The organism is Methanosarcina acetivorans C2A (genome assembly GCF_000007345.1).
Classification (GTDB): Archaea; Halobacteriota; Methanosarcinia; order Methanosarcinales; family Methanosarcinaceae; genus Methanosarcina; species Methanosarcina acetivorans.
Genome location: NC_003552.1, coordinates 3,171,933 through 3,229,603, shown reverse-complemented (window position 1 = coordinate 3,229,603; position 57,671 = coordinate 3,171,933). Strand labels below are relative to the sequence as shown.

The following is a 57,671-nucleotide window of genomic DNA, read 5'->3' as shown; positions in this document are numbered from 1 at the left end:
TAATTAGTGCTAATTCTGTTCTGTGTAGTCTTCGGTAACAAACGATTCTCATAAGCTTACACCGATAAATCTCATATTGTCAATGGATCAATATTTTATGCACAGGTTTTACGGTAAAACCTATGATTTTTTCAGGTTTTGATCATTTCTAACGCGTCAGATGCTCCAAATCTTAAATACTCTGTTAGTAGATTTTGAAAAATTTGAGATTAAGTCATAAACTGGCTCCTGCCAATTCAGGCCCTTAAAAAAATCTGGGTTAGCTATGGGGTAGTCCCCATAATGGATATTTGCGCCCTTCGTCAGATCCCGGAGGGCTGGACCTGGGCCCTTGTTGGTGTGGTTGCAAAATCCGGAAAAAGTGTTTTCCAGAAAGGAACAGCTAAAGCATTTTTCTCGGGATCCCTCCTGTGAACTCGCAAGATATCAGAACCAAAGTTAGTTAAAAGCTGAAGGAAAAAGAAAAGCCTTTCTCGGGCTTTAGACGGGCTTCTGAGCTATTCATGCAGGGGTAATTAGAATAACAGATAAAAAAGAAAAGATTTAAACAGTATGAAAGGACTCTGAAAACTGATACTCTTATCTGAAACATTACCTAAAACATAAATAAAAATCAGGAGATATAGTTTTTAGTTCAGGTGTTGTGAATGTCTTTAGATGTCTGGATTAGCATAATAGTTGGAATCCCTATAGCTATAATTGCAAATCTTTTATCTCCTAAAGTTCAAGGTTGGTTAGATTCGAGACCTAAAAAAAAATCACTTGAAAAACAACAGCATGAAGGACTTAAAACATGGGAAGTCGAAAACAAAAAAGGGGCTTCGGAAGAGATTAAAGAAGTAAAAGATACACTTATCAATGCAGCTATTCTCTATACACCTTTTATATTGCTTATCATAGGTGAAATATTGAATATAATTGAGAACACCGTTTTTGTATTATTATTTATTCTATCTTTCGTCCTGCTTGTTAATCTTATCATACGTTTAACCCAACGTTTTATACAACTTATAAAATATAAGAGAGCAAATGGAAAAGAGGCGCATAAAGAACTTGAAAAAATCAGAAATGAATGTATAAGCGTGGGTATTATTTATTTACCCGTTATACTGCTTTTAGTAGGTATATTATTGGATATATATGAGAACAATATTTTCATATTATTATTTTTACTGTCTTGCTATCCGTCTATTAATCTTATAATACGTTCTGTCCTACGTTATATCCAACATTTGCGTAGCTATAAAAGAGAAATTGATATTTTAGGGGTAAACAAAAAAGAGGCTTCGGAAGAGATTGAAAAAGTAAAAGGTACACTTATCAATGCAGCTATTCTCTATGCACCCTTTATATTGCTCATAATAGGTGGAATATTAAATATAGTTCAGAACACCATCTTTGTATTATTATTTTTACTATCTTGCGCCCCGCCCATTAATCTGATCACACGTTTAATCCAACGGTTTATACAACTTTTGAAATATAAGAGAGTAAACAAAAAAGAGGCGCAGGAAGAACTTGAAAAAATAAAAAGTGAATATATAAGCGTAGGTATTATTTATTTACCCTTTATATTGCTTTTAGTAGCTGTACTATTGGACATAAACAACGAGATCTATGTGTTATTATTTTTCCTGTCTTTTTCCATATCTGTTTACTCAATCATACGTTCTACTCTACGTTATATCCAACTTTTAGAGGCCAGTGCATCTAAATTACGGTAAAATTTACTCCAAGCAAAAAACCATTAGTTATAATATTAACGTCAAGACCACTGTTGGATAGTTTTCTTGAATTTTTTTTCTCTTTTTTGTTCTGCAAGTTCGGGCCTTCTATGGACCCTTTGAAAAACTATTAAGTCTCTTTTCTTTTTTTGCTGTGTCCGACTCCCCATAGATAAGGACAAAAATTAAACCTTGGTTCCTGAAAATCTTGAATACTATATAAAGCAGAAAGTTTTTAATAATCTTCTGTCCTATATGTTTGTAAAATAGGACAAATTTGACGGTACTTAAGTGGAAAAGAATGTAGTCAAATCTACGACTTGAAGAAACAAACACTATTGTGCTGAGGTAACATGCTTCAAAAAAGAACTCGCTACACAACCGGAGAAAAAGCTCTTCTCCTTGAAGAATGGGCTAAACTCCAAGAAGTAATAGATAACCTTGAAGATGAAGTCATGCTAAAGCTTGCAATTTCCACAGGAATCCGCAGAGAAGACTTAGGCTACAGTGCCAAACACAATTCAGGAATCAGAATTTCAGATATTACTGAGTTATCAGACGGCACCGGAAAGATGCAGTTCTTTGAACACAAGAAAAACAGAATTCACGAAGTTCCTCTCTCTAAAGAGATGATGAGACTTATCAAACTTCTTGTAAATTCTCGCGATAAAAAAGAAAAGTTCTTGATTACGTATTCTGGGAGAACTTGCCATAGAAGACTACAAGAATATTGTAGGAAGGCAGGCCTTGAAGAAAGACCGTTCCACGCTTTGAGAGCCACTTGTATTAAGCTCTGTCAGAAAGCTGATTGGAGAGTTGAAGAGGTGGCTAAGTTGACAGGGGATACTATTGCAGTTATTCAAGAGCATTATAGTACGCCTACACCTGGGGAAATGCAGGATGCAATAAGGAAGAAGGCGATAATATGAGTATAGAACTGAAAGCCGAGGATGAAGATATTTTAAAACAGAAACTCTATACAATTGCTTATAGGTATTATACGCAGATATACAAAAAAGCGACTTAACATGAAATAACCTTAAGTTTTAAAGGAAAACTGAAGGATTATTTTAACAACAAACTAAAACCCAGAAACTAACAGAAATAGGTATCATAAACGGTATCTGGGTATCTCTTCCTACTCTTTTTAACAAAAAAAGTACAATTACAATAACAGAAGAAATAAACATAATCCATATAATTAAAACAGGGTCCGGAAATAATAACGAAATCAAAATCAAACTTTTTGCATCCCCTCCCCCAAAACATCCTTTTTTAAACGCAAAAAAAATAATCAGGAAAATCAAACCCACTGTAATAACATACCTGACAGAAATCAACTGCACTATAAAAGGAACACTAATAACAAACATCAAAAAACAGGATCTGTTACTTACTCTTCTGTATCTCAAATCCGTATAACAGGCCAGAACCAAAAACAGAGAAATAAGAATTATTCTCATCATAACTTTTCAATTCCTATTAGGCTCCCTTCTGGATTTTTATAGTTATACTCTATCATTACCTGGACTTTGTCCCCAGGCTCTAACACTGTCTCATTCTCTGCAGGGTATAACCATAACTCCCCCTCATCTCCTTCTAACACCAAAACGTTTTCATCAGATCCAAAATACGAACCATTTACAGACTCCTTATAATCATACTCATAAATTTCAGTCTCCCCATGAACCGCAAACATCAGGATAACCAGTATCCCAACTATCCCAAAAATAATCAAAATTATAGGTTTCATATCTGGTCTAAAGCAGAGCTTAATATCATTTTTGTAAGCGTAGTCATATCAGTATCATACTTTTTTGCCTTCGATCCCAGCCGAGTCTTCAGCCCCTTCGGGACACGCATACTCAGCACCTCCAGATTCTCTTTTTTATCTCCCATCCAATTACCTCCAGGGCTTCCCTCGCGGGCCGTCCTATCAATACAACAATACAACATATAAACAAACGTTGATATATATCCTTCGTTCATACACTTACTATTTTTAGAAAATATATCTTCGTAATTGTTCAACTATCCACTAACAAACCAATATTATCGATCTATTTGTTCAAAATGACGTATACGTATTAACATATCAATATACAATGATATGTTTGTATATGTCGATCTGTTCGAAATAATGCAAACATATAAATATATCAACATATAATGATTTATTTGTAAAAAATCGGTCAATTTTAGACCGGGGTTGGTTGTGGTAGATTGAGTTTAAAGAATTTAAGACGTCTTGGTAAAGTTGGTGCCCTGCTTTGTGGGGGGCTTATCGCAGCTACTGTAAAAGACAGTGAGAAAGCCGGGAAGATAGTAGGAAAGATGGAAAAAGAGAAAAGCCTCATGACAGATGAAAAAGCCATCGGACTTGTAGATGGTTCCATCTCCCTTGTAATTGGGGCCGTGGTCATGGGCGTAGGCATGATGATCCTTTCCCAGGTCTTCCCTAATATCATCGGAACCGACGACACGGCAAATGAATCCATAGCCGCCATGAAGTCTACAACCTGGGGAGCTATGAACCTCCTTCCCATCGGGTTGACTGTCTTCGCGGCTGTGGTCATAATCGGCATCGTGATGTATCTTAGACAGTAAGGAGGGAGCCCCACGCTCTCCTCACTGTATATTTTTTTCGGTATAATCTCATTGGTTCTACTCTTTCTGGCGCTGTATGATTGGAGCGTTACGAAAGCAAAGGTCGCGGGGTTTCCCGCTTTATGCTCAGTGATCACAAATCTAATGATGTTCGGTTTTTCCTTCCGGGTGGTCACATTTGACAGCGGTTTAGAACTCTCTGCACTACAGGGTTGGGAATCATTAGCATTAGGTTGTTTCTGGTTTCTCCTTGCAGTAGTCGGAATAATACTAACATTAGTTATTTATCTAAAAAGTCCGGAGGAACTCGGAATATGAACGATCAAGTACAGGGGGGTGAATCTCAGGGATATATCCCTCAAAATATCCCAACAGGACCACAGCGTCTATACAACGATCAGATAGACTTCATAAAAGAACTACTGAACAAAGACGAACTAAAAACCCAGGTTTCGAAAGATCTTCACCTTCATTTCTCATCTTTCGTTAAAAACATGGCAGTCGCAAACTTTACAGAAACAGACATCAAAATGATGATGCTCAGGTTCGATGATTTCAAAACAGCATACTTAATGAGACTGCCCCCAGGGGCATATACCTGGGATCTGGAATATCAATTCACAGCCCTAAGAAACGTCCTATGTGCCGAGCTTACAAGGGGAAGAGACGGGTTTGAAAGAAAGCTCATGGCAACATCAATCAACCAGACATACATGCAGAGCGACTTCAGAAACAACATGCCTCTAAACAGTTCAGGCGGAATGATGAACCGGTTTAGAAAGTTCTTCAGCAGGTGATTTTTATGAATCTTATAGCGCTTCTTTCTCTCTTCATATTCGGCCTTATGATTTTCGGGTCAATAGCAATCTATGTAATAATTACAGCCCCTGTAGCCCTCCCGTACATTCAGGCAAAGCTCAGTAAAGGTATGGTTATCATTCTCCAAACTCAGTCAGGAAAACGCGAAATAATCGCAACAAACCGCCATTTCAAAAACAAAAAATACGGGTCATTCCTGCCGACTGAAGACTCTACTTTCCTCATTAATGGCGTTCCGGTAGCACTCGGACATGTAGACATATCAGTAATACCAACAAAAGCAGCAACAGAAGCAGCGCAGAAACTCGAAGAAGCTGACGCAGAAGTATACACTACCCTGGAAGACTCTGCAGAAGCCGCATTAACTGCCGGAATCATTGACAAATACGACGCAAGAGCCCTTTATAGGTACTCTGCAAACGTAACCCCTAATTACGTCAACAGCCGGATAGAACACAAAGTAGCCGAAATCCTTGCCAGTAACAGAAACGACATCGGTAAACTGTTCAATTACGCTATCATTTTCATGATGATTATGATCGCCGCAGGCGTAGCCTACAGCATGACCCAGGGAGGCGGGGTTTCCTCTGTAGCAGAATCAGTTCAGGCTTCTGTTTCAAGCATGCAAATCTAAGGGGGATCTATAAAAATGGGGTATGGCGACGACAATTATAAACAGCAAAGTGCGGGCTTCAAAGGTCTTGAAAGATTTGACATAACGGTCCGAGTAATCGAAACTATAGATTTGATGGGGGACCTTTTCACAGCCCTTAGATTTCATGGGATTAACTCGGACTCCAAAACAATTTGGGAGCAGTTTATAAACACTTTCTTTAAAGTTTTTCATATAACTGCGGGGATGCTCTCCAAAAATGACCTGCCCCTCATAACTCATGTAGAAGAATCATTCTCTGAAGATCTGGTCCTCACTCCTGAAACATCAAGTAAATTCCTGGCACTCTTCGAGGAATATCTTGCAGCAATGAAAACAGCCGGGATATACGATCCTGCAATAATCAGAAACTTCTATAATCCCGCTACAGCCTGGGAGAGGTCGGTATAATGTCATGGGCTGCACGGCTGCAGGCATCAGAGCAGCAGCAGGAAAAAAAAGAAAAAGAGGAAATGCACTTCCTAAAAACAACCGTTAAAAACATAAAAAGACACTGTAAAGCCCTTAACCAAGATTGGGTCATTTTCGTAACCGGTACTGAAGGCTCAGGAAAAAGTACTCTATCCTCTCATGTATGTTCTCTACTAGACCCTGATTTTTCCATAGATGAGTCTATGATATACTCATTCAGAGATGGACCTCATAGTTTCCTCAAATTTTATACAAAATTTCAGGACACTCCTTTCAAAGTAGCCTGGTACGACGAAGCCGTAACGGTCCTTTTCTCTCAAAGGCACTCCTCAAAAAACAGCGCAGACGCACAAGAAATTTTCAAAATCAAAAGGGCTTCAAATCACTTTGATGTCCTGGTATCTCCCTCATTTTGGGACGTGGTCCCGGATATCCGGGAACGTCGCGTTAAATCACTTCTGTATACTTTCACAGAAGTGTATCACCCATACGATAACAAAGTAGAATATAAGCACTTTTATGCCTATTTCAGCGGAGACAAAATAATAAAACTCAGCCTGAACAGAAAAGCAAAATTCGCATTCAGAAGCCCTAAAGAGCTTTTCAAAATAGTTAAGCCAGACTTCATAGAAGAATTCCCAGCAATGGAAAAATCAATAGAATCTGACTACATCGACGCTAAAAGGGCTAACAGAGAATCAGTACTTGAACGTATTGCAGGAGTGAAAGAAAAAGACGGAATAAACAAGCTCCTCGGGGTAAACCTGGATTTCTCCGAGCTAAAAACTCAGCTTGAAGAAAAATTGGAGGCTGAATAAATGGCAGCCTATAACTGGATTGTAATTTTGCTCTGTATGGGCTTCTTTGGCCTCCTCTATGCCTGCACATATGACGTAGTTGCAGCCCTCTACGCCTCAGCATACACAGGGACAGACGACGCAGCCCTTGCAGTAAGAATTCTTTGGACTTGCTGGAAATATTCCCCTCTGGGCTGTCTAGGTGCCTGCTGCCTGTACGGATACCTCAACAGTCAGAAACAAGGGAGTGGTTTCTGATGAAACTATTTTCCTACTTCCTTGTTTTCTGTCTGATGCTCATCTCAATTCATGGAGCAAATGCAACCTCTGTTTCATCTATGGAAGTAGCAAACTATGATTTCGAAAGTTGGGCCAGCTCCTCAAATGCAAACTCTTGGGGTGAAGCAGGGACAGTATCCCAATACTCAGCAAACCCTCACGGTGGGACTTATGCGGCTGAATTAGCTGGCGGTTCTTCAAGTTATGTCACGCAGGCTGTTTATGATGTCCATGAAGGAGATTCAGTAAACTATACCCTTTGGTGGAACGAAATAACTAACACTGTCTGTACAGGGCAGCTCAATATTATATTCCGTAACTCCTCGGGGGTGGAAATATCCACATCTTCAGTAACACTCGATACAGGTCTTGCAGCCGGAAACTGGAAACAATTTTCAGGGTCATTCATAGCTCCAGCAGGCACTGATAGGATTTCTATACAAGTGGTTAATATAGGCGCACTGAGCTCTTATCACGGTGCAGTAGACGACGTTCTTATCTGGGTCGATAACAAACCCATCTCGTCAGACTCTGAAACATTCGATTACGGGGTAGCAGTATCGGAATTTTCGTATACTCCTTCCAATACTGCTTATTTTCTGCGGGCAGAATTTGATAATATCGACTGGTCCGGATACTCAGATAACGACTCAGCAACAGCAACAATAAACAGTGTAAGCGAATCAGTATCAGACTCTGAAGGCATAATTACTTTTAGTTACACCTTTACGGCATCTACAGCTTACGATATCGAAATATCAAAACTCATTAACAACGGCCCTGAAGTAATTTCACCGGTAAACGGGGAATCAATACCAATAGAAGAACCTTTCAACACTGTAAATTTTGAATGGGAAAACATCAGTTCTAATTATATTTTCCAATTCGGGACAGATTCAAATTTTGACTCCCTTTGGTACAACATTTCTCAATCAGAAACAACTCAGGAGCTCAGTCTAAACCCTGGTACTTACTACTGGCGTGTTCTGGTATGGGATTCAGATCTGAGTACATGGGGAGCAACCCCGGTATCATTCACGATAGAGGAAGCTACTCCAACACCGGGATATGTTGGAATTTTCGTAAAAAATGAGGACACATTAGTAAATCTGACTTCATTCTCCGTGATACTTCAAAATGACACTAACAGCTATTCAAAATCAACCTCTTCAGGGGTTATAAGCTTCAACTCTTCTGAGGTCCTGACAGGGGAATACATAGCAACAATTAGTTCAAGCGGTTATTCCCCTCGAACTCTTGTAATAGATAGCCCGGATATCATCACAGCTTATCTTTCTTCTAATACCTCAACTTCTCTGATCTCCTTCAGCTTGATTGATTATACTAATCAATTCAGCTATCTGGAAACTCGGCTAAAAATAACAAAACCAGATACAGGAGACGGAATAACAATATCAGATAGTTATTTCGATGCATCAGGATCTAACAAGGTCTATCTCACTACTGATACAAGTTACTCCCTCGAACTAATCTCCTCAACTGGTTATACTCGGGGGGTAGGGTCCTATACACCAGTACAGGATGAAACAGTAAGCCTGATAGCCGGGGATGTCGAACTGATCCCGGCTTCGGACACTTACGGGGGATTCAATTACACATTCACCAAAACTAATGAAAGTATAACCTTGAACTGGTTCGCTCCTGCGGGTTCTCTTACTGAACCTTTCAGCTACACAATATATGACGATAATTCGAGTGTAGTCTACTCTCTGTCCTCTTCTGCTCCTGCAGGATCTGCAACATATTACTATGCAGACCCCTCAAAACAGTATAAAATAGTAATCGAAGCAGAAACCACAGGAGGCACTTTAAGACATACTGAATATGTCAGAGGGGAAAACAGTATCATAGACCTCGGAATTTCAGACAAATGGTCTAACATGATAAGTGTTTTTATCCTGTTTACAATAGGCTTACTATTCGGGGCAAAATCTGCCAGTGCAGGCGCATTCATAACAGCAATATTTGCCGGGGGGTTGTATGCTGTCGGAATGCTCCACATTGGAATACTAATTCTCTCAATGATAGTAGTGCTTGGATTGATAGCGATTTTACGGGGGCGGTATTCATGAAAATATACTCAATTGCCCTATTCTTAATCTTTGTCAATCTGTCAGTAGCGTTTTTTGTAGCTGCTGATATTTTGCCCGTAGAAATAGCAACAGTCCCAATGTCAGTTGAAGATTTTGAATCAATGGCTCCTGCTGACCTGTCTTACAGTAACGCGGATATTGCTATGTATATCTATGGAGATTTTCCCAGGGCTATAGGCATGTTAGCAAAAATTTTGATACTGGCCCCTATAACCCTAATCCTCCTACTCGGAGAGGTCGGTATGCCCGAAGTCCTAACGGGTATTTTCGCAATAGGGGTATACATCGTATACGCGGTGGGAATACTGCAGTTCTTAGGAAAGTGGAGCCTGGAGGGTAATTCATGACCTATAACGAGACTTTCATAGCTCCTTTCATAAACGGGGAAGATTTCGATTTCCTCGGGCTCTGCGTAGCCCCATTTGTTAACATCATGGGTAACTACTTCTGGGTCCTGTTCGGGATCATCCCCGTTTTCATGATGTACCTGAAATCTCAGGACATAGCTATCCCATTGATCAGCGGAATTCTGTTTACTGCAGCCTTCGGGGTAGCTTTCCCGGAAACACTCGGAGTAGCTATCTTAATGCTGCTGGCAACAGCCACAGGATCGATGTTATTCATGACATTCAAGGGGGGTAATTCTTGATCTGGGTCTGGATAATGGTGATAATAGGGCTTCTTTCAACCCTATTAACTTATTTCGTATTGACTGAGCCCATAATGGGTTTTCTGGATATCATGGTCTCATGGGGGGCCCCAGAATGGGCTATATCAACCCTAACACGAAGCTACCATACAGGATTCATAATTCTAGGTGTGGGAATAATCGTTTACGGTCTCCTTCACTCAACGAAGGACGAACCAGATACGTATAAATTTTAAAAGGAGTGGGAAGGATGAATATAATAAACATAGTTAAGAAACGTTTTACTGGTCTTCTTTGTGGGCTAGTTCTTTGTACTGTAATTTTTGCTTTAGCTTGCCCTGTAAGTTCAGCAGCAGAAAGCAAAGTAAAGAGTAATGAAGATCTTGCAGGCGAACGCCTTATAGAACTTCAAACAAAAGGTACGTCTAACATCGAAAAAGCAGCGTCAAAAACACAATCAGAAAAAGGATTATATAAATACAAAATCGAAGACCTTAATGAGGAAATTGAAGTCTCGGCATCTCTTGACTCAAGTACTTTAGTTTGTGGGAAAACCACAACAGGGCAAATAAAAATAAAAGATTTGGGGAAAGATCACAAACTCAGGGATATCAGAATAAGGTACTCTGATCTCTCCGGGCTCCCTGGCGTTTCAGATGGGTATGTCAAAATAACACACTACAACGATGCTGGAATAATTGACGCAGTTTGGCTTCAGGAAATCAAAAATGATAATGGATACGCCTATATTGAAGATGTGCCTTTTTCCGAGGTTGTTATAGGTGGATTTGTTGGAACTTACACAAAATCAGGAACCGTAACATATCCGGATTCTACAATATTTAGCCTTGGCTCTACATTTGATGCTGAAAACGTGAATTTCATTGATGCAACTGTAACCCCCACATACACCAAAGATTCGCCTTATGATATTCCTACTGATGGTTTAGTAGGATGGTGGAGATTCGATGAAGATTCAGGAACTCTCGTACAGGACTATTCCGGAAATGGTAATGACGGTACTGCAAGCGGTATGAGTTTTATTGAAGGAAAATATAACAATGCTGGTAGTTTTGATGGTGTTAATGATGTTGTCCAAATAACAGATTCAACTACTACAGTGTTTACAAATAATGTAACGGTGTTAGCAACTATACAGCGCGGGAACACTGGAGCATTTTCAACTATCATAGGAAAAGCAGATGAACTGAAATATTTTAGGATTGAATCAAACAATAACCTGATGGTACAGCTAACTTTTAGCGACGATTCAACAACAGGAGAACTAGAAGATTCTGCATTAGTTATAGCAGATATGGATAAACATTTCGTAGGATATACTTTTTCTAGTGATACAGGGGAGGTCCGGTTTTATGTCGATGGTCTACTTAAAAAAACATATTTCGGGTTCACTGGTAAACAAATCAAAGATAGTATTTCCTCTATATCAATAGGTGCTACAGGGGTGAGTTCGACCCCCTTCAATGGTACTATCGATAACGTAATGATATATAATAAAACGCTTTCGGACAATGAAATAAAACAAATATATTACGACAATATAAAAGATCTCCAACTAAAAACAAATTCAGGAAGTACTTACAGCAATCAAATAGATGAATCGGGGGAAGTCTCGATCCCTTACGATTCAGAAGACAATGATATATCTTCTCTCTCGGCTTACGTTCCTGATTCTGTAAATATTGGAGGAGTAACAGTAAATGACTATACGGATACTGTGACACCTTTTAATATTTCTGCTGAAGTTGGTTATACTGAAAACACAACTGAAATAGATGAAGTACTAACAGACAACACTTACGAAATTTATATAAGGTTTGTACCCGGGAATGATTACTCAAGTGGTGAAGTTTCGTATACAGCAGAAGCAAACGATATCTTAAGCTCAAGTTTGTTAAGCTATGAACTCAACACAAATGATGAAAATGCTGTTTTAAGTTACAATTCAGGTACAAGAACCTTTACAGTTACTTCAAGTTTCATAGAAGGGCAGACATACAATTACAAAATAACCTGTACAAACACAGGTACGGTAATCCCATATCTTCCATCTATAGATGGGTTTGGAGACCCCAGAATTGAAGTCTATGAAGCTGAAGGAAACGATAGCTATCTTATTGCTGCATCATACAACGCAATTCCAAGGTCAGATATAAGTGTAGTTTCAGGATTTGGCAGTTCTATAGTTTTGGTATCTGTAGGGTTTACAATCCTTGCAGCAGCGGCAATAATTGGGATTCTCAGGAGGGTCATTTAATGGAGCTAAAAGACGCAGCAATCACAATTGTACTTGCTGCAATTGTTTTAAGTGTAGGGGCAATAACAGTTTTTGGGTTGGATAACAGCGACACAAAACCGGAATACGTGACAGGACTTGCAGTTTTCGTTAACGATGATGGCACAGAAGCAACACATGTAAGGGGAGCAATATACAACGAAGCCGGGTACATGGTTGCAACAACACCGGAATATGAAATCGTTGGGGATAGCTGGAATATTATGTATTTTAATCGTGCTCAAAGAATCAGTACGTCTGATAGCTCTTACATCCTTGCTATCCAGGGAGACGGTACAATATCAGTTCCAACGACAGGAGAAGATTATATTTTCGAAGAAGCAACATACGGAACTTTTCCGGGAAGCCTTGAAGATATATCCTGCGCAGATGATCTTTCAATATATGCACTCTACCAGTGAGGGGGGAAATTTTCATGAAAATAGACACTCAAAAAATATCTGAAACACTGTTTAAAACCTTCACAAATCCGGTATTCATAACCGCTCTTCTCGGTATGAATGTCGTTAGTATTTTCTACGGGTTAGCAATGGTTCTACACTCTCTTATTTATATCCCGTTCCTCGGGATTAATTTTATTTCTGCGTTCCTGTATGCTACATCTCGCTTTCAGATCTCCAAAACATCTCCCTCTATCCATAAGGCGGTGAACTGATGGCTTCAATCTCCACATATTCCGCCAGAAAGACAGGACCAAAAATAGAGATAAGCAAACAGAGCATTCAGGAAGCCGTCCAGCAGGCAACCCCGAATAAATCCTCTTTGTTGAACGTACAGAGAGAAGCAGCCAGGGCAAAATTTAGCAACCTGCAGGAACAAGCCCAGGAAGGACTCAGACAGCAGCGCGAAAGCGGAGAAGTAACAGAAACAGACATAGCCCTTATGAAAAGGTCTCAGGCCATAGAAGAAGCTTACAACGAAGCCCAGAAGCAGACCAAACAAACAGAGCAAGCAGCAGAAGCAGGATACGGTACCGGATACATGGCAAGCCCGGTGGACCTTTTCCAATCTGCCGAAACTCAGGCTGAAACAGTTGAAACCCCTTCTTACTCATACACTGTATATGATTACCTGGGAAGAGAGCAAACCATAACCGAGGATCAGTATAATGCCCTGATCGAAGCCAACAAAAGCAACACCAATAAAAACAGGGTCTATACAGTCATTCCGGAAGAGGTTGCAAACTCCGGGGCCGATTGGTGGATCAATTCCGAAGGCCAATACGAATGGGTCCCTGTATCAGCAAGTGACAAAGCAGCCCTCGAAGAAATAAACAAATACAGAAGAAAGAAAGGACTTCCTGAACGAACAACCCTGATAAGTGCAGCCTCTCCAAGTCAGGAATATTCAGAAAAATGGTACACAACAGGGGGAAACAGAACAACAGTAGCCCATAATGAAAAGCTTGCCAAAATGAAATCCGGAAGCAGCGCAAACGCCAGCGCCAGCGCCAAATCCGGAACCGCTCAAGATGCAAAAGCAACAATAATCTCAACCGGAGCACAAAAAGAAGCTATTGCACTTGCCGAAGAATCAACGATTCGTAACCCTCTAACCAAATACGAATCTAAAGAAGATTATCTTTCGGTGATGACAGCAAAAAAGGAAGCAGCAGATGCAGCAAAGAAATCAGCAGAAGCCTATAACCCTATTCTTGACGCATCAGGTAATGAAATTGCAGGCATCGAAGTAAAGGGGGCCAGCCGGGAAAGCACAGCAGGAATTAAAGGTATTATCTCAGGAGAAGGGTATTATTCCAGGGATCAAGCTGTCAGCGAATACAAGCAGTCTAAAGCAGAATCTAAAGAAGCCGCAAAACAGGCAAATGCAGACACAAAAATAATAGATCCCTCCGTAGGGCTCACAGAAGAGTTTTACGCAGCCCTCGAAAATTATACTCCTGAGCAGCAGCAAAAACTTATTGAGGGGAGGCTACAACTCAAGAAAAACGCCGAAGCAATACAAGCAGGCCACGGTAAGCTCTATGATCAACTTTCAGGGTGGACAGAAGACTATGAAGAATTAGCGGAGGACATAAAGCATTCTAGCATTTCAGATGCAATTACAGGGACCACAGGATCAGCAAAAGAAAAACTCTCATCAGTCGGGGATAACACTATTTTAGATATCCCTCTTACAGCAGTTGGGAACCTAATAGGCGGGGCTGGCTCGGCTGCAGAACATGCTGATACAGCCCTCAAAACAGGGGGAAAATCTCTAATCCCAGACACTAAAACATTGTTGGCGGGTACAGCAGTAACAACCTTCGCAACAGCAGAAGCAGCAACGGACGTAGCCGGCACTAAAGGCACTGAGATAGACAAAGAATCTGTTCAATTGCTTGCAGATGTGGCTATTGCAACAGCAGCCCTCGGAGTAGCCGGGAAAGTTGCAGGTAAGACCATCAAGCCAGCCGGTGAACTTCTTAAAAAAGAATCTGGAAAACCGCTAAAAGAATTTCTCTCTGATGAATCAGCCTCTCTAGGAAAAATGGAATATAAAAAACCGAGTCAAGTATCTCAAATGGAAACATACTTGGAGGTAGAGGGTAAGCTCGTACCTGAATCAAGTGTAACAATCAAGGGCGCGAAACTGGCGGATGATGTTGTCCTAACTCCTGAAATGGAAAGCGTTCTCTATGGTACATCTAAATCAAAAGTATTAGATGTTGACACTGCTTCGATGAAAACTTTAAGCAGGGATATAATGTCTCCTGAAATGGTGAAACCTTCAGGGATAAAAATATCATCTCTAAAAACAGAAGCTGTAAAACTAAAATCATTAAATACTGTCGCGGCTCTCTCTGCCAGCATTACCCCATCAATAATAAATTCAAGTCCATCCGAAACAGATATTTCAATACCTGCGGTTCATCAATCTTCCAAAGCTGTACAATCCAATAACATAATTGTACCAGCGGTTGAACAATCAAAACAAAAGCAAAAAGACACGTTAACATTTTTCCCCATCTCAAAAACAAAACAAAAACAAACTACTGCAGTTATACCGGCTCAACCTCAAATAACATCTCAAGCAGTTAAGCCGATTCAACCGCCAGTACAACCTCAGACCGTTAAACCGATTCAACCTCCCATACAACCGCCGATCCAGCCATATCCATCTTTGTATGATCCTATACAGTCTATGCCATCCTCCAGAAATCCTGTCCTTTACACTCCCAGAACTTCAACACCAAAAAAAATAGCAATTGATCCAGACAGAGAAACAAGGAAACAGCCCGATCTACTCGGCCCAGGTATAAAATTCGGAAGCCGAACAAAACACCATTATGTGAAAGATCCGGTTTCATTCGTTCTGGGGCCAGGTAAAAAAGGAAGGCGGTAAATACGCCTTCTTATCTGCGGGGTTATTGCCAGCGGTGCGGGATGTATACAGTTGTTCACGAAAAAAAAGGGATAATGTTTTCTGAATTGCTCTGTGAAAACTGTATGAAAAACGATACTGTTTCAAAACAGAACGATCAAATCCTAAGAGCAATCTTAGGACATTAATTTTTACCAGTATATCTCTATGTTACTAACAATACCCATATCATCTCGATAGTAATACCCATTTTTCAAACTGTGGAGCTTGTAAGTCTTCCCTATCTTACATTCGACCCACGCATCAGATTCAACACAATCAATAAATATTAGTCCTTTGTCTGTAGTGTAAAATGCATTACATGCATGCCTTTCAGGGTCGCTTTCAAAATCAACAGCTACCCAAGCGGCCTTTATACCTCTCTTTTCGGCACGGTTATGTAACGTTTCTGCGTAATCCCCACACGTATATTCTCTAGGTACATACTTTTTCTTATCCGTAAGATCTCCTATTATAAAACTTACAAGTTCTGCATAAGTAACATTTGTAGCATTTTCATTATTAATTAATTTTATTTGATGCCCATCTGCTCCGGCATATGGAGGATTATTGTCTGTAACATCTTCAGCAGTACTGTTATCTATAAAAGGCGAAAGTATCAACAATACCCCTATGTAAATAAACAAAGCTTTATAACTCATCTTTTCCCCCACATATCTAATTCTTTGTCATACAATATAATATTTTTTACATTGTTACATCTAGTAAATTAAATACAAATATTTGTTCTAACTATTACGAACAAAAAATAAGATCATTTCTCCATTCTTTTCATTAATTTTACTGCATCAGGATTTTTCTTAAGGACCTGGCTACCCGGAGAAGTCCAGGACAAAAAAATAAAAAGAGGAAAATGAATGGGGGTTATACTCCCTACTTGTCTCATATTCAGAGAGTTAAAAGGGGGAAGTACTCTCTGAACATGTAAGGACAATTCGCCCACATAAGTAAATCAAGTAAACTTGATTTACTACCATTAAGAAAGATGTCAAAGTAAATAAATATTTCGAATTCTTACGAGTTCATTCTAACAGTTAAAAATTGAGAAAAACAAGTAAAGTATATCTTATCCAGATTAAAACAAGAGGTTACTTTCTAACATTTACTTTTACTTTACTTTGACTGTAATTTTACTTAATTTTTACATAATAATAATACATAAAAAAGTTACATAGTGTTTAGAAAAGAGAATGTAAAAGTGAATATTAGTTCACTTTTTAAAAAGCCATTGCTGTTTCACCGGCTTGCAAGTTTAGATCATTTCTCCATTTTTTTCATTAATTTTACTGCATCAGAATTTTCTAGTAGCTTCCGAAGTTCATATATATCTCTGTTCACTTCTTCAATTTTTCTTATTTTTTCTCTTAGTTCTATTATTTCAGCATTCTCTACAGTTGCCCTAACATTTTCACGTGCTAGAATTTCATTCTCAGATTTCAATTTCTTATACTCTGGACTCTCAACAACATTCAACTCTTTCTGAATTGCTAGGTATGGAATATATTTTATATACTGCTCTCTCAACTTCTCAGGTGATGCCCTAAAATAAGCAGCCCTGGTATCATCCAGAGTATGACCCATAAGAAACTCAACAAAAAAAGAATCAGCCCCAGCATTCAAAAGCGCGGAATTAAAATACCTTCTCATATTATGGCTTCTTATAAGATTCCAGTTTCCCCCACCTGCACACATCCCGACTTTTACTGAAATGGATTGGTAAATATCAAAAAACGCATTGGTTGATAGCTTCCGTAAAGATTCATCATTAGTATACAAATAATCATCTGAAATTTTCTGCATTATAAATAAATATCCTTCATCACTTGTTATACGCTGCTTCTTTAGTTGTACATCTCTCATTTTATCTTTATGAGATATTTTCCTTCCTCTAAACTCTAAATATGCATTTATTGCCCTGGTTGCCTCCGGATCTAAAAAAGTTACAAAATCCGTATCAGTCTTTTCTCTCCGTAACTGTAAGGTACAAATTTCAGTTTCAGGGTCATATCCCCTCTTATACTCAATGATTCGTAAATTCTGAATCTCATTTTTCGATAATCCACTCGAAACCCCTGTTAATACTATAGCTTTTGTTAGCGGATCTGAAACACTTAATACTATTTGCAGGTCTTCTTTAGTAGGTATAGGCTTATTTATCTCAAGAGTTTTATTACTCCCTGCCCTAACCTTAGGCACGTCTATGTAAAAATATTTGTAAAAACTTCTAACTCCTGCTAAATATGCAGCCCTGGATTTTGGAGATATCTCTCTATCACGTAGATGCGCGGCATATAAATTAAGATCTGTAAATATTGCTCGTTCGTCTATGAATTTGCCCTCTCTTATATCCTTCTTTGCTTCATCGATAATTTCAGAGGGAGATTTTTTTATATATTCAATGTAAAGTTTCATTGCAACCATATAATTTCTTTGAGTTGCAGGCTTCTCTCCATACCCGGATAACCATAACTTAAGCTTAGGATCGTCTAAAATATCCATAGTTTAACCTTACATTATAAAGTATTCTTTAATTAAAAAATAATCTCTATTAAGTATGGAGTTTAGTTCGAAATGTGAAATTTTATCCGGTTTTCGGAATTGGTAACAGGTTCAAAAAAAATTTATTCTCATTACCTTCGAATTCAGACATGTTACCGATTGTTTTCGATCCTGCTAGCGAGAATCGATACAGTTATTTTGCTACAGGCCCTGAGCTCAGGATTTTCTCCATGACTTTCTTCTTTTTCGGGCCCTTCGAGATATGGCACAAGCGAAGAAAGCGCCTGTATTTTCCGAGATTCTGACCGAATCCCGTATGTGATCTCACGGGTTATTTCCATATTATAACAGATTTGGAAATGTCTCTTGATCATGATATGATTCGTTATCCATATACTCTTTCAATTCCTCTTGTGTAAGATTTCGGTCTAAACAGTTCTTCGTTTCGTTTATCAGATCTTCTATATTACACAGACACACCTTTGCAGTATTGTCATCACTCGCCGTTGCAATGTATTTTCCATTGGGGCTGAATACAACATCATTTACCACTCCATCGTGGCTAATGGCAGCAATTTTGTCGCCTGTAGATGCGTCCCATATAAATGCTGTTTCTCCATAACTCGTAGTTGCAATGAATTTCCCATCAGAACTGAACTCGACTCTGGATACATAATCGTCATGGGATAGATTTGTAAAATCATTACTTATCGATAAATTCCATATCCTTGCATTTTTGTCCCAACTCGCAGTTGCTACTTTTTTTCCATCTGGACTGAATGCAACATCATGCACCTTGTTACTGTGGTTCAGAGTATGCTTTAGAGTAATATTTTTTCTTGTAGATGTATTCCAATTCCATACCTTTGCAGTGTTGTCATCACTCGCCGTTGCGACATACTTACCATCAGAACTGAATTCAACATCTTGCACACTACCATCATGGCTTATGACATCAATTTGTTTTCCTGTAGATGCACTCCATATCCTTGCAGTATTGTCAGCACTTGCAGTTGCAACATATTTCCCATCAGGACTGAATACAATTTTATTTACCCAACCTTCATGTTTCAAAGTGATATTTTCACCTGTAGGTGCATTCCAATTCCATACTCTTGCAGTATTGTCCTGACTCGCTGTTGCAACATATTTTCCATCCGGACTGAATGCCACATCAAGAACCCCACCCCCATGTTTTAGAGTAATATCTTTGCCTGTAGACGTATTCCATACTCTTGCAGTATTGTCCTGACTCGCCGTTGCAACATATTTCCCATCACGGTTGAATACAGCTTTGTTTATTCCGGCATCATGTTTAAGGACAGAAATTTCCTCACCTGTATATGCGTCCCATACTCTTGCAGTATTGTCCTGACTCGCCGTTGCAACGTATACTCCATCAGGACTAAACTCAACGTTTAACACCGAATCTTTATGATTCAAAACAGGAATTTCTGTATATACATCCCATATACATGATGTATTGTCAGCACTTGCAGTTGCTACTTTTTTTCCATCAGGGCTAAATGCTATATCAACAACATCCTTGCCATGGTTCATGATAGCAATTTCTTTACCCGTATATGCATCCCATAAACGTGCAGTTTCGTCAGCACTCGCGGTTGCTACTTTTTTTCCATCAGGGCTGAAAAAAACTTTTTTAATTGAATAATCGTGTTTCAGAACAGCAATTTCTTTACCTGTAGATACATTCCACAAACGTGATGTTCTGTCAGCACTCGCGGTTGCTACTTTTTCTCCATCCGGACTGAATGCGACATCACGCATCACATCGGTATGGTTCATGACATCAATTTGTTTTCCTGTAGAATTCCATAAACATGCTATATTGCCAGAAATCATCATTGCTACTTTTTTTCCATCGGAGCTGAATATAATTTTTGATACAGAATTGCTGTGGTTCAGAACAGTAATTTGTTTCCCTGTGGATACATCCCATATACATGCTGTTTTGTCCTGACTTGCCGTTGCTACTTTTTCTCCATCGGGACTGAATGTAACATCAAGCACACTGCCATTATGTTTCAGAGTATGTTTTAGAGTAATATTTTCAGCTTCAGTTACATCCCACAAACGTGATGTATTGTCCTGACTCGCCGTTGCAATGTATTTTCCATCGGGACTTAATTCAACATCACATACCTTATCGGCATGTTTCAGAACAGCAATTTGTTCATATGTAGACGCATTCCATACATATGCTGTACTGCCATAACTCATCGTTGCAATATATTTTCCATTGGGACTGAAAAAAACTTTTGCTAGCTCATCATTATGATTCAGAACAGCAATTTCTTTATGCGTGGATATATTCCATATATGTGATGTCTTGTCTCTACTGGCCGTTGCAACGTATTTTCCATCAGGACTGAAATTAACATCACGCACACTACCATTATGGCTTATGACGTCAATTGTTTCTTCTGTAGATAAATCCCATATCTGCGCTTTTTCGTTACTAACGGTAGCTACATATTTTCCATCTGGACTAAAGATGGTTTTATTTACCCAATCATCATGTTTCAGAACCACAACACTATGAGGTATGAATAGTAACCCCTGGCGTATTAACTGATCAGCATCAACAGTTTTGAGAATTTGAAATGATTCAATGGCAAAAAGAATACTTTTATCTCTATTTTTAGGATTCTTCTGAAGAAAAGAGGAGATTGAAGTGGATTTTGAACTTAAAGACAAACTTTCAGCTAGCTGTTTTTGCTGCTCGGTCTGATACCATTGATATGCTGCAACTCCTGCTAAAATTAAAATAAAAATAGAGAAGATTGCAAGTCCTTTAATAATTAGGCTTCTTGCCTTTTCTTTTTCTGCTCGTGTTTTTTCTTCCAGTTCAGAACTTGCCTCTATATATTTAATCTCATCTGACTGTAATTCACGTTTGTTTTTTTCCATCCAATTTTTTGCTTCTACCAGGGGAGCTCCACGCAGAAGGTTACCTTCGTCTCCTTTTCTATTCCATTCCTCCATTTTGTCTTCAAGACGCTGTCTCCATGTTAGAAAACCACGATGCTCACTTATCCACTTATTCAACTGCTTCCATTCTATTAGCAAGGAATCATGAATTATCTCTACTGTTTCGGTTCCTTTGCTTAAATCGCAGTCTGTGACAAGAATATGGGCATCAGCAAGCTTTTTAATTAATCGATGAACGGCTTGTTCATCACTCTCTCCAGCTAAACTTTCCAGCGGCAGACGGCGGCGAGAGTCCGGAAAATCTCCATTTCCGTAGTGGATCAGGCGGGTAAAAATCTTCCGGGCTAATTCTTTTTCTTCTGTGTTCAGACTGTTATATGTCTCATTAGCCCACTGCCCGATAGCTCCTGAAGTACCACCAATTCTTGTATAGGCTTCATGAGTTAGCATCCCGTCTGATCTGGACTCCCAGAGTTTAGTAAGGGTAAACTCAAGCAGGGGAAGAGAGTTTTTTGTGTTTTTCAGTTTATTTATTATTACTGTCAACGGCGGTTAAGAATTCCCCATTTTCGGCGGATTAAAATTCCCCAATTCTCAATCCTTGAGAAAAGTTCGAGGATTGTGAATCATGCTGAAAAAGGAGGATTTATTCTTGATTCGAGATTTAAGTTCACAAAACTTGAGCATTAGTGAAATCGCCAGACAAACCGGTTTTGACAGGAAAACTGTGAGGAAATATCTCCAGCTGAAAACCTTACCTGAACCCCAGAAACGTCCCGGAAGAAAGAGCAAGCTTGATCCATATAAACCTTATATACTCAAAAAGCTTGAAGAAGGCTCCTACACTACTGCTCGGCTCTATCGGGAAATCAAAGAAATGGGTTTTGATGGAGGAATGACCATCGTCAAGGACTTTGTAAGAGAAGTCCGACCTCAGCAGGGAGTCCCTGCTGTATTCCGCTATGAAACAAAACCAGGTGTACAGGCTCAGGTTGACTGGGCAGAGATGGGAACAGTTGAGGTTGATGGAAAGATAAAGAAACTCTTTTGCTTCAACATGATTCTTGGATATTCCAGGATGAAATATGTTGAATTTACACTGGGCATAGACACTTCCACTCTTATCCAGTGTCATCTGAACGCCTTTGAGTACTTTGGAGGATTTACACAGGAGATTCTCTATGATAACATGAAACAGGTTGTTATCAAAAGAGCCTTAAAATCATCAGATTCTGAATGGAACTCACAGTTTGAGGATTTCTTCAAATGCTTTGGTTTTATTCCACGGTTATGCAGGCCTTACAGGCCTCAGACAAAAGGTAAAATTGAAAATACGGTAGGCTATGTCAAGAGGGATTTCTTCCTTGGAAGACGATTTACCTCTCTCGAAGACCTGAACGCCCAAGTTCACAGTTGGTTGGAAAGGGTAAATTCAACTGTCCACGGAACAACCTATCAAATCCCCCTTGAACGTTTTAAGGAGGAGAAACTGATCCCTCTGGATCAGGTTCCTCCTTACAAAGTTGTCCATAAGGAGACCAGAAAGGTCTCCAGAGACTGTTATATTTCGTTCCTTGGAAATAAGTATTCTGTTCCTTACAGGTTTGCAGGAAGAACTGCAGAGCTTCAGATTTTTGAAGGAATATTCGAGGTCTATGTTGATTATGAGAAGGTTTGTGAACATGAAATTCTTTCAGGTAATTGTAGGGTTTCCAGAAAAAAGGAACATTTTCAGGGCCTCCTGAGTGAGATTCTTAAAGAGAATTCAAAATGCAAGAAAGAATTACAGATTCCGTTGAAGTTCTCAGGTCCTGAAGTTGAAAAGAGGTCTCTTGACATCTATGAAACATTCAGTGACGGTGATTTTGAATGAACAATTTCAGCTATGAGAGACTTCACAGTAACCTGCAATACCTCAAACTGAATACTATTGAAGAGGTTCTGGACAACTATCTTGAAATTGCTGCAAGAGATAGCAAGACAACAATGGAAGTACTTGATTATCTGTTTGAACAGGAAAAGAAGCACAGAGAAGCTGCTGCAATTGAGAGAAGGATGAAAAGTGCAGCATTTCCTGTGAAAAAGACGCTTGATGAATTCGATTTTGAGTTTCAGTCATCTATTGATAAAAAAGGAGACTTTTTATTATTTTCTGGTTTTTCGTTTTCCCTCTATATCGTGCAAAACAATAAAATTTTAATTATATTGATATATTTTTTCTATTTATGGGAAAAGGAAACATTGCAATAGATAAATCAATGATAAAAACGATAGTTGACGGCAAAATAATAATTCCTTTGCCAAAAGTTTTGGTTGAAAATCGATACTATCCTATGTTCTCTATATTCTCCCCTACTCAGTGTGATAGTTGTGGAAGTAAATTACATGTTAACTCTCATCACACTCGTTTTATTATATCACGTTACGGCACTATATCTCTCAATGTTACATACTGGCTTTGTCCCACTTGTAAGAAACATTATCATGATCGGGTTATTGGTGTTCAGGGTTCTGCAAATTACAGTTCTGAATATTATGATACACAAATAAATGTCAGATACGATGGACGATGCAGTCTGCACAATTCTTGGCGAATTGGGGAAACATATACAGAAGGAGTAATAAATGTCTGTGGAAGAGCTCCTTGTCCCACTTCATTGTGGTTATATGAACAGAAACTAGCAAAACTTTCAAAGCAAGAACTTTTGAACCAAGGAGTTAGCTTTGAAGAAACATTGTATGTTGATGGGAATTGGATCAAGAATGGATGGAAAAAAAAGCTTGAAGAATTTATTGGAACGAAACTCACAAAGAAAGAATGGAAAAAAATGCGATATAAATCTGTTTACGTTGTTGCTACCAAAGAGAAGGTCATTTTAGATTTTGAAGTAACTGAGAGGTTACCAACAATTGAGGCTCTGATGCCTCTTTTTATACGAATAAAGAACCGATTTCCTGAAGATAAAATCAAAAAGATTGTTTCTGATGAGGATAAAGCGATCATTGGAGCCGTAAAAATGGTCTTTCCTGAAGTGACTCATTCTTTTTGTGTGTTTCATCAATTAAAAAACGTTAGTAAGAGGTATTATGAGGAATTCAGTTCTGTTGAAGAGATTCCAGATAACGATAAGATTACCTACAATGAGATATCTCAATTGATACTTTCTGATACGGTTATCAGTGCTGTTGCGCATATTCAGAAGATACGAGAATTTAACTCTGATCTTGAACTTTCTGAAGCGTCTCATAAAGCGATTTCTTATGCCGAAGAGATTTTCAGCAAGAATGTGAGCTTCTTGAAAAAAGGTTTTACACCTGAGACAGATAATACAATGGAACAAATATTTTCTTTGATATGTGATATAGTAGACAAAGTAAGGTCATTCAAAACCGATAATGGACTAACTAATTTTTGTTACAATCTATTTACTTTTTTCAACAAACGGTGTTTCAGCACTGGAAAATGGAAAGGTTTCTCACCTTTAATGAGAGCAAGATTCCAATATGGATAATGCTAGAATTGGAGAATAATTAGTTCTTAAACTTGATGGCTTATAGCTGTAGCTGTCGGAAATTCCCACAAAAATAGTTCCACAATTTGGAAAATTTTGGTGAATGCTTGTGTAAATGAATCAACATTTTTAAATGAGTGAATTGATTTGCTCAAATTGGGATGAAATTTTGTGGTTGTCTTGAAATTGAAGAAAAACCAGAAAAAATTAAAAAGACTCGAAAATATTCATACTCAATCCAAAGCAGAAACGTATACAGTTGAAGGATATAACGGCATACTAAGGCACTTTCTGGCAAGGTTGAGACGAAAGACAAAGTGTTATACGAAGAGTCTTGAAATGCTAAAGTACTCTGTTCTTCTATTGATGAAAAACAGAAATAAAGAGTTATCCTTTTGTCATCGGTTAACGAATTTTATGCACAACTTCGAATACGATGTGTAGTGTTTTTCCAATATAATCCGCTTACATGTTGCATAAAAAATAACACTTTTTGATGTTTTGTTCCTTAACCGAATCCAAATGAAGAGTTATCTATATTTAGTTAACAATACCAAATTTAGAAAAAAATATGATATGAAATGCAGTCTTTGCGATAATAATTAAAAATTTAAAAAAATCAGTATTTCACAAAATCAGCATTTCATAGTAAAGTCAAAACTTCACAAAATAGAAACGTCACAACAGAAGGAGATGAATTGGCAGGGATCGGCATTCTCCGCCGATCTGAAAATTAAAGTTGGATCACGGAAAACACGGGTAAAGACAATAGCAATGAGGGCACAGATCTTCCGTGCTTTCAGTGTTTACTTAGGGCTCATAGTTCTTCGAGTTCTATTTCTTCCCCAAGGCTTGCATTTGAGAGCAGGCTCTCGAGTTCGGCCATATCAGTGTCAATTTCCTGAATCTCAGCCGGCGTAAGCCCCGAATTATCTGCATTCTCTGCCTCGGCAACATTTTGGGTGACTCCTCCATCCATATCAGAGGAATCATTTCCGACGCAACCGGACCCTGCAATCCATACAATTAAAATTGAAAGTACGAGCAGGTGAGCGAATTTAACCATTTTCTGCCTCCTTAATTCCCAATCAATCTCAGAGAAGTTCTAGGTCCCGGTCCCTGAGTTACTGTTTACTACTCCTTTTTTATCTTGCTTACAGGAGTTCCATTTATACAGATTAATTATTATTAGTATTGTTTATACTTATGGTATTATTAAGTTCGGTTTCGGTGTTATTTTCGACTCCAACTCCGTTAACTTCTTCAAGATTATACTCCTTGAGGTCGTCGAAAATTACTCTGAGTATCTGGTTTGCCCTGTTGACATTATTGAGAGATTCGCGCATATAGTTGTTTGCCACTCCAAGGTTTTCCAGGGTAGCGTTTTCATCTTCATAAATAGCATCTGCAGCTTCTTTTTTCTCCTGAGCAGCTTTCAGATATAATTTATAGCTGGTAAGCCTTGTCTCAAGTTCAGCTGTATAAACTCCAGTCGCGTTCAGGCTTTCAATATTAGTCTCAAGCTTTCTAGAAAGATCATCGGACTTGCCAAGGAATTCCCCGACCCTCTCACTAACTATCTGCCCTGCACCAATAAGGCTGGCCTTCTGCGAATTGTTCCATATCCCACGCACGGATCGGACCGTAACTACAAATTCTTGCTGGTTGGAAGCATTTGCAACTTCTGCCTGTTCAGCCTTAAGCAGCCTGATATTCTCGTCTATGGCAACGATTCTTTCTTCTGTTACATTGCCATTTGAGTACTGAATATTTGTTTTAACGTTTTCCAGGTAGAGTATCATATAATTAATACTCGCGTTAAGGTAGAGTCCCGTGGCATTTACAGCCTCTTCGGAATCGGAATCAAGCTTTCCTTTCTGGATTTGATTTCTTACCTCAAGAAAATCCTCTTTTGCCCCCCGGTACTCTTCCTTCTGTAGCTGAAGCTGCTCCTGAATCTGTTCTCTTTCAAGCTTATCTGCAGAAACCCTGTCTTGAACCTCTGTTTGGACTTTGTCCTTGTCCTGGACCTTTTCAGGGTAGGAACTGTCAGTACCGTTGGCAACCTCTATACTGTCGTTTTCACTATTTCCTGAACCCGTACTGGCATTCTCGACACTGTCTTTTTCGCTATTTCCTGAACCCGCAACACTCTCACCGTCATACTGGACCCCATTTCCATGCTCTGATGAGTCTTTGGTAGCAAGTGATCCTCCAGGCAGTATACAGAATAATATTAATATAAATGTAACATAAGCCAGATATCGAACAATTCTTGATTTTTTCATCTGACTGCCTCCTTTCGCAAGTTAAGATACTGTGTTAATGGGATAAGCACATATAAGTATACTTTTCGGATAAGACTGAGTAATGATAAGATATGAACTTCCAAGCTTGATAGGGGCTTTATATTCTTGATAAAACTTTAATTTGCCTTCGGTATTTCTGAACACATGGCAAGGAAAAGTAAAAGATTTATGCTAAAAAACCATTTAAAGCTTCGTGAATTTTAGAAAGCTCTGCAAGATTGCCTGTGTATTCTTATTCCTAATGTGTGTTCAGGGAAACGCACTTGCGGCGACGATTCACGGGACCGTATATGAGTGGTACAGCTTCAAACCCCTCGAAAACGCAGTAGTTGAGATCAACTCTACTCCAGCGCAGAATCTTGTTGCAACGAATGCCGAATACTCTTTTAACCTTACTCCGGGAACCTACCTGATAACTGCCAATTATTTTGAAGAGAACACTGTAGTTTATAGGGCTGAAGAAAAATTTATAGTTACCGATGATGATGGGGAATACGTTCATGACCTTTTACTCTTCCCCACCTACCAGGAAGATCTGCTTGACCAGGGGAACCTGGAAAATGTTGACCTGGATTTTGGAGAAACAGAGCCACAACCCCAGGCAAACTCACAGAATACGGTCTTAGCTCTTGCTTTACTCGCACTCTGTATCCTGCTAGTCGCGGGTTATTTCTTGAAAAAGGGAAAAAGTACCCCTCCCGAAAAGACTGCAGGTTTCCCGGAGAAAACGGAAACATTGCATGTTTCATCAGAAGCAGAAGCATCAGAACTGGATGCATCAGGATCCGAAAAGTTCACAGTAGCTGCTGAGACAGCCGGTTCAGAGCCCGGTAAAGTTGGTATTGAGGCCTCTGAGATAAACTCTGAGCCTTCCGAAACTCTTAACCTGGAAACTCAGTCAGAAAACATATCTGAGACGGAGCTTCCTGTGCAGCAAAATGTAAAGCTGTCGGAAGCCTCAAAAGTACCTGTTATATCTCAGTCCATCCCCTCATTTGAAGAGGGACTTGATTCGCTGGGCTCCGAAGACCCCGAAAGCCCTGAAACAAACCTCCCGGACGACCTGAAAGAGATTATGAACCTGATTCGGGCTAATGGAAATAGAATCACTCAGAGAGAACTCCGCAAAAAATCTCCGTACTCGGAGTCAAAAGTTAGCCTTATGCTTTCGGACCTTGAAGAACGCGGACTGATTGAAAAGTTCAAAAGAGGCAGAGGAAATATTATCCGGATTCCGGATGAAGAGGTTCTCAAGCAAGCTGGAACCCAGAGCAAGAAGGGATCAGGAGAAAACGGAACTTCACAATAACTCGTAATAAAATAAGACGTTACTTTACATATTTTGAAAAAACGTAAATCACAAACACCATAAATAGCAAACTATTTAACTGAATTCATCTACTAAGCAGCAGGAAAGATTAATAAAAATTTGAAAGATCGGGCACATAAGATTTCTCTATCCCATTATTATAGTCGGTTTCATACGCGATATAGAGTCATATGCTGGTATTATTATAAATATGCTGATAACCTTTACATTAAGCTGACTGAATAAAACTGCTGGATATTAATTTGACATTTATTTAATTGATAAATTATTTGATATTTATAAAATTGATAAATTATTTGATTATAATTATTTGATTATAAATTGTTGATTATAAATTATTTGATATTTATTAAAATGAGACATGTACTTTGACTTCAGAATCTTACTTAGACTTCAAATTGGATTTAAATTGCATGAGGGACAGTATGCGAGTTTCCATGGACATTGAATTAAAAGATGTGCCCGGGCAGATGCTTTTAGCCCTCCAGCCTCTTTCGGAATTCAAAGCTAACCTGATAACTGTTTTACACCACCACCAGAAGCGAACCCCCAGAAAAACAGTACCTGTACAGCTTGTACTTGAGACAAAACCTGAGAGTATAGAAGTAATCAAAGCAAAACTCGAGGAAAACGGGATAAGAGTTGTGAGGGTCGGAGAACACCGCTTCAGAGAGAGCATAAATGTAGTCCTCATAGGGCATGTGGTCCATACAGGGATCCAGGATACGATTGATGAGATTGACAAGACCGGGTTTGCGGAGGTAGTTGACCTCTCGTTATCCATGCCGGGTATCGACTTGCTTTCTTCAGCCCTGATCAGAATTGATGCTGTGGGTAAAGAGGATCTGCAAAAGGCACTTGATATCCTGAAAACAGTCTCGGCAAGAAAAGACCTGCTTATGGTGCTTCCAATAGACATCCAGGCCTGAAAAAACAAGGAGAATTGAAAATATGAAAACAGTGCACTGCTCCATTTTAGGATTTGGGGCAATTGGACAGGGTGTAGCCGAGGTACTCCTTATGAAAAAAGAGTATCTGAAAAGTATCGGGCTGGAAGTTCTCGTTGTTGCAGTTGTGGATTCGAAAGGGGCTACTGTTGACCCTGCAGGAGTGGATCTGGCTGATTGCCTTGCCCGCAAGAGGACAAAGGGAACGGTTGCCATAGAAAAGCTCACAGGAGTCGAGGTCATAAGGTCCGTATCCCATGAGCTGGTAATAGAAACCACTCCTACAAATATTGTTACAGGAGGCGCAGGGCTTCAGAATATGCTTGCAGCCTTCGAGACAGGCAAGGATGTTGTTACTTCAAATAAAGGCCCGCTTACCCTGAAGTACAGAGAACTTACGAAAGCTGCAAAAGCAGCCGGGTCAAACTTCAGGTTTGAAGCAACCGTCGGAGGCTCTATGCCCGTCATTAACCTGGCAAACGAAGTCCTTGCCGGAAATAGGCTCCGAAGTATCAAGGGAATTCTTAACGGAACCTGTAACTATATCCTCACCAGAATGCTCGAGGAAAGGGCAAGCTATAAGGATATTCTTGCCGAGTCCATGGAACTCGGAATTGCCGAAACCGACCCTACATACGATGTCGAAGGTATTGATACCGCCTGTAAGCTGGTAATTCTTGCCAATGCAATTTTCGGGCTTGATGTGACATATAAGGACGTTGAGGTTACGGGAATCACAAAAATCACACCCGAAGCCCTGGAAATGGCTTACGAAAGAGGGCATGTGATCAAGCTCATAGGAGAAGTCAGCCGGGAAAGGATACAGGTTGCTCCAAGGCTTGTGCCTATTAACCATCCTCTTGCTGTGAGAGGCACCCTTAATGTAGCTTCCATAGACACCGAACTTGCCGGAGAGATCACGGTTACGGGCAAAGGTGCGGGCCCGATCGAAACCGCAAGTGCAATTCTCAGTGACTTTGTTGCAATTTACGGAGATCGGTAATCACTGGAGAATATCGACGTTTAGAGACCAGAATCCGAAAAAATAAAACGAAAAAGCTGCGTGGACCATGACAAGCTTCAGGGAATTTGCAGAAACCTGCCAGGCGATTGAAAAGATATCGAGTACTATTGAAACCACAAATAAAGTTGCCGACCTCCTCAAAAAGGTTGACGTGGAAGAACTGCCTCTTGCAACTCACTTTATCATGAGTGAAGTTTTCCCTGCCTGGAGTGGAGAGCAACTCGGGATCGGCACAAGCCTGCTGTATAGTTCTCTCTCCAAGGCTTCCGGAATGTCTGTAAGAAGTATAGAATCTCTTATCCGGACCACAGGAGATATCGGGGAAACCGCACTTCTTATTTTAAAGGAGAAAAGGAAAAATCAGGTGACATTTTCTTCTTTCCTTGAGGAGCAGCCGGAACTTTCAATAACTGAGGTTTACCAGCGGTTCAAAACAGCTTCCGAAGCCTCGGGAAAAGGTTCTCAGGAACTCAAAATCAAAAACCTTCAGTTCCTCTTTAATTCCTCAACTCCAAGGGAAGCAAAGTACATTTCCAGGCTTGCCCTTGAAGAACTCCGAATAGGAGTAGGAGAAGGAGTTGTCCGGGATGCGATTGCCAGAGCCTTTTCCGTCCCTTCGGATAAGGTAGAACATGCCTTCATGGTCACAAATGATCTGGGGATAGTTGCTGCAGCTGCCAAGGAAGGCGGGATAGAAGCCCTTGAGAGTTTGGGGATCGAGATTAATCGCCCAATAAAAATGATGCTCTCTCAGATCAGCCCGGACATAGATGCCGATATAAGGGACATGAAGGGAGCTGCAATTGAATGGAAATTCGATGGGGCAAGGGTCCAGATCCACAAGAATGGAAATTCGGTTACTCTTTTTTCCCGAAAGCTTGAAAACGTCACAAACTCCCTCCCTGACCTTGTTGAAATAATCCGGAAACATGTAAAGGCCGAGTCCGCAATCCTTGACGGGGAAGCCGTAGCTGTGGATGAAAACGGAAAACCCAGGGCTTTTCAGGAGATCCTTAAGCGCTTCAGGCGCAAATACGATGTGGAAGAAAAAGCTCTCGGAATTCCTATCCAGCTAAATCTCTTTGACATTATGTACCTGAACGGCAGGACCCTGATCGATCTTCCTCTTGTCGAACGGCGAAAAGCTCTTGAGTCCTGTGTGGAGAGCTCGGTTGAAGACTCAAAGTCTATCTCTGTGGACGAGCAGGTGATAACCGGAGATCTCGAACTTGTGGAAAAGATCTACAGGGAAGCTTTGAATGCCGGACATGAAGGTGTCATGGTCAAAAACCCGAACTCGGCATATTCCCCGGGCAAACGCGGCAAAAACTGGCTGAAGAAAAAACCCCTTATGGAAACTCTTGACCTTGTGGTTGTGGGAGCAGAATGGGGCTACGGGCGCAGGGCAAACCTGATCGGTTCATATTCGGTTGCCTGCTACGACCCCGAGACCTCACGCTTCCTGCAGGTCGGCAAGGTTGGCACCGGGCTTACCGATGAGCAGTTGAAGGAACTTACGGAAATGCTCTCAGGCCTGATGGAAGGCGGAGAAGCCGGAGGAGTCTTTGCTATAAGACCGAAGGTTGTTCTGGAAATCGCTTTTGAGGAAATCCAGAAAAGCCCCAACTACGACTCGGGCTTTGCACTGCGTTTCCCCCGCTTTATCCGCATCCGGGACGATAAAGACCCCGAAGAAGCCGATACCATCCAGCGGATCGGGCGCGTCTACAGTCAGCAATTAAAAAGACTTTAATCTGTAATTTTTAGAAAGAAGTAACGAAAAGAAGTGAGCATAAGGAAGGGGTGAAGTAAAGAACAAAAGACCGTTATTGAGGGAAAGAATCAAAACTGATCTGTAAGATTAAGTAAAGAATTAAAACTGACCTGTAAATGAAGTAAAGAATAAAACTGATCTGTTTAATATCAGGTCAGAGCCAGGAATCAAATACATTTGAACAGGTCGTCCCTTTTCATTTCATGTAGCCTGTCCCGGAGAAGGCCCTTTAAGGCTTTCAAATCTCCTTTTTTGGCACTTATCGGAGCAATGATATGCTTCCAGTTCTGCCAGGGAGGTTCAAGTCCGAGGCGAACTGCGACCTCGTCAAGGAGATCGTTATACTCGTCTGCTTTTACTTTGTCCATCTTGTTTGCAGCAACGATTGTGTCGATCCCGATTTCCCTCAGAAAATCAAACATTTCAACGTCGATAGGGATCTGATCCCTTGAATCCCAACGGTCGACTATTTCAGGGAAGGAAGGCCCGTCTACTACAAGAACCCCTATTTTGATCCTTTCGGCATTGTCCTCAATATAGTGGACGGTTTTATCTTTAACAATATCCTGCTTCCGGTCCTTTACTCCGCTCATAAAGCCGAAACCCGGCATATCCGTAATGAGAAAGTCGGAGATCCTGGCGTGAGTTGGGCGTAATGTGACACCCGGACGTTTTCCTACCCTCACTTTTGCCCCGAAGAGCTCCTTTAGAAGAGAGGACTTGCCCACATTAGAGCGCCCGACAAAGATAATCTCGAGATTTATACCGCTTTCAGGTACAGTTTTACTTGTTTCCATTGTAGTTTACCTCGTTTGCTTCCCCGAGCTTTTTATCAAAAGCCCTGAGGAAAGCCTCAAGGGAATTTTCAGGAATACGCGCTCCTGCTGCAACAGGATGCCCTCCGCCACTCCCTCCAAACTTAGGAGCAATTGAACGAAGGAGACGGTTTATGTCAGCCTTACCCCGGGAACGAATGCTCAGGTCGTAAACGCCCTTTTTCTCCCGGTATTCGGCTGCAATTCCCACTTCCCTCTTTCCATAGGAGGCTGCATAGATCGCTGCTTTTGAGATAGAGTTATTTGTATTTACAATATACGCACTGTTTTTCAGGACTTTCACGTTTTCTTTGACAAAAAGCCGAATTTTTTCTTCATTAATTGCAGCTTCCCGGGCAAATTCGAGCAGATCAGGAATATTTGAAGGAATCATATCTTTTGAGAGGGGCTCGAGCAGGATTCTTTTGAAATCATAGTCTTTCCCTTTATAGAGTATTGCCTGGATAAGGGTCCCGGCCTGAAAAAATAGGCTCCTTTTATCCCAGTCTCTGACCCAGCTTCTTACACAGGGCGTGTTGTCACAGAAGTCACCTATAGCTCCGTAGATTGCCACTCTCCTCATTTCCTGGCTCAGGAGCCCTTCAAATACCCTGTAGGTGAGTTCAGAAGCACATACACCCGTATCGTGAAAAAACCAGTCCTCTTTTCCAAATCCTTCCGGCAGCGGATGGTGATCAATGTAATACAGGTTGCATTCTTCCGCGAATTTATTGAGTGCGGAATAGAGTTCAAAACTGCGCCTTTCCTCGATTGCAATATCGCAGATTATAAGATTTTCAACGTCTTCAATAAGATCTAACTTGTCGAGAAGACTGACAGGACTCGTGAAATAGACATATGCTTCCGGATAGGCACTTTTTGCAATTGCTCCCGAACATATCCCGTCAGAGTCACCATGGGTCAGGATCAGGGTTTTCGCTTTAAGCTGGTTCTGGGGTTCTTTCATGTTTTGATTCCTTTTACTTCTGTTAGCAGGCATATTTTCGCGATCTCTTTGTAAGGCACCTGATTTTCTATTTTATTCAACGGTTTTATGGAAGTTCTACGTTCTGATTATTAATTTTATCTTTTTTATTCTAATAAGCCGGCAGTACGATCATTGGCTGATCTATTCCGTAATCCCAAAGGAAATATTCCAGTTCTCTTTCCCTCCACCCAACTGATTCTGAGCCAGCCGTCAACCAATAAAAAATAACCGACAAACCAACATCGCGATTAAGAAAAATAATACGCTGAACAAATGCCTCCTTGTTCAAGGGAATACTTCCCGGAACTCTGAAAAACATCGTTCAACACAAGAAAACAGAATAGCAGCAATATGGCTCTGATGGGAAATATTATGAATTTGTTTACAGGGCGTATAGAGTGAACTATCCGGAGAAAAAGACAGAAAAGTAGACCGAGGATTTTTCAGGAAAAATTAAGGAAAGAAGATACTGGAATTTAGCCGTGCGAGAAGCGAGGTAGCCAGGGCGAAAAAGAATAGCTTAGAAGAAAACGGATTCCCGGAAAACCCGGAAACATCCGAAATCTTATTTAGCTTTTTTCAGCCTTTCAGACACGTCTCATTCTCAGAAGCCCTTTTCCCGCCAGGATTCCCGTTACAGCAAGCAGGGAACTAAATCCGGGGGTATCTCCATAATCTTCTTCGGTCCCCTCTGTACTCACCTGGCTCGAAGCTTCTTTCTCCTGGTTGGATGCGGTTGAACTTTCCGTTTGTGCACTGCTTCCTTCAAGGGTAATTGTTGTTCCCACATTAACTACGGAAGTCCCTGAGTAGACCTCTCCTGAATATTTTTCGAGGTCCAGGAAACTTGCTTTGCAGGCAGGGATCTCAATCTCCCCTTCTTTATTCATCTGCAGGACGTAGGTGATGGTCTTTGAGCCACCGCCACTTCCAAGAACCTGGCTGAAGCTCGTTTCTCCACTTATAAGTTTAGCTTCGGAAGGTACTGTATCGCTTACTTTTACACTTGCATCAACATTTCCACTGTTCTTTGCAGTAACCTTTACAGTCAGTTCGTCTCCAGGATTTAACTGCTTTTTATCAACAGTTTTCGTAATTTCAATATGGGGCCCGTAAATTTTTGTCTTTTCCGAATTATCGGATTCCACTATTTCACTCTCCCCGTTTGCAAGGGTGAAAGTAGCTACGATTTTCGGGAAGGTAAATTCTCCGGGTTTTTCCGGAATGAGAGTATACTCAAAAACATCCTCAGCTGTTTCTCCAGATTTTAGAGAAAGCGTCTTCTCAAGCGTTGTATCCTTCTGAAGATGCATGTTGGAAACGATCGAATCTTTAAGGACGATATCATTTATGTTACAGAGTCCCCCGTTCCGAACAGTGACTGAAACATATACCGGCTCTCCCATATGGCGCTGTTTTGGAGCACTCTTTGAAACAATGAGGTCCCATTTTTTTTCGATTTTTATTGTTTTGGAACCTGAATGTTCATATTTGTTATCCTTAATGTCCTCACATGTAGTTTTTGCGATTATTTTGAAATCTGTATCTTCCCAGGGAGTAGGCGTTTTCAGTGTGAGAGTAATAGGCTCAACAGTCTCATCTTTAAGAATTTTTGTGTACGTATACTTCGTTTTTCCACTGAGCACTTCCAGTCCGGCAGTATCAACAGTCAACGCAACGTTTTCAGCCTTAGCATCTCCGTCATTTTTAACCGTTATCGACACATCGATTCTGCCATCCCCTGTAGATTTAGAGTCGTATGTATCTTTTTCGGTGTCAACATCTATGTCAAAATTCGGTTTCCCTCTAATTAGAATATCCAGTTCAGCATAAGGATCCCAGTTTCCGGTCTTGAACTCTTTTCCGTTCTTTTTGATGACTTCATAGTTTGGATCCACTTTCTGGACATAAACCTTTATCTCGTCTTCATATTCAAATTCCATCCCTGCCGTTAAAGGAGCAGTCTTTAATTTTTCCCCGTCCCTTGAAATCGAAACGAAGACCATCTTATCTTCGTTGAAATCCTCTGCTTTTATTTCGTAACCGTCTACGGTTATCGTATCCCCCCAATAAAGTTTTGCATCATTCTTTTTCTCCACCCACTCCACTTCATCTGCCGCAAGAGCAGCCGTTGAGAACGTAGAGAAAACAAAAACGGCAACTAATACAATCGAAGCAATCTTTTTAGTCATGGTTACCTTCCTTAACTTTGATGCTGATTACATCGGATCTGGACAAAGGAAACGTACATTTTTTGCTGCGTAGATTTATGATTTAACCAACATTTCCAACCATTAATATATATTTATTTTTTATATATAATTGTTAAACAGAAATATTATATTTTGTATGTGTTGTGGGCTTTGCCCCCGGTAGATCTCACCAATAACAATTACAATATAACTTATACTTTGTCTAAAAATAACTAATAAATGTGAATTTTACGTCATCATCTTTTTGAAATATTTTATCTAACTCTCTATAAAATATTTTCATATATTGTATTTTAATTTTTGGTACTGATCTGGACACAATTCCATAATTTAGTGATTTCTCATTTTTTTCCATCCTTTAGACTTCAATTTCTCTGCTAACTTCCTAAATAAACTGTAATATAACCCTTGAGAAACAATTTTTTTGGTGTTTCTGCCAAAGAATTCTTTTACTTCTGTAATTTTTCACTGAACCTATTGACTAAAATCGACACGCTCCGCTATGTCATTCTGAACTACTCTCTCAAAAATAGATATTACTAAAGCTTAAATGGAGAAAATAATCTGAACAATTCCATAAATGACTTTTGTGGTTTCTTAAGTAAATTTAATCTTCTCATCTGAGTAAGTTTAATCCGATTTTCAATTCCTTTGTCAGTTCTAAACTTCTTCTTGTTATCCGTTTTTAGACTTTTTGAATAATAGCTTTCGATAGGGTTATTTGTCGCTGGCGCTCCTGGAAGATAATGGAACAAAGTAAGATTTAACCAGTGTTTATTGATCATCCACAATCGTTTTTGAACCTTTTCATCATATGTTCTTATATTTTCCATTAATTTATCAAAGTTATATTTTGCTTTTTCAAGACTATTACGTGGAAGATTTTCCTTTTTTCTTTTGATTTCAAGCTTTAATTTATGTCTATACTGGCAAAATTCCTTTTTTGCTTTTTTAATCCATTCTTGATGCTTTTCTTTGTTATTAATTACGTTGAGTTCTTCAGATTGAAGTTTTTGCAGAAATTTAATCTCATTCTCTCTATTATAAAATATACTTAATAACCTGTACTTCAAAAGTTCCTGTTCTATCGTTGTGTTCTTTGGAAAATCATTAACAATAAGCTTATTTAAATGCATCAAACAATATTGATGGACTAACTTATCCCTAAAAATTTCCTTTAATATATCAGGGTATCTCTTATCAAAATCCGTAACGATAAACACTGGCTCTGATGCATCAAGATTTTTCTTTAGAAATTTCTTGATGGTTTCTGGACTCTTATCTTTGAAAAGTTCATCTGCTATCGTTCTTTGAGCTTTTGCATCCAGTAAAGTTAAACGGTATTTCTGACATCTTCCTTCTTTTGGATGTTGTTCGTCATAATGCACCATATGTATATTTTCTGAATATGGAATAGTTTCCTGTTCCATTTCTTTGTAGAATGCTCTAAAAATCGTGCTTCTTGATCTTGGATATATGAAATCCATTAGATCAGAAATTCCATCATATGAAACGTTATGGTATCTGAGTAACTGGAAAAAATCATTGAATGTATCAAAAAGTAAAGTCTTCATATCTTCCCAAAAACTATAATCTTCTTCGTGTGTACTACCACAGTTTGAGCATTTATACCGACCAATGTTGATTTTCCCAAGACCGTCTTTGGTATGGGGATTATAGCCATTATGAACCATTGGAGTATTACAAATTGAACAGACGGGAGGAATTTTTCTACGAAAAATTCCTCGTGTAGTATATTCATAATCGTTTCCAAAACAACCAAAAACGTCTAAGAGAGCATGGAGCTCAGAAAAGTTATTAAGTGTAAGATTTATAGTCACCATTGCTTCTGCCGTAACATCATTACATAATTATAGGATTATAATTTTGTGTAGTGATGTTACACTTACTTTTATCACTAGATTTTGGGACTGAGTCAGCAAAAATTTTATATAAAAATATAAAACTCTACATCACAGGTTGTCTCAAAACTATACTCTATCATACATTTGGGTCAGAAACCCGTAATCTTTATCTTTTTTACAAAACAAATTCCAGTGTTTCCCATGTTTCGAAAGTACGATCAAAAGCAGCAGTTTTTACTTCCGTTAGACCTGGAAGATTTTGTTCCTGAAAACCATATCGCCAGAGTACTAAACGACATCGTAGATGTCGTTGATATCACTGCTATTGAATCCACTTACTCTAAGGAAGGCTGCCCAGCCTATCATCCAAGACCTCTTTTAAAAATATTACTTTATGGTTACCTTATAGGCATTAGAAGTTCACGTAAACTGCAACAAATGACTCAAACTGATACTGCATTTATGTATCTGGCAGCCATGCAAAAACCTGATTTTCATACGATTTGTCGATTCCGTTCAACTCATCTTGGCCCTATAAAAGAAATCTTTTCCCAGGTTGTCACATTTTGTAAAGAAATGGATATGATTGGTTCCAGTATCTCAATTGACGGAACAAAGGTTAAGGCAAATGCTTCATCAAGACAGAGCAAGAGTTCGGATGCTCTCGAAAAAGAAATAGATAAGATACTCAAAGAGAGTATTGAGACAGATAAACATGAAGCTGAAATTTATGGTGACTCAACACCATCTCAGATTCCAGAAGAGCTTGTTGACAAGAAGAAAAGACTGGAAAAAATAAAAGCTGCTAAGAAGAAGCTTGATGAAGAAAAGCTGAAAAAAATAAACATCACAGATAACGATGCTCGAATTATGAAGCATAAAGATGGAAGCAAGAAACCTTCCTACAATTGTCAGGTTGCTGTTGATGAAAAAGAGCAAATAATCGTTGCAGCAGACGTTGTCAACGAAGAAAACGACCTTCATCAAATAGAACCAATGATACAGAATGTAAAAAACACACTGGGATATAAACCAACAATAGTACTTGCAGATGCAGGTTATTTCTCATATGAGAATCTGGAATTTTTACAGGAAGAAGGCATTGATGCTTATATTCCTGACAATTTCTATAAAGCTGAAAAAGAAGGAAAAACCAGGAAGTTCAGGAAGTCTCTTTTTACATACGATGAAGAAAAAGACTGCTATTATTGTCCTGCTGCATTTGAAATCCCCTTTACAAGAATACAAAAGAGGAAAGGTGAACCTGATTTAAGGTATTATGTATGTAGCTACTGTTCTCAGTGTGTGCTGAAAAATGCATGTACTAAGAGCCTATCCGAAAAGTCCCGCTGCTCTGAAAGTTATCCATGCGCATGCTAAATGTAGCATTGCGAGATAATTCTCAATCTTCTTTTCCCATCTAATCAGCAGCCTCCTGAATCTATTCAGCCAAGAATGTGTCCTTTCCACGACCCATCTTCTTGCCCTGTAACCTGGTATATCTATTCTTATGTTTTCTTCTCCACGTTTCCTGATATGAGCAGTATATCCGTAATCATCAACCAATTGTCTGATATCCGGATAATCATATCCTTTATCCATGCATATATTCTGAGTTACTTTATGCGAAGGTCTTTCAATAATAATGGCATCAAGAGTCCCTTTCACAAGCATTTTATCGTGACGATTGGCACCATCCACAACAACAGAAAGCGGTATACCTTTTCCGTCTGTTAACAGACTCCTTTTTGTACCTTTTTTGCCACGATCAGTAGGATTTGCTCCTGTTCCAGCTCCACCCAATGGTGCTTTTGTCATAGCTCCATCAATAGCTTGCCATTCCCACTCTAGCCCTTCTTCATCATCATAATCCAGCAGACCTAATTGCCATATTTTCTCAAATAAGCCTGATATTTGCCATTCCTGAAATCTATCATGTACAGTACCTGGCACTCCATAACATCTTGGCAACGCTTTCCATTGGCAACCTGTACGAAGGAGGTAGAAAATGCCATTCATTATTTTCCGATCATCCTCTCGCGGTCTTCCAGCCTTCTTTTTAGGTTTGGGCAATGGCAGTAAAGCTTTTATTTTAGTCCACAATTCATCAGAGATCTCGTAGTCGTGTCCCGTTTTTCGTTTTGTCACTACAAAACATTACCCTAAATCGTAAGTAAAATACTTTTCGGATAGACTCTAAGAGCGGAAAAAGGACAATAACAAGAGATCCTAGGGAACATTTGATGGAGGATATGAGGGATAAACTGAACACAGAGAAGGGGACGGAAAAGTATCAGAAAAGAATGTCTACCGTAGAACCTGTGTTTGGTCAGATGAAACAGGATAGAGGGTTCAGAGAATTCTTATTGAGAGGGAAAAGGAAGACAGGAATTGAATTTGTTATGATGTGTACTGTACATAATATAAAGAAAATAGCAGACTTTATAAAAAGAGAAGGGAAAAACCTGAAAAGTATGCTGAAAATGATAGTTGGAGGAGGAAGTAAAGGATGGAATAAAGGGGGAATTCGAGCGAGAATAACAAATACTCTATGTTGACCCATGAAAATTATCTCTCATTGTTGAAATGAAATAAAAATTGAAATGGGTATTACCCAATTGTACAATTTAAAATGGTTATGAGACAACCTGCTATAATTGCTTTCAGTAAAGTCTTTTAGAATAATCTCTCCGTTTCTCTCTATAAATTATATTTATGATGATGTTTCCGGTGATATATTAAATTGATCTATCACTGCCCTAGAAAAGTCAAATCAAGCGTAAAGTAAGCCAAGCTCCAAAGAAGTCAGGTAAGGTTTTGAGTAAGTGAAATCAAACTTTAACCATATCAAGTAAAGTTTTGAGTAAGTCAAATTGAAATTCGACCAGGTCAGGTAAGGCTTTTAAGGAAGCCGAACCGGTAATGTGATCCCAGATATGCGGAAACTGAAACAGCCTGAACCCTTCATCTTTGCGAATTTCTTTTTTAATACAGGGTTGAAAATTCCAAAAGATTTATTTTCAACTGCTCCTAAATCAAAAATAATCGCAGGGCAAATTGGCGAATATGCTTTATTGCTGATTTTAATTTTTTTATATGAGGCTTTTAATTCAATAATTTTTTTATGTATAATTTAAATAACAAATGTGAATATATTAATCAGGTTTATCATATTTCGGTAGATATTGAATTGGTGGTAGAAAAGAAGTAGGTGGAAAGAAATGCCTGAAAGTGTTACATCTCTTCCCCCCGGAGATCCTGACGATAAAGAGGCAATTTCTTTTAGGTCTCTGGAGTTACTTAAAGCTCGGGCAGTAAGAGAAAAGGATCATGTGGTTAGACGTGAAGCTCTTCTTACCCTTGCAATAAATTACAGTGAAAACGAAGATATTTTTGAATTCATTAAAGAGCGGGCTGTTGAGGACAGCCATTATTCAGTTCGAAAGGCTGCACTTCAGGAGCTGGCAAGGTTCTGGAAGGGAAACCCGGAAACTCTGCCTCTTCTCCGGGAAAGAGCTATCGAAGACTGCAATTATGAGGTCCGAAGAGCTGCTGTAAAAGAGCTTGCAGAAAACTGGAAGCATTTGCCTGAAATTCCTGAGCTATTGAGGGACTGGGCCGAGAATGCGGGAGATAAATTCGTCCGGAGTGTGGCTCTTCAGGAGCTTTCCAGGTGCTGGGGTAAAAGCTGTTGCAGTCTGAGTTTTATTACAGATAGGGTTGTAAAAGAAAAAGACAGTTTTGCCAGGGCTATTGCAGTCCAGAACGTTGCAAAATACTGGAGTACAGAACCTGCCGTCCTTCAGCTGCTCATGGATAAAGCCCTGGATGACGAGCACTATGCTGTAAGGAGTGTAGCTTTGCAGGAACTGGCAGAGAAATGGCCTTCCAGAGAAGATATCCTTCCCTTTATTAAGGAAAGGGCAGTTAAGGATGACCATTATTCCATAAGGGGGGTTGCGATCCAGGAACTTGCAAACGGCTGGCGGAATGAGCCTGAAATTCTGGATTTTATCAGGGACAGGTGCATTCACGATGAGGACAACATGGTCAGGGGAATTGCAGTCAGCCTGCTCGCTTCCTTATGGCCTGAAGAGCCCGGGACCTTTGAACTGATCATGGATAAAGCTGTTTCTGACGAACATTATTCGGTCCGGAAAAATGCCATGGAAGAGCTTGCAAAAACCTGGCATAAAAAGCCGGAAACACTTCACCTCGTAAAGGATAGGTTGCTTAATGACAGCGATAATTTTGTACGGATTACTGCAGTTCAGGAACTTGCAAAAATCTGGCATGCGGACTCCGGCACTCTTCCCCTTATTAAGGAGATAGCCCTTAAGGAAAAAGATGAATTTGTAAGAGATGCTGCTGTCCGGGAATTAATAGACGGCTGGCAAGACGAGGATATAAAAAAGTTCATAAAGAAATTTGCTTGACTGAAAAATTTGCTCTATTTTTTATTCTTCTTCTCTTTCTTTTCTTTTTCTTACTATTTTTCTTATTATTCTTACTTTTCTTCATATTCCCACTCGTTTTCTTCTTATTCTTAGTCTTTTTCTTTATTCTCATTTTTTTTCTTCTTATTCTTAGTCTTTTTCTTTATTCTCATTTTTTTCTTCTTATTCTTAGTCTTGATTACTATTTTCTTATCACGTCCTCTCCCGAAAAAAGCCTGATTGAAGTTTAGTTTATATATTTTTCCCCTGCTTTTTCTTTCTTTCTGACAATTCCAGGGTTCCGACCTATAGTCGTTTAAACAGCAATGTGCCTCTTCATCATGATCCTGCCTGAAACCCAAATCACAATCTATTTAATTTATTGCGTCTTTCTATGTAATTGTAGCAAAAAAATTAAATACATGAAATTTTCTCATAGCTTCCTGTAAAAGGTTCCTGAACGGAGAATAAGATGGCTAAAGCGACCTCAAATTCGACTAAAAACGGAAGTATCAGCAAACAAAAAGCCTGCAAATATCTCAATGAGATGGCTTTATGCAGTGCACTTGAGATGGCGAAAGAGCTGATTTCAGTAATAAATAAAGTTCCTGTCACTGTTTTCCTGTGGCGGCCCGAGAAGTACTGGCCTGCAGAGTTTGTTTCTGAGAACGTAAAACAGTTCGGGTATACGGTAGAAGAATTCACTTCAGGGAAACTTCTGTATGGGAACATAGTGCACCCTGATGACCTTGAAAGGGTCGAAAGAGAGCTCTCAAGAAGAATTGAGGAAGACTATGTTGACTTCTCCCAGGAATACAGGATACTGACAAAGTCCGGGGAAGTACGCTGGGTTGATGAAAGAACCTTTATCGAAGCCGATGAGAACGGAGTCGTAAAGTACCTTAAAGGTATAATTCTTGATATTACCGAAAGAAAGCGAAAAGAGAAGCTGCTTTATATCCAGCGAGACCTTGGAATTTCTCTTAGCACTTCGCAACACCTGGATGAGACCCTTGATATATTGCTTGATTCGTGTCTTCAAATAGATGAAATCGATGCTGGAGGCATCTACCTGGTTGATGAAGACACCGGCGATATGACTCTAGCCATCCAGCGTGGTTTTTCTCCTACCTTTGTTGAGAATGCCTCTTACTACGGTGCAAATTCCCCAAATACCAAGCTGGTTATGATAGGGCAGCCTGTCTATAAGCAGCATATAGACCTCCTTCTCACCTCCAGAGACGATGCCCTCAGGCAGGAAAACCTGAGAGCTACGGCAATAATTCCGGTGAAGTCCGAAAACGAGGTCATTGCCGCTTTTTATCTTGCCTCAAGTATGGAATATGAGCTTTCGGATAGCGTGCGTACGGTTATTGAAACCATCGCAACCCAGTTTGGAGTTTTTATTTCCCGTATTCGGCTTGAAGAAAGGCTAAAAGAGTGTGTGAAGAAGCGAAAGTCCTGATTGCTTCTTTCATTTCGACTTCTTTCATTTTGACTTTTTTACTTTGACTTTTTTACTTTGACTTTTTTACTTTGACTTCTTTCATTCTGACCTGTTTTCTCTTCTGAAAAGGTCAATGCTTCTTTTCTCTGAGCCACTTGCTCTTTTTTTGCTATTCCCGCTGTATTTTTACTTGCAGGTTCCGTAATTTATAAGAAAAATTTATAAATTTTGTCCCTATAAAGTGTATGGGAAAAGGACTGCAAATATCAGTTGGGTCATGAGTAGATTTTTTTCCCTTCATAGCATTGATCGAAGAATATCCTGGAATATGGTATCTGGAAAGGCTCGATGTAAAAGATCTCTGATGGGATCCAACTAAAAGTTACAATTTATGGTGGGGAATATGACAGAAGAGCTCAAAGCTAAGATTTGCGAATACCTTGCAACTCACAATTACCTGAACCTCGCAACCCTCAGCCCTCAGGGCAGGCCAATGGCTCATACGATGGCGTATGTTTCCAAAGATGAAATCGTATACGTGGCAACCAATAAAAACACCCGGAAAGTCCAGAACATCCTTAACAACCCTTATGTAGCCTTTACGGTTGATGAGGATGATCCTGATTGGTTTGATATGCAGGCACTCCAGGTCGAAGGTAAGGCATCGATAGTAACTGATGAGACAGAACTGCGAGAAGTCGGGGAGATCATAGCAGCCAAATTCCCTGTTACTGCAGATATGCCTCCTGATCCGGATACCATCCTGATAAAAATAGAGCCTGAGCTTGTCTATTATCTGGATTACAGCGTCGAGTTCGGATACAGGACAAGCATAAATTTCTGAACAATAGATTTCTGCTATTGATCAGGCTAAAAAACGATACTTTTTGTTTTTTTCATTTTCAAGCCTTTTTTTGAATATTTTCGAGATAAATAAGCAAGATCTCAGTTTATCAGGCACTGCGTTTTCTCAGGACTTCCAGCAATTCTTCGGCATTAATCAGCATAATTTCCATTGCAGCTTTTGAAAGCTCTTCGGAGCACGCAGCTTTTGCAAAGGTTTGGCGTGTTGAAAGATCTCTCCAGAGAGAGGGTAAAAAATCAATCATTCCGACCATTCCGGCTCTCGGGTCGGAGGAAACATGAAGAATAGCATTTACTCCTGAAGAAATCAGTCTTATCAGGCACATGGGACAGGACTCAAGCGAGGTGTAAAGCGTATACCCTTCAAGGGTGGTAATGTTCGGGTGTTCGTTTTCAAACAGATTTAAGGCAACCATTTCTCCATGCAGGTCACTCCTAAAATGTGGAGAGTACACAAGATTGTGCCCCATGGAAATTACTTTTCCGTCTGCATCAACAAGAATGCTACCTACACCGTAATTTCCGGAGTCCACGGATTTTAAGGCCAAAACGACAGAAAGCCAGGCATAAGGATCGTCTGTGAACTCGGAACCGAACTCGTACCATTGCAGCCATTTTTTCCAGTAAATAACTTTTTCGTTTCTGGAACCAATCTCACGCCCAATTTTTTCCAGTATCTCCTCACCAAGATCTCGAATCTCCTTAAGCATCGATATTATCCTCTTTTAAACTTAAATGGCACTTAATGAGACATAGTTAGTCAGCAAAGGTTATTAAAGTACACAAATACCTCTTCAGGTACAGAATTCTAACGCTTAAATATATAAATTTATACTGCAAATCAACCTGATGGTGAAAATATTATGGTAAAGTTAAGCGAAGAGATGAAGACTGCTTTTTCGAAAGTAAAGATCTTTCCTGTTGCAACGGCTTCAAAAGAGGGAGTTCCTAACGTAGTGCCTATAGGTTTCTGCCAGCTTGTAGATGACGAGACTATCTGGATTGCAGACAATTTCATGGTCAAATCCCTTGCAAACCTGGAAGAAAACCCAATAGTTGCAATCTATGTATGGGGGCCGGAAACAGGCGGATGCTACCAGATAAAAGGAAAAGCTACAATTATCAGGTCAGGCGAAAAATTCGATAAGATGAAAGCAATTGTGAATGCTGCAAAACCAGGTCTTCCTGCAAAAACCCTCATCGAGGTCATGATAAGCGACGTTTTCCAGTGTGCCCCCGGTCCTGCAGCAGGAACGAAACTTCTCTAACCGGAAAATACGCCGTGTTTCCGGTCAAATTAAGTATTCGTACAGGTTAAGTATTCATACAGGTATCCTGTCAAGAAAACGTATTGATGAAAAGACCGAATCGCACCTGCGGGATACCTATAGAAAAATACACTGAATCAGGAGTGAGGATATGGTTGATGAAAAGGGAAAGCCCCCTGTTTTTTGCGAAAAGCTTTGCATAGTCTGCAAGGGTGCAAGAGAGGGCAATAGTATCTGCAAGTCTATTCAGAACCTTGAGCTGAAGATCTTCGGGAAAAATGGTTGTATCTGGGGAGCTGCAAGGACAAAGTATTACGGAGTTACTCCTGATAAGAAAATTCCTGAAAAATCAAAAAAATAAATATGGAAACTCCAGATCCGGAACTTCCAAGAAAAGAAACCGTAAACAAATAAGACTAATAAAAACCGGACAATAAACGTTGACTTGCCGATTAATATAACTATTGAAAGGAGCAGGTATATGGAGTGATGTGAGGAAAGTCGGTAATCGTTTTTGTTTTGCTATCCTCGTCCCTTTTAAACTCCAAACCCTTCTATTACTTCTTTTTAGCTGTTGATTTTGATTACATAACTATCATATCGGATTAGCCTGATTAGCCTGAACTGATCTACAGAACCTGAACTAAAAATAAAAAGCTGAACTGATCTACAGAACCTGAACTAAAAATAAAAAGCTGAACTGATCTGCAGAACCTGAACTAATAATAAAAAGTTGAACTGGTCCAAAAAAAACTAAATATTGCTATTGAAGCTGAGAATGCAGATCTGATATACAACTGTAAGTGAAACATGCCTGTGTTAAGTATTATCGCCTGTGGTATGCTCGAAGACGAGCTTGTACATGTGCTTTCGAAAGACTGCGAACTGAAGCAGCTAATCGTCGTGGAGAACGGGAATAATTCGGGGTTTCTTCGGAAACTCAGGGCCGGAAAATGCATCCCGAGGACAATTCCTCTGGACAGAGTTCAGATGTTTTTCAAAACCGGGTTCAACCCTGATTTCGAAACTCTAGCAAAGTTCCTTGCCCCTTTTCCTTTCCTTGGAAAAGTATGTGAGAAAATGAATGAAAAGGCAGGACAGCAGGTAAGTGTGGTTGTAAACCTGCTCAGGCTTGGGCTGCATGCCGACCTTGAGCTGCTGAAGTCCGAAGTTTTCCGAAATATCCGGGAAATGGCTGCATTTTCCGATGGGATCCTTATTTTCTACGGTACCTGCGGACACGTTCTTGGGGAGCTGGAAAAGGATTTCATAGATCTTGGATGTCCACTTTTTTTCCTGAAGGATAAAGCTGGAGAGATTGTTGAAGATTGTATCAGTACGGCGCTTGGAGGAAATGAGGCTTATGCCAGAGCTATGCTTGCCTGTAGAGGCAAAGGCACGATTTACCTTACCCCTATGTGGGCTTCGAGCTGGAAAAATTTTGAGAAGGGGTCCGGAAGTAAAGACTTGAATAATAGATATCTGAAAAATTCACGGTACTGCTTGGCTGTAAAAATAGAAACAGGAATTTCATATGAGCCGGATTTCCATCAAAATGTTCAGGAGTTTGCCCGCACCTTTGGTATGAAGACCATAACTTTGAAAGGAAGCTCCGAAATTACAGAACAAGGATATTTCGATGCCAGAAAGGCACTGGTCAAAAATTCTGATTGTTTGCCGAAAAATCATCAAGACATGGAATTCTAAGTTTTTGATAGTGCTTATTTAAGTTCATTCTCACTTTTTCTCTGAAATGATTGAGTTTCAATAGCATATGTTAATGATTTTTGTATTATAAATTTTTTAATGTGTCTCCGAACTCTTATATAGTTTATCTTCTTTTAATATTAAATAATATAATAACTTCAAGCTCCTCGTTACTTCTAAGTTGTTGGGGGTATACGCAATAGATATTAGCAAAAAGGTTCTTATTATCACCCTCTTAATTTTTGCAGTACTTACAGCCTCATTTACATTTACACATAACATGCAGCTGTCCAACTTTTTGGAGCTTGAACAGGCTGATACATTAGAGAATGTAGAGCGAGTGCAAAACTCTGTTGCCACAGAACAGGGATACCTGGACTATATTGTCCAGGACTGGGCTTGCTGGGATGACACCTACCGGTTTATTGACGACAAAAATCAAGAATACATAAATGTTGACCTGCAGAATCAGACGCTTGCCGGGATTAACGTCAATGTCATGATTTTCGTTAACAATTCCGGGGAAGTGGTTTATATCAAGTCTGTGAACACTCATACTGCAGAAGAAATGCCTGTTTCTGACGATCTGCTTGCAATGATAAAAGACGGAAGTCTTCTTACAACCGGAGATGAAGACTCGATAAGCGGTTTTGTTTTGCTTGAAGAAGACCCCATGTTTATTTCCTGCCACCCTATCCTCACAACAACATATGAAGGTCCCTCTAAAGGCACCCTAATTTTTGGGAGATATTTTGACGATGAGCTACTTGATTCTTTTAAAAGGGTTACCCGCTCTTCCCTGCTGATGTACAGGGCAGACGAGAATATGCCTGCCGATTTTCAGACAAAAATCAAAAACGCTTCGGAAAATCCTGACCGGATTATAGTTGAACCTCTGAATGAAGATCAAATTGCAGGTTATTTCGGGTTAAAGGATATAAACGGCGATCTTGCTCTGCTCATCAGGGCAGACTTCCCAAGGGAACTTTACCGGCATGGTGAAAGAACCCTTAATTACATGTACTGGTTCCTGATTCTGACCGGGCTTATGACAGGAGTCGGTGTCAAATTTGCGCTTGACAAATTATTTATTTCGAGATTAGTTGAAATTGACGATTTTGTCACAAAGGTAAGGTCCGAAAAAGACCTTTCCAAAAGATTGGATCTCAAAGACAATGATGAACTCTATCGTTTGTCAAGAGAAATAAACGGGATGTTAAATGAGATTTATCTTGCAGAACAGGAGTTAAAAGCTCAGGCCCGTGAAAAAAAAGTCCTGCTCGACTCACTTAACGAACTGGTCGTTTTTGTGAGCCCCGAATTAAAAATCATCTGGGCAAACAAAGCTGCTCTCGAATATATGAATATGGATCTGGAGTCGGCAATGGGGGTCTGCCTGAAAGCCACTCCAGGGATTAGTGGACCCTTAGTTGAATTCATGTATCTTGAGCATATTTTTACAAGTGAGGAGAAAAAATCAGGCGAATTTACTGCAAAGGATGGAAAAGTCTGGTTTTTCCAGGCAACTCCTGTGACAGATGATCAGGGAAAGATCATAGGCGTGCTTCAAACCTGCAGGGATGTTACTGAAAGGAAAGAAGCCGAAAAACTGCTTCAGGAAAAACAGGTTGCTGAGGTTGCAAACCGTACCAAAAGCGAGTTTCTGGCAAATATGAGCCATGAGTTGAGAACTCCGCTTAACTCAATAATAGGGTTTTCTGACCTATTATATGAAAAAATTTATGGAGATCTCAACGAAAAACAACTCAAAGCTGTCGGAAACATTTCGAGGAGTGGAAAACACCTTCTGAACCTTATTAACGATATTCTTGACCTCTCTAAGGTTGAAGCTGGAAAGCTTGAACTTGAGTATAAAGAGTTTGAGCTGAGCAGTAAACTCAATTCTATAAAAAATCTGCTATCTCCTATTGCAGATAGGAAAATGATTGAGGTTCAAATCCAGGTGGATGAAAGCCTTAACACGATCCGGGCTGATGAGGCTCGTTTTGCTCAGATTATGTACAACCTGCTGGATAATGCTATCAAATTTTCGAAGGAAAATGGACTTGTGGAAATAGACGCAAAAAGGAAAGGGGATACGGTAGAAATAACGGTCAAGGACTATGGAATCGGAATCAAAGTTGAGGATCAGAGCAAGCTTTTTAAACCTTTCAGCCAGATAGCTTCCTTTTCCTCAAAAAAAGTCCAGGGAACAGGGCTTGGACTTGCCTTGGTAAAACAGATTGTTAACCTGCATGGGGGCTATATCTGGTTTAATAGCAGGATAGGAGAAGGAAGTACCTTTGCCTTCACAATTCCGATAAACGGTAACAAAAGAACCGAAGGCGACAGTGAAGTAGAAGCATCCAATATTGCAGGAAAGGCTGAAGATTCTGAGTCGTGAGAAAGCTTAAAAAGAGCAGATAAAATCCAGGTCAACTTATTGAAAACCTTTTGAAAAAAACAGGTAAGACCTGGGTCAAATGATTGAAACCCTTTGAACACCTTTTGTTTTTAAGCCGTAAATTTTTAATTCCGGTTAAATGGTAGATTCCTCAATTTCATGACATAAATCAATACTGGAACATGCTGTTTTTATCCTGTACATTTCTAACTTTCCTTCTATCTTAAATGTTTCAATCTGATCCATTTCTACCTGATACGTTTCAGCGCAATCTTTCTGGAGACTTAAAAGTTCTGTCAGAGTAAAAACGGCATACTGACTTTTTCCCTTTCTGGATATTCTTAACTGTTCGTAATCAAAATAAAGGTCATCGTAGCTTACTACATGACTGAACCATTCAGTCGGGATAGGGAGTTGGGCCAAGAGGGGAATCGCAGATTCAAAATAGGTCCTGCAAGCTTTTTTTCTTGATAGCTGGCACCAGTCGTCTATCGTGAAATGTACTTTTCCAGCTTCAACCGTAAAAACAACAGGGTAGATTTTACAGATTATAGGTTTGAAATCACTGCATTCACATTCTCCGGTTTCTTTGTTCAAAAAAGGACATAATTCTCCAAGCTTTAATACATGAAGAAGAGTTCCATCATCCATTTTCAAAATATCCAGATACCTGAGCTTGAATTCTGAAACGCTTATACCCATTTTTTTTGCCATATATTCTTTTTCACCAGGGAGCAGGGTTCCTATTTTATTGTGTTCGCAGGCTCCTTCGCAGGTCTTGCAAATATTAAAAGTATTCTGGTTACTTCCACTAAACATCTTATGGAAGTTCTCGTACATGTATATAGGTATTTTCCTAAATATCAATCTAAAAACCTCGAATATGTAAAACTGGGTTATTGGTTATATTTTTTATAAGTCATATTTACATGTATGCATCAAGAAGCTTTTTTTTACAGGTTTAAAAAATAAAATAAAGGGGCTTGACTTACAAAGAAAAATATTAATTGATTTCCTGCTCTTGAAAAAGGAATTAGGTATAAAATTTACTAAGCTAACTGAAATTTTTTCTGGTTTAAGCTGGGAGCAGTGCTTGAACAGGACATTTCGGGTTGTAAAATAATGGAAAATACGTATTTTTAGTTCCAGTTTACACAGGTTTATTGTTATTGTTCTTCTGACTTTTCAAGCATAAGTATGCTGTTTTTATCTTCGTCTCTGGCCCAGAAAAATAATATATTTCCGGAACGTGCCCTGAATCCTGATTTTTCTCAAAATTTTATGGTTTGATTTTGATATCTGTCTATTTTTATGAAATTGTGAAGTCAGGGCAGAGAATTATCCTCTAATTATAATTTAGTCTAGAAATGAAGATATTTATTGATCAATCTGGAGAGGATAAAAACACAGTTATTTTTCCGAAAAAATGAAAGAGATACCAGTAAACTCATCTCAAAAGCAATTTTATTCTTAAGGACGTAAGATTTCGAAACCTTTTTTCAAAATCAGATATTAATCCTGTTACCCGAACATGAGATAAAGATAATTGATTTTAAATTCCGGGTTCAGCTCCAGAACTGTCCCTAACTTGAGTATCGACATGAATTCTACAGGAATTTATGCTCTATTTAGCAATCTTTATATATTTTTTCACTTCATTTTTTATACAGATATCTACACTTTAACTTGTAAAAGGAACAAAATTTTACGCTACCCTGTTGCAGGTGTGTGGTTTCACTTCCGGCAGCCTGTTGGTGATGTGTATGGATGTAAGTAAAAAACTATTGATAGTTACTTTCACAATGTTCGCTTTGTTAACTGTGCTTTTGATAATTGCAGCCCATACAATCCTACTTTCGAGTTTCTCCGACCTTGAAACCCAGGACACCATCAAAAATACCGGAAAGATAGAACAGGCAATTGCCTGGGAAGCTTTGTCTCTCGACAGAACCGCAAGAGATTGGGGTTTCTGGGATGATACATATAAATTCGTGGATACCTTAAGCCCTGAATACATAGAGTCAAACCTGGATGACAGCACTCTTTACGATCTGGACCTCAACGTCATGCTTTTTGTAAACAAATCCGGGGTCCTTGTCTATCCGATGTCTGTGGATCTGGTAAACATGACAAATGTTCCGGTTCCTGAAGGGCTTCTGAAGCAAATTGACAGTGGAATTCTCACAACCCGGGAAAATACGGATCAAATACAGGGAGTCGTCCTGCTTGATGAAGGGCCGATGCTTATCGTTGCCCGCCCTATTCTGACAAGTTTCGGAGAAGGTCCTTCTGCGGGAACCCTGATTCTTGGAAAATATATTGACAACTCCTACATATCTTCTCTTGAGGAACGTACCCAGACTTCTTTATCTCTTTACACTTTAAATGAGGAAATGCCTCCTGACTTTCAGGAAGTATTTGACGAAGCTGCCAGCAATGATGGGAGCGCTGTTAAAATCCTTGGAAGTGAGAGGGTAGCTGGGTATTTTATACTGAGAAATACAAATGGGGAGCCCGTAGCTCTCATGAGAGCTGATTATCCCCGTGACCTCTACGCACAGGGTAAAAAGACCCTGGTTTATATTTACGGTTTCCTGCTGCTCAGCGGACTGGTTATAGGAACCGCAACCAAATTCAGCCTGGACAGTCTTCTGGTATCAAGGCTCATCACTATTGACGGTTTTCTTGAAAATGTAAAAAAAGAAAAAGATATTTCAAAACGCCTTGAAGTGGAAGGAGAAGATGAGATTCACAGGCTTTCGAAAGGTATCAACGAAATGCTTTCCAGCATCAGGCTTGCTGAACAGGAGCTTAAGGCAAGAGAGTATGAAAAAAAGTTTATTCTTGATTCCCTTGAAGAAATGGTGGTGCTCAGAGATCCGAACTTTAATATTCGCTGGGCAAACAGGGCTGCCCTCAACAATAAAGATCTCTTAAAAGCTGAGGATAAAGCCCCGGAAGCGGATAGTCCTGAGGCTCAGGACAGGTATAATATCCCAAAACCCCTGTATCCTCTGGCTCCTGACTATGCGGCCCATGAACTGACCTCTTCTGAAGGAAAAACCTGGCTTCTCAGGTCAAAACCTGTATGTGACAAAATCGGAAATACCATTGCGGTCCTGGAAACCGGGGTGGAGATAACGGAACGGAAGAATTATGAAATTGAACTCTTCCGCGCAAAACAGGACGCTGAAGTAGCAAACCGCGCAAAAAGCGCATTCCTAGCAAATATGAGTCATGAGTTGAGAACTCCGCTTAACTCAATCATAGGCTTCTCCGACCTTCTGTATGAAAAAGTGTATGGAGAACTTAATCTAAAACAGACCAAGGCTGTAGGAAATATTTCTAATAGTGGAAAACACCTGCTGAATCTGATTAATGAAATCCTGGATCTTTCCAAAGTAGAAGCCGGAAGCTTTGAACTGCACTATAGCACCTTCTGGCTTGCCGAAGTTTTTGCTGAAGTTCGGGACATGATCTTTCCATTTGCCACCAGCAAAGGACTAAAAATAGAGCTTGAGATTGATAGCAACCTGTCCAGGGTTTATGCCGATAAAGAGAGAATCCTGCAGGTTCTCAGCAACCTTGTGACAAATGCGGTCAAATTTTCAAATGAAAACGGGTGTGTAAAGGTTAAAGCAGTGCAGATGGACGGTTTTTTGAAAATAACCGTAGCTGATGATGGGATAGGCATTGCAGCTGCCGACCATGAAAAGCTCTTCAAGCCTTTCAGCCAGATAGACTCTTCCTTTTCTAAAAGGTACCAGGGAACCGGACTCGGGCTTGCCCTTGTAAAAGAAATTGTGCAGCTCCATGGGGGTACTGTCTGGTTTGAAAGTGAAGTCGGAAAAGGGAGCGTCTTTGGCTTTTCGATTCCTCTTCCGGGCAGAAGCGAATAACTTCCGGAGTTGAAAATAAGATAGGTCGGAAAAATTAGAACCGACCCGATTTCATTTTTTGATAGCTTTTTGGGATGTTGTTCCAGGACACAGGTGCATTTTCAAGCTGCGTGCCCAAATCAATGAAATACTCATTATTGTAGTAGTACCAGACTTCCACAGCCGGGTATGTACAATCACTGTACCGGTCATAGTCGACATCCGAGGAGTCCGCAGGTATCAGCTCTGAACTGTCATCGTCATAGTAAGGACCGTCAGTAGGATCCAGGGGGAACCATTCTCCGTCCTCGTAAACCTCTACCCAGGCGTGCCCGCCGCTGACATCTCCGAAATCGACTTTTCCTATGGCAACCCGCACCGTGCTCTCATTGTATTCCCCTGAAGCTATCAGAAGGGAAGCCAGGGTATTTGCCTGTTCCTCACAGTCGCTGGCAGGTTCCCCGTACACAGGGTTGCTGGAATAAGCAGGTGTCTCTTCCAGAAACTCAGTAGGAGTGAGCCACTCTTCCTCTTCATCATTCAGGGTTTCGTCCGAGACCCAGGTCCAGGAGAGAGCAGCTTCATAAATTTCATACTTATCATCAAGGTTATTTTCTTCAAGGTAAGATTCAACAGCCTCAGCGTCCGGAGTAACATATATCTGGTAGTTCGAGGTTAAATCCGTACTTTGTGGTTGCTGTTCTTGCATGAACTCATTCAATTCATCTCTGTCAGGGATTCCCCTTCTTACAGGATCTTCTCTGCTCATGGCAGGAGGCAACTGTCCCGCTCTCTCTCTGCTGAAGGCCGGCTGGTTATTTTGCACCATAGGCTGCCTATCTTGCATCACATTTGCTCCCCTGGCTGACAGGTCGAATCTCCAGTTCCAGTTACCAACAGTATTACCTGTACTTTCAATAAAGTCCATCAGGTTGAAGTACCTGCTTCCCGAAATCCGACTTGCAACGGATGAACAGTAAGAAGTAATATCACTTGTAGTGGTCTCGCTGGAAGAATAAATGATGGAAGTAGTCTCAGAGAAACCTTCAACGGTTTCCCGATCAATTCCGAAATTTCCTGCATCCAGGCTTTCGCAGGCACAGACCGATCCAGCCAGTAAAAAGGCAGTCAGTAAAATTATGGCAATTTTTTTCATTCTGTTACCTACCATCCTGTTTTCTCTCTTTTCAATCTCCTGATCTCGATTTACTTATATTTTCTTCATACAAAATTCAGTTTTTCTCTCTTTGCGTTTCTCTCTGTGATTTTTTCTGTGGATTTCAGGTTTTCACAGTTTTCTGTTTTTCAGTTTCAACATGACTGAAAATTTCAATATGGTCAGCAGTTTCTATTTTTTTAGAAACTTCTGTATAATGTAGATGCAATTCTCTTCCCCAGTTCAAAGCTCCGGTTTCGGAAAAAGTGATAAACTGCATGCTCCGGTTTCCGCTAAGCAGGAAAAATTCCATTGCTATAAACAGGTCTGTCACTACAAAGATAGGCAAATTTATATCCTCACTGCAAACAAACAGTTCAGTGTTTTTGGCTTCCTGAAACTTTTTTGTTTCAACCGGGAATTGATTGAACAATCTTTCAGCCACCTGTTCTGTCACACATAAAGAGAACTTTAAGCCTTTTTCCGTAAATTCGGAATAAATAAGTGGGATTTCCGGATGTAAACAGGAGCAGAAAACCGAAATTTCCTCTGAAGCCCTTAAATTTTCCAGAATTTCCGGAGGAATTTCGAATAAATACTCCGCATTCGATTCTATCAGTTCAGACCTGCCCAGCTCTTCAAGCCTTCGCAACAAAAAATCGGGTACAGGGGTTAGATCGTGTTGATTCCAGTACTCAATGTTTTCTTCAAAGAAAGCCAGAGAATCCAGCAGTCCTTTTATATTCCAAATTATCGGCATTGCTATTTCCGACAACCTGTATTCCCCATTTTCTTCCTCAAGAAGCCCGAAATCTAGCAGTTTTTTGAGGTGGTACCTTAAAGAGCCTGAACTTATGTCAAGCGAACTTTCAATTTCCTCAAAACTTCCCGGTTTCTTTTCTATAAATAGGAGTATATCTCTCCTTTTTTCAGAGAGAGCTACCAGGTCAATAAGATTCATTTTATCCTACTCTCTGTTTTATCCTTGGCAAAAAAATAAGAAAGGGTTGGCCCTCTCTTTAAAATTCTCTCTTCCCATTGAATTCTCTTTTCTCGTTTATTCATACCTCAATGCGTCTACCGGCTTTAGTTTCGATGCCCTGTAAGCCGGGACTACTCCTGAACCCACACCTATTACGATTGCAAGGATAAGCCCGAAAGCCATCAGGTCAGGGGCAAGATATAAACCTGAATCACTCCCTCCTCCCATCATGGTCATGCCCAGGTAAGGGAATAGAGTTGAAACAAAAGCTCCCAGGATTACTCCAAGTACACCGCCAACAAAACCTACCATTGCAGAGTTAAAGATGAAAATCATGAGGATATCCCTGTTTTTCGCTCCAATGGCTTTCATAGTCCCTATCTCCTTTGTCTTTTCCAGGACCGAGGTAAACATGGTGTTGGCAATACCCACTGCTCCTACAAGGAGGGAGACGGCTGCAATTGCTCCGAGGAAGAGGGTCATCGAACTCGTCATTTCGGTAACGGATTCAGCCATGGACTTTGAAGCGCTTACGGAGAAGTCCTGATCATCTTCCCGAATAATGTGCCTTGAGACCATGAGTTTGTCCTCAATATCTTCCATTAGCCCGTCTACCAGATCTTCACTCTTGGCTTTTACCGTGATTGTATCATAGACATCTTCTTCTGCGTCATCAATTATGTTTACTGCCGCATCGATTGGCATGTAAATGCTTCTATCGCCCTGCCCCTCTTCTGTAAGGATGCCGATAACCCGCACTGATTTTCCGTTGACTGTTATTACCTGATTGACTCCAATTTCCTGGTCATAAGTCTCAGTGGCAACACCGCTTCCTATGACTGCTACATATTTGTCAGATGGCTCGAGCAGCCTTCCTGATTGTGTTTCCAGCGTGGTCATATACTGCCAGACCTGGGGATCCACTCCTGTGATTGTCATAGTAGCATTTTCCCCTGCATAAACCACCGGTTCGCTGCCGGAAATCTGCCCGGCTATATATTCAATCCCGTCCAGACCTTGAAGCGCTTCAACGTCGTCATCGGTTAATTCAACATCTGTTGTCGTACCGCCGGGACCACCCCCGGGACCGGGCATGTTTGACGATGCTCTGGTATATCCAGGGGAAATGGTTATCAGGGTAAGGTCCATCTCGGAAAGTCTGCTCTGAACCTGCTCCTCCATAGCATCCCCGAGGGAGAGGATGCCAACAACAGACCCGATCCCTATAACTATCCCGATAATGGTCAGCCAGCTCCTGAGTTTACTGTGCAGGAGCATGTTCAGGCCCATTTTCAGGTAGGTTGAATTTCTCATCTTGCATCCTTCCGTTTTCCGTGGATGTTGGTCTTTCAGTCCTTTGACGTCTCATTGACGTATTTCTGCTCTTCAGGCTTTTTGCTAGCTGCAGTTATTCGGTTGCCTTCAGGCTTTTTGTTCCCGGATTTTTTCTCTTTCCTTTCCCGGATCTTTTCTCCTATTTTCTTCCGGTACACGAATGCTCCGCCCGCAAGTATTATTACCGCGATA

General features: G+C 40.0%; 52 protein-coding genes and 4 pseudogenes (1 of these 56 only partly in view). 35 read left to right on the top strand and 21 right to left on the bottom strand.

Annotated features, from left to right (window positions below; translation table 11 throughout):
• Window positions 1–282: 282 nt before the first annotated feature.
• The 3 genes from MA_RS29430 to MA_RS13530 all read left to right on the top strand — a co-directional run bounded on the left by MA_RS29430 (window position 283) and on the right by MA_RS13530 (window position 2,653).
• The gene (locus MA_RS29430; RefSeq protein ID WP_282678812.1) at window positions 283–414 is read left to right on the top strand and encodes a hypothetical protein; all 132 of its coding nucleotides are present in this window, start codon (window positions 283–285) and stop codon (window positions 412–414) included.
• Between the two features lie 233 nt (window positions 415–647).
• Window positions 648–1,724 (top strand): hypothetical protein, encoded by a 1,077-nt coding sequence (locus MA_RS13535; protein WP_011022564.1) that lies wholly within the window; start codon window positions 648–650, stop codon window positions 1,722–1,724.
• A gap of 353 nt (window positions 1,725–2,077) precedes the next feature.
• Complete coding sequence (locus tag MA_RS13530; RefSeq protein ID WP_011022563.1) at window positions 2,078–2,653, top strand: site-specific integrase; 576 nt, start codon at window positions 2,078–2,080, stop codon at window positions 2,651–2,653.
• Between the two features lie 141 nt (window positions 2,654–2,794).
• Here MA_RS13530 and MA_RS29815 read toward each other — a convergent pair whose 3' ends face one another.
• The 3 genes from MA_RS29815 to MA_RS27060 are packed head-to-tail and all read right to left on the bottom strand — an operon-like array spanning window position 2,795 to window position 3,623.
• On the bottom strand, window positions 2,795–3,187 hold the full coding sequence (locus MA_RS29815; protein WP_226990875.1) for an A24 family peptidase: 393 nt from the start codon (window positions 3,185–3,187) through the stop codon (window positions 2,795–2,797).
• A complete protein-coding gene (locus tag MA_RS13520; RefSeq protein ID WP_011022561.1) occupies window positions 3,187–3,477 on the bottom strand; it encodes a hypothetical protein in 291 nt (96 codons plus the stop codon). The genes MA_RS29815 and MA_RS13520 overlap by 1 nt, the downstream gene beginning before the upstream one ends.
• Entirely contained in the window at window positions 3,474–3,623 is a 150-nt protein-coding gene (locus tag MA_RS27060; protein ID WP_157860230.1) for a hypothetical protein, read from the bottom strand. The genes MA_RS13520 and MA_RS27060 overlap by 4 nt, the downstream gene beginning before the upstream one ends.
• Before the next feature lie 324 nt (window positions 3,624–3,947).
• On the opposite strand from MA_RS27060, the gene MA_RS13515 reads away from it, so the two are divergent.
• The 14 genes from MA_RS13515 to MA_RS13445 all read left to right on the top strand — a co-directional run bounded on the left by MA_RS13515 (window position 3,948) and on the right by MA_RS13445 (window position 15,735).
• Window positions 3,948–4,331, top strand: coding sequence for a hypothetical protein (locus tag MA_RS13515; protein ID WP_048065451.1), 384 nt, complete (start codon window positions 3,948–3,950; stop codon window positions 4,329–4,331).
• A gap of 314 nt (window positions 4,332–4,645) precedes the next feature.
• Window positions 4,646–5,128: a hypothetical protein gene (locus MA_RS13505; RefSeq protein ID WP_048065449.1), complete on the top strand. Its 483-nt coding sequence runs from the start codon at window positions 4,646–4,648 to the stop codon at window positions 5,126–5,128.
• A 5-nt stretch (window positions 5,129–5,133) separates the two neighbouring features.
• Entirely contained in the window at window positions 5,134–5,784 is a 651-nt protein-coding gene (locus tag MA_RS13500; RefSeq protein ID WP_048065448.1) for a hypothetical protein, read from the top strand.
• A gap of 15 nt (window positions 5,785–5,799) precedes the next feature.
• A complete protein-coding gene (locus tag MA_RS13495) occupies window positions 5,800–6,213 on the top strand; it encodes a hypothetical protein (RefSeq protein WP_011022556.1) in 414 nt (137 codons plus the stop codon).
• On the top strand, window positions 6,213–7,052 hold the full coding sequence (locus MA_RS13490) for a hypothetical protein (protein ID WP_011022555.1): 840 nt from the start codon (window positions 6,213–6,215) through the stop codon (window positions 7,050–7,052). Before MA_RS13495 ends, MA_RS13490 begins: the two co-directional genes overlap by 1 nt.
• On the top strand, window positions 7,053–7,289 hold the full coding sequence (locus tag MA_RS13485; protein ID WP_011022554.1) for a hypothetical protein: 237 nt from the start codon (window positions 7,053–7,055) through the stop codon (window positions 7,287–7,289).
• An 80-nt stretch (window positions 7,290–7,369) separates the two neighbouring features.
• A complete protein-coding gene (locus MA_RS13480; protein WP_157860229.1) occupies window positions 7,370–9,403 on the top strand; it encodes a hypothetical protein in 2,034 nt (677 codons plus the stop codon).
• Window positions 9,400–9,771: a hypothetical protein gene (locus tag MA_RS13475; RefSeq protein WP_048065447.1), complete on the top strand. Its 372-nt coding sequence runs from the start codon at window positions 9,400–9,402 to the stop codon at window positions 9,769–9,771. Before MA_RS13480 ends, MA_RS13475 begins: the two co-directional genes overlap by 4 nt.
• The gene (locus MA_RS13470) at window positions 9,768–10,073 is read left to right on the top strand and encodes a hypothetical protein (RefSeq protein WP_011022551.1); all 306 of its coding nucleotides are present in this window, start codon (window positions 9,768–9,770) and stop codon (window positions 10,071–10,073) included. The genes MA_RS13475 and MA_RS13470 overlap by 4 nt, the downstream gene beginning before the upstream one ends.
• Window positions 10,070–10,309, top strand: coding sequence for a hypothetical protein (locus MA_RS13465; RefSeq protein ID WP_048065446.1), 240 nt, complete (start codon window positions 10,070–10,072; stop codon window positions 10,307–10,309). The genes MA_RS13470 and MA_RS13465 overlap by 4 nt, the downstream gene beginning before the upstream one ends.
• 14 nt (window positions 10,310–10,323) lie before the next feature.
• Window positions 10,324–12,351: a LamG-like jellyroll fold domain-containing protein gene (locus MA_RS13460; RefSeq protein ID WP_048065445.1), complete on the top strand. Its 2,028-nt coding sequence runs from the start codon at window positions 10,324–10,326 to the stop codon at window positions 12,349–12,351.
• Window positions 12,351–12,791, top strand: a complete 441-nt coding sequence (locus MA_RS13455) for a hypothetical protein (protein WP_011022549.1) — start codon at window positions 12,351–12,353, stop codon at window positions 12,789–12,791. Before MA_RS13460 ends, MA_RS13455 begins: the two co-directional genes overlap by 1 nt.
• A gap of 14 nt (window positions 12,792–12,805) precedes the next feature.
• Window positions 12,806–13,045: a hypothetical protein gene (locus tag MA_RS13450; RefSeq protein WP_048065444.1), complete on the top strand. Its 240-nt coding sequence runs from the start codon at window positions 12,806–12,808 to the stop codon at window positions 13,043–13,045.
• A 326-nt stretch (window positions 13,046–13,371) separates the two neighbouring features.
• Window positions 13,372–15,735 (top strand): hypothetical protein, encoded by a 2,364-nt coding sequence (locus MA_RS13445; RefSeq protein WP_157860228.1) that lies wholly within the window; start codon window positions 13,372–13,374, stop codon window positions 15,733–15,735.
• 170 nt (window positions 15,736–15,905) lie between these two features.
• On the opposite strand, the gene MA_RS13440 is transcribed toward MA_RS13445, so the two are convergent.
• The 4 genes from MA_RS13440 to MA_RS24610 all read right to left on the bottom strand — a co-directional run bounded on the left by MA_RS13440 (window position 15,906) and on the right by MA_RS24610 (window position 21,771).
• The gene (locus MA_RS13440) at window positions 15,906–16,427 is read right to left on the bottom strand and encodes a hypothetical protein (protein WP_011022547.1); all 522 of its coding nucleotides are present in this window, start codon (window positions 16,425–16,427) and stop codon (window positions 15,906–15,908) included.
• Window positions 16,428–17,031: 604 nt separating this feature from the next.
• Complete coding sequence (locus tag MA_RS13435) at window positions 17,032–18,273, bottom strand: tyrosine-type recombinase/integrase (protein WP_011022546.1); 1,242 nt, start codon at window positions 18,271–18,273, stop codon at window positions 17,032–17,034.
• Between the two features lie 152 nt (window positions 18,274–18,425).
• The gene (locus MA_RS13430; protein ID WP_048065442.1) at window positions 18,426–18,614 is read right to left on the bottom strand and encodes a hypothetical protein; all 189 of its coding nucleotides are present in this window, start codon (window positions 18,612–18,614) and stop codon (window positions 18,426–18,428) included.
• Between the two features lies 1 nt (window position 18,615).
• The gene (locus MA_RS24610) at window positions 18,616–21,771 is read right to left on the bottom strand and encodes an eIF2A-related protein (protein WP_011022544.1); all 3,156 of its coding nucleotides are present in this window, start codon (window positions 21,769–21,771) and stop codon (window positions 18,616–18,618) included.
• An 82-nt stretch (window positions 21,772–21,853) separates the two neighbouring features.
• Between MA_RS24610 and istA the strand changes: the two genes are divergently transcribed.
• From istA to MA_RS13405, 4 genes and pseudogenes are all read left to right on the top strand, one after another.
• Window positions 21,854–23,098 carry an IS21-like element ISMac9 family transposase gene (gene istA / locus MA_RS13420; RefSeq protein ID WP_011022184.1) on the top strand — a complete coding sequence of 415 codons (1,245 nt, stop codon included), beginning with the start codon at window positions 21,854–21,856 and terminating at the stop codon, window positions 23,096–23,098.
• Window positions 23,095–23,358 (top strand): annotated as a pseudogene (gene istB / locus MA_RS13415) (IS21-like element ISMac9 family helper ATPase IstB); the annotation flags it as partial. The gene istA and the pseudogene istB, both read left to right, overlap by 4 nt.
• A 92-nt stretch (window positions 23,359–23,450) precedes the next feature.
• The gene (locus MA_RS13410; protein WP_011022542.1) at window positions 23,451–24,737 is read left to right on the top strand and encodes a transposase; all 1,287 of its coding nucleotides are present in this window, start codon (window positions 23,451–23,453) and stop codon (window positions 24,735–24,737) included.
• A gap of 219 nt (window positions 24,738–24,956) precedes the next feature.
• Window positions 24,957–25,181 (top strand): annotated as a pseudogene (locus tag MA_RS13405) (hypothetical protein); the annotation flags it as partial.
• Window positions 25,182–25,554: 373 nt separating this feature from the next.
• Here MA_RS13405 and MA_RS13400 read toward each other — a convergent pair.
• Together MA_RS13400 and MA_RS13395 are read right to left on the bottom strand one after the other, a co-directional pair.
• Entirely contained in the window at window positions 25,555–25,803 is a 249-nt protein-coding gene (locus MA_RS13400) for a hypothetical protein (protein WP_011022541.1), read from the bottom strand.
• 112 nt (window positions 25,804–25,915) lie between these two features.
• Window positions 25,916–27,025: a hypothetical protein gene (locus tag MA_RS13395; RefSeq protein ID WP_011022540.1), complete on the bottom strand. Its 1,110-nt coding sequence runs from the start codon at window positions 27,023–27,025 to the stop codon at window positions 25,916–25,918.
• A 262-nt stretch (window positions 27,026–27,287) separates the two neighbouring features.
• Between MA_RS13395 and MA_RS13390 the strand changes: the two genes are divergently transcribed.
• The 4 genes from MA_RS13390 to MA_RS13375 all read left to right on the top strand — a co-directional run bounded on the left by MA_RS13390 (window position 27,288) and on the right by MA_RS13375 (window position 32,100).
• Complete coding sequence (locus MA_RS13390; RefSeq protein WP_226990596.1) at window positions 27,288–28,355, top strand: helix-turn-helix transcriptional regulator; 1,068 nt, start codon at window positions 27,288–27,290, stop codon at window positions 28,353–28,355.
• Window positions 28,356–28,801: 446 nt separating this feature from the next.
• A complete protein-coding gene (locus tag MA_RS13385; RefSeq protein ID WP_048065441.1) occupies window positions 28,802–29,305 on the top strand; it encodes an amino acid-binding protein in 504 nt (167 codons plus the stop codon).
• Between the two features lie 13 nt (window positions 29,306–29,318).
• On the top strand, window positions 29,319–30,326 hold the full coding sequence (locus MA_RS13380; protein WP_281085283.1) for a homoserine dehydrogenase: 1,008 nt from the start codon (window positions 29,319–29,321) through the stop codon (window positions 30,324–30,326).
• 67 nt (window positions 30,327–30,393) lie between these two features.
• A complete protein-coding gene (locus MA_RS13375; protein ID WP_011022536.1) occupies window positions 30,394–32,100 on the top strand; it encodes an ATP-dependent DNA ligase in 1,707 nt (568 codons plus the stop codon).
• 188 nt (window positions 32,101–32,288) lie between these two features.
• On the opposite strand, the gene engB is transcribed toward MA_RS13375, so the two are convergent.
• The 4 genes from engB to MA_RS13350 form a co-directional block, all read right to left on the bottom strand.
• Complete coding sequence (gene engB / locus MA_RS13370) at window positions 32,289–32,918, bottom strand: GTP-binding protein EngB (protein WP_011022535.1); 630 nt, start codon at window positions 32,916–32,918, stop codon at window positions 32,289–32,291.
• Window positions 32,905–33,903 carry a single-stranded-DNA-specific exonuclease RecJ gene (locus MA_RS13365; RefSeq protein ID WP_048065440.1) on the bottom strand — a complete coding sequence of 333 codons (999 nt, stop codon included), beginning with the start codon at window positions 33,901–33,903 and terminating at the stop codon, window positions 32,905–32,907. The genes engB and MA_RS13365 overlap by 14 nt, the downstream gene beginning before the upstream one ends.
• 608 nt (window positions 33,904–34,511) lie before the next feature.
• Window positions 34,512–36,116, bottom strand: a complete 1,605-nt coding sequence (locus tag MA_RS13355; protein WP_011022533.1) for a BatD family protein — start codon at window positions 36,114–36,116, stop codon at window positions 34,512–34,514.
• 560 nt (window positions 36,117–36,676) lie between these two features.
• Window positions 36,677–37,981 (bottom strand): ISNCY-like element ISMac19 family transposase, encoded by a 1,305-nt coding sequence (locus MA_RS13350; protein ID WP_011022532.1) that lies wholly within the window; start codon window positions 37,979–37,981, stop codon window positions 36,677–36,679.
• A 222-nt stretch (window positions 37,982–38,203) separates the two neighbouring features.
• On the opposite strand from MA_RS13350, the pseudogene MA_RS13345 reads away from it, so the two are divergent.
• Window positions 38,204–39,334, top strand: a pseudogene (locus tag MA_RS13345) (IS1182-like element ISMac1 family transposase); the annotation flags it as partial.
• Here MA_RS13345 and MA_RS13340 read toward each other — a convergent pair.
• Window positions 39,335–40,150 (bottom strand): IS5 family transposase, encoded by an 816-nt coding sequence (locus MA_RS13340; RefSeq protein WP_011022530.1) that lies wholly within the window; start codon window positions 40,148–40,150, stop codon window positions 39,335–39,337. It lies immediately after the preceding pseudogene.
• A 47-nt stretch (window positions 40,151–40,197) separates the two neighbouring features.
• Here MA_RS13340 and MA_RS13335 point away from each other — a divergent pair.
• Together MA_RS13335 and MA_RS13325 are read left to right on the top strand one after the other, a co-directional pair.
• A pseudogene (locus MA_RS13335) lies at window positions 40,198–40,560 on the top strand (transposase); the annotation flags it as partial.
• 663 nt (window positions 40,561–41,223) lie between these two features.
• The gene (locus MA_RS13325; protein WP_011022528.1) at window positions 41,224–42,438 is read left to right on the top strand and encodes a HEAT repeat domain-containing protein; all 1,215 of its coding nucleotides are present in this window, start codon (window positions 41,224–41,226) and stop codon (window positions 42,436–42,438) included.
• Between the two features lie 110 nt (window positions 42,439–42,548).
• On the opposite strand, the gene MA_RS27050 is transcribed toward MA_RS13325, so the two are convergent.
• Complete coding sequence (locus MA_RS27050; protein ID WP_048065437.1) at window positions 42,549–42,800, bottom strand: hypothetical protein; 252 nt, start codon at window positions 42,798–42,800, stop codon at window positions 42,549–42,551.
• Window positions 42,801–42,910: 110 nt separating this feature from the next.
• Here MA_RS27050 and MA_RS13315 point away from each other — a divergent pair, with 110 nt between their 5' ends.
• On the top strand, window positions 42,911–43,903 hold the full coding sequence (locus MA_RS13315) for a GAF domain-containing protein (RefSeq protein WP_011022527.1): 993 nt from the start codon (window positions 42,911–42,913) through the stop codon (window positions 43,901–43,903).
• 385 nt (window positions 43,904–44,288) lie between these two features.
• Window positions 44,289–44,729 (top strand): pyridoxamine 5'-phosphate oxidase family protein, encoded by a 441-nt coding sequence (locus MA_RS13310; protein ID WP_048065436.1) that lies wholly within the window; start codon window positions 44,289–44,291, stop codon window positions 44,727–44,729.
• A 109-nt stretch (window positions 44,730–44,838) separates the two neighbouring features.
• Here the strand turns inward: MA_RS13310 and MA_RS13305 are convergent, their stop codons facing one another.
• Window positions 44,839–45,459 (bottom strand): nucleoside deaminase, encoded by a 621-nt coding sequence (locus MA_RS13305; RefSeq protein WP_011022525.1) that lies wholly within the window; start codon window positions 45,457–45,459, stop codon window positions 44,839–44,841.
• Window positions 45,460–45,612: 153 nt separating this feature from the next.
• Here MA_RS13305 and MA_RS13300 point away from each other — a divergent pair, with 153 nt between their 5' ends.
• From MA_RS13300 to MA_RS13285, 4 genes are all read left to right on the top strand, one after another.
• Window positions 45,613–46,017, top strand: coding sequence for a pyridoxamine 5'-phosphate oxidase family protein (locus MA_RS13300; RefSeq protein WP_011022524.1), 405 nt, complete (start codon window positions 45,613–45,615; stop codon window positions 46,015–46,017).
• Window positions 46,018–46,168: 151 nt separating this feature from the next.
• Window positions 46,169–46,378, top strand: coding sequence for a hypothetical protein (locus MA_RS13295; RefSeq protein ID WP_011022523.1), 210 nt, complete (start codon window positions 46,169–46,171; stop codon window positions 46,376–46,378).
• Window positions 46,379–46,827: 449 nt separating this feature from the next.
• Window positions 46,828–47,724 (top strand): DUF1638 domain-containing protein, encoded by an 897-nt coding sequence (locus tag MA_RS13290; RefSeq protein ID WP_011022522.1) that lies wholly within the window; start codon window positions 46,828–46,830, stop codon window positions 47,722–47,724.
• A gap of 280 nt (window positions 47,725–48,004) precedes the next feature.
• Entirely contained in the window at window positions 48,005–50,128 is a 2,124-nt protein-coding gene (locus tag MA_RS13285) for a sensor histidine kinase (RefSeq protein WP_226990595.1), read from the top strand.
• A gap of 135 nt (window positions 50,129–50,263) precedes the next feature.
• Here the strand turns inward: MA_RS13285 and MA_RS13280 are convergent, their stop codons facing one another.
• Window positions 50,264–50,995, bottom strand: coding sequence for a YkgJ family cysteine cluster protein (locus MA_RS13280; protein WP_011022520.1), 732 nt, complete (start codon window positions 50,993–50,995; stop codon window positions 50,264–50,266).
• 896 nt (window positions 50,996–51,891) lie between these two features.
• Here MA_RS13280 and MA_RS13275 point away from each other — a divergent pair.
• Entirely contained in the window at window positions 51,892–54,027 is a 2,136-nt protein-coding gene (locus MA_RS13275; RefSeq protein ID WP_048066374.1) for a sensor histidine kinase, read from the top strand.
• 34 nt (window positions 54,028–54,061) lie between these two features.
• Here the strand turns inward: MA_RS13275 and MA_RS13270 are convergent, their stop codons facing one another.
• From MA_RS13270 to MA_RS13255, 4 genes are all read right to left on the bottom strand, one after another.
• Window positions 54,062–55,177, bottom strand: coding sequence for a transglutaminase domain-containing protein (locus MA_RS13270; RefSeq protein ID WP_011022518.1), 1,116 nt, complete (start codon window positions 55,175–55,177; stop codon window positions 54,062–54,064).
• A gap of 109 nt (window positions 55,178–55,286) precedes the next feature.
• Window positions 55,287–56,123, bottom strand: a complete 837-nt coding sequence (locus tag MA_RS13265) for a helix-turn-helix transcriptional regulator (protein WP_011022517.1) — start codon at window positions 56,121–56,123, stop codon at window positions 55,287–55,289.
• A 96-nt stretch (window positions 56,124–56,219) separates the two neighbouring features.
• Window positions 56,220–57,458 (bottom strand): ABC transporter permease, encoded by a 1,239-nt coding sequence (locus MA_RS13260; protein WP_011022516.1) that lies wholly within the window; start codon window positions 57,456–57,458, stop codon window positions 56,220–56,222.
• Between the two features lie 35 nt (window positions 57,459–57,493).
• A protein-coding gene (locus tag MA_RS13255) for a COG1361 S-layer family protein (protein WP_011022515.1) crosses the window boundary here: on the bottom strand, window positions 57,494–57,671 show its 3' end. It continues 1,256 nt past the right edge of the window; 178 of the gene's 1,434 nt are visible here — the last part of the coding sequence; its start codon lies beyond the right edge, outside the window; the stop codon is at window positions 57,494–57,496.

Excerpts from the sequence above, each read along its gene's own strand:
- MA_RS29430 (WP_282678812.1), top strand. The coding sequence starts at position 283 with ATGGATATTTGCGCCCTTCGTCAGATCCCGGAGGGCTGGACCTGGGCC.
- MA_RS13535 (WP_011022564.1), top strand. The coding sequence starts at position 648 with ATGTCTTTAGATGTCTGGATTAGCATAATAGTTGGAATCCCTATAGCT.
- MA_RS13530 (WP_011022563.1), top strand. The coding sequence starts at position 2,078 with ATGCTTCAAAAAAGAACTCGCTACACAACCGGAGAAAAAGCTCTTCTC.
- MA_RS29815 (WP_226990875.1), bottom strand. The coding sequence starts at position 3,187 with ATGAGAATAATTCTTATTTCTCTGTTTTTGGTTCTGGCCTGTTATACG.
- MA_RS13520 (WP_011022561.1), bottom strand. The coding sequence starts at position 3,477 with ATGAAACCTATAATTTTGATTATTTTTGGGATAGTTGGGATACTGGTT.
- MA_RS27060 (WP_157860230.1), bottom strand. The coding sequence starts at position 3,623 with ATGGGAGATAAAAAAGAGAATCTGGAGGTGCTGAGTATGCGTGTCCCG.
- MA_RS13505 (WP_048065449.1), top strand. The coding sequence starts at position 4,646 with ATGAACGATCAAGTACAGGGGGGTGAATCTCAGGGATATATCCCTCAA.
- MA_RS13500 (WP_048065448.1), top strand. The coding sequence starts at position 5,134 with ATGAATCTTATAGCGCTTCTTTCTCTCTTCATATTCGGCCTTATGATT.
- MA_RS13495 (WP_011022556.1), top strand. The coding sequence starts at position 5,800 with ATGGGGTATGGCGACGACAATTATAAACAGCAAAGTGCGGGCTTCAAA.
- MA_RS13490 (WP_011022555.1), top strand. The coding sequence starts at position 6,213 with ATGTCATGGGCTGCACGGCTGCAGGCATCAGAGCAGCAGCAGGAAAAA.
- MA_RS13485 (WP_011022554.1), top strand. The coding sequence starts at position 7,053 with ATGGCAGCCTATAACTGGATTGTAATTTTGCTCTGTATGGGCTTCTTT.
- MA_RS13480 (WP_157860229.1), top strand. The coding sequence starts at position 7,370 with ATGGAAGTAGCAAACTATGATTTCGAAAGTTGGGCCAGCTCCTCAAAT.
- MA_RS13475 (WP_048065447.1), top strand. The coding sequence starts at position 9,400 with ATGAAAATATACTCAATTGCCCTATTCTTAATCTTTGTCAATCTGTCA.
- MA_RS13470 (WP_011022551.1), top strand. The coding sequence starts at position 9,768 with ATGACCTATAACGAGACTTTCATAGCTCCTTTCATAAACGGGGAAGAT.
- MA_RS13460 (WP_048065445.1), top strand. The coding sequence starts at position 10,324 with ATGAATATAATAAACATAGTTAAGAAACGTTTTACTGGTCTTCTTTGT.
- MA_RS13455 (WP_011022549.1), top strand. The coding sequence starts at position 12,351 with ATGGAGCTAAAAGACGCAGCAATCACAATTGTACTTGCTGCAATTGTT.
- MA_RS13450 (WP_048065444.1), top strand. The coding sequence starts at position 12,806 with ATGAAAATAGACACTCAAAAAATATCTGAAACACTGTTTAAAACCTTC.
- MA_RS13445 (WP_157860228.1), top strand. The coding sequence starts at position 13,372 with ATGGCAAGCCCGGTGGACCTTTTCCAATCTGCCGAAACTCAGGCTGAA.
- MA_RS13435 (WP_011022546.1), bottom strand. The coding sequence starts at position 18,273 with ATGGATATTTTAGACGATCCTAAGCTTAAGTTATGGTTATCCGGGTAT.
- MA_RS13430 (WP_048065442.1), bottom strand. The coding sequence starts at position 18,614 with ATGGAAATAACCCGTGAGATCACATACGGGATTCGGTCAGAATCTCGG.
- istA (WP_011022184.1), top strand. The coding sequence starts at position 21,854 with ATGCTGAAAAAGGAGGATTTATTCTTGATTCGAGATTTAAGTTCACAA.
- MA_RS13410 (WP_011022542.1), top strand. The coding sequence starts at position 23,451 with ATGGGAAAAGGAAACATTGCAATAGATAAATCAATGATAAAAACGATA.
- MA_RS13400 (WP_011022541.1), bottom strand. The coding sequence starts at position 25,803 with ATGGTTAAATTCGCTCACCTGCTCGTACTTTCAATTTTAATTGTATGG.
- MA_RS13395 (WP_011022540.1), bottom strand. The coding sequence starts at position 27,025 with ATGAAAAAATCAAGAATTGTTCGATATCTGGCTTATGTTACATTTATA.
- MA_RS13390 (WP_226990596.1), top strand. The coding sequence starts at position 27,288 with ATGTGTGTTCAGGGAAACGCACTTGCGGCGACGATTCACGGGACCGTA.
- MA_RS13385 (WP_048065441.1), top strand. The coding sequence starts at position 28,802 with ATGCGAGTTTCCATGGACATTGAATTAAAAGATGTGCCCGGGCAGATG.
- MA_RS13375 (WP_011022536.1), top strand. The coding sequence starts at position 30,394 with ATGACAAGCTTCAGGGAATTTGCAGAAACCTGCCAGGCGATTGAAAAG.
- engB (WP_011022535.1), bottom strand. The coding sequence starts at position 32,918 with ATGGAAACAAGTAAAACTGTACCTGAAAGCGGTATAAATCTCGAGATT.
- MA_RS13365 (WP_048065440.1), bottom strand. The coding sequence starts at position 33,903 with ATGAAAGAACCCCAGAACCAGCTTAAAGCGAAAACCCTGATCCTGACC.
- MA_RS13355 (WP_011022533.1), bottom strand. The coding sequence starts at position 36,116 with ATGACTAAAAAGATTGCTTCGATTGTATTAGTTGCCGTTTTTGTTTTC.
- MA_RS13350 (WP_011022532.1), bottom strand. The coding sequence starts at position 37,981 with ATGGTGACTATAAATCTTACACTTAATAACTTTTCTGAGCTCCATGCT.
- MA_RS13325 (WP_011022528.1), top strand. The coding sequence starts at position 41,224 with ATGCCTGAAAGTGTTACATCTCTTCCCCCCGGAGATCCTGACGATAAA.
- MA_RS13315 (WP_011022527.1), top strand. The coding sequence starts at position 42,911 with ATGGCTAAAGCGACCTCAAATTCGACTAAAAACGGAAGTATCAGCAAA.
- MA_RS13310 (WP_048065436.1), top strand. The coding sequence starts at position 44,289 with ATGACAGAAGAGCTCAAAGCTAAGATTTGCGAATACCTTGCAACTCAC.
- MA_RS13305 (WP_011022525.1), bottom strand. The coding sequence starts at position 45,459 with ATGCTTAAGGAGATTCGAGATCTTGGTGAGGAGATACTGGAAAAAATT.
- MA_RS13300 (WP_011022524.1), top strand. The coding sequence starts at position 45,613 with ATGGTAAAGTTAAGCGAAGAGATGAAGACTGCTTTTTCGAAAGTAAAG.
- MA_RS13295 (WP_011022523.1), top strand. The coding sequence starts at position 46,169 with ATGGTTGATGAAAAGGGAAAGCCCCCTGTTTTTTGCGAAAAGCTTTGC.
- MA_RS13290 (WP_011022522.1), top strand. The coding sequence starts at position 46,828 with ATGCCTGTGTTAAGTATTATCGCCTGTGGTATGCTCGAAGACGAGCTT.
- MA_RS13285 (WP_226990595.1), top strand. The coding sequence starts at position 48,005 with ATGCAGCTGTCCAACTTTTTGGAGCTTGAACAGGCTGATACATTAGAG.
- MA_RS13275 (WP_048066374.1), top strand. The coding sequence starts at position 51,892 with ATGGATGTAAGTAAAAAACTATTGATAGTTACTTTCACAATGTTCGCT.
- MA_RS13270 (WP_011022518.1), bottom strand. The coding sequence starts at position 55,177 with ATGGTAGGTAACAGAATGAAAAAAATTGCCATAATTTTACTGACTGCC.
- MA_RS13265 (WP_011022517.1), bottom strand. The coding sequence starts at position 56,123 with ATGAATCTTATTGACCTGGTAGCTCTCTCTGAAAAAAGGAGAGATATA.
- MA_RS13260 (WP_011022516.1), bottom strand. The coding sequence starts at position 57,458 with ATGAGAAATTCAACCTACCTGAAAATGGGCCTGAACATGCTCCTGCAC.